The organism is Aeromonas allosaccharophila (genome assembly GCF_000819685.1).
In the GTDB taxonomy this organism is placed as follows: Bacteria; Pseudomonadota; Gammaproteobacteria; order Enterobacterales; family Aeromonadaceae; genus Aeromonas; species Aeromonas allosaccharophila.
In genome coordinates this window covers 1-45,162 of the sequence record NZ_CDBR01000054.1, presented here as the reverse complement: position 1 = coordinate 45,162, position 45,162 = coordinate 1, and the positions used below count along the sequence as shown (strand labels likewise).

Sequence of the window (45,162 nt, the reverse complement as noted above, 5' to 3'; positions counted from 1 at the left end):
CTCCACCCCGCGTCCGAATTTTTCTCGAAGTGGCCGAGCAGTAGCCAGTTCGATTTTTCCTTTTCTGCCAACCTATTACAGCGGTTTGACAGGTCAGGTTCTCAGATGGTTGCGGGGGCCAGATTTGAACTGACGACCTTCGGGTTATGAGCCCGACGAGCTACCGAGCTGCTCCACCCCGCGTCTGAGGTCGCCAATAATAGGCGCCAGCGCACAGATTGCAAGTAAATATCTCAAAAAAAGTTTATTCGTAGATTAATCGGACAAAGAGTGCGGTCATTAGCAGCATCATGCTGTTTTTTCAGGCAATCGAGTCCTTGCAGGGCATCCGGCACTACACTCAATAAGCTGAACTCTCCTCATTTTGGGTAGGTAAAATATGCGCATCTCCGCCGGTCACTGCCGTCAGTTGGGGGCCACACCCGACAGCCACGGCGTCAACTTCGCGATCTGGGCCCGCTTGGCCAGCCGGGTGGAACTGCTGCTCTTCGCCAGCGCCGAGGACAGCACGCCAGAGGTGATCCCGCTCTCGCCCCGTTTCAACCGCACCGCCTACTACTGGCATATCCATATTGAGGGGCTACCTGTCGGTCAACGCTATGCCTATCGCATTCAGGGCCCGTGGCGCCCTTACTGCGGCACCCGCTTCGATGCCGACAAGGTGCTGCTCGATCCCTATGGTCGCAGCATCGAGCTGGGCGCCAACTACGACCGCTGGGCGGCGGCCCGGCCCGGCAGCAATCTGGCCTGCTGCGCCAAGAATCGGGTGGTCGATACCCGTCACTACAACTGGGAAGGGGACAAGCTGCCCGCCCACTCTCTCTCCCGCTCGGTGATCTACGAGCTGCATCTGGGGGGGTTTACCAAATCCCCCAGCTCCGGGGTTGATCCGGCGCTGCGCGGCACCTATCTCGGACTTATCGAGAAGATCCCCTATCTGCAATCTCTCGGCGTCACCGCCGTCGAGCTGCTGCCGGTGTTCCAGTTCGATCCCCAGGATGCGCCAAAGGGGCTCTCCAACTACTGGGGTTACAGCCCCATGTCCTTTTTCGCCCCGCACGCGCAATACGCCTGCGGCGATGATCCTCTCACCGAGTTTCGCGACATGGTCAAGGCGCTGCACCGCGCCAATATCGAGGTGATCCTGGATGTGGTCTACAACCACACCGCCGAGGGGGGTGATGATGGTCCTGTCTTCTCGTTCCGCGGCATCGATAACGAGGCCTACTACATCCTCGACAACAACCAGAAAGACACCAACTATTCGGGCTGCGGCAACACTTTCAACGGCGCCCATCCGGTGGTACTGCGGATGATCATGGACAGCCTCCACTTCTGGCGTCAGGAGATGCACGTCGATGGCTTCCGGTTCGATCTGGCCGCCATCCTGTCGCGAGACGAATCGGGCCAGCCGCAGGCCAATGCGCCCACCCTGCGCACCATAGATACCGATCCCAACATCGCCGACATCAAGCTGATTGCTGAAGCCTGGGATGCGGGGGGACTCTATCAGGTGGGGTCGCTTGCCGGCGCCCGCTGGCGTGAGTGGAACGGCCAGTTCCGGGATGATGTGCGCCGCTTCCTGCGCGGCGATGACAACAGCGTCACCACCTTTGTCGAGCGGCTATGCGGCAGCCCGGATATTTACCACTATCACCACGCCGATCCCGAGAAGAGCATCAACTTCGTCACCTGCCACGACGGCTTTACCCTGTGGGACTGGGCCAGTTACAACGGCAAGCACAACGAGGCCAACGGGGAGGAGAACCGCGACGGTTGCGATCACAACTTCAGCTGGAACCACGGCCATGAAGGGATGACGGAGGATCCCCAGATCAACACCCTGCGGATGCGGCAGGCCAAGAACATGATGGTGGCGACCCTGCTCTCGGTGGGATCCCCCATGCTGCTGATGGGAGACGAGCTGCTGCGCACCCAGCGGGGCAACAACAACGGTTACTGTCAGGATAACGCTACCTGCTGGATGAACTGGCTACCCAACGCCCGCGGTCAGGAGATGTTCCGCTTCATGAAGGAGCTGATCCAGTACCGCAAACACCTGTTCCAGCGCCCGGAGCAGGAGAGCATGCCGCTGTCGCTCACCGAGATCCTGCGCCACAGCGAGATCTGCTGGCACGGGGTCAACGCCGGGCAACCGGATTTCAGCCCCCACTCCCACGCCATCGCCATGTCGGCGCTGTCGAGCGAAACCAAGCTGGCACTCTATGTGCTATTCAACGCCTACTGGGAGCCGCTCACCTTCAATCTGCCGAGCCCGCCCAAGGGGGTTGGCGGCTACTGGCGACGGATCCTCGATACTGCCCTCCCCTCGCCGCAAGATATCTGCACCTTCGGCATGCCGCTGGAGGGGTTGACCCGTGAGTATCTCGCCCAGCCGCGCAGCAGTTGCCTCTTTATCTGTGGGGCCGACGACTTCTATTGATAGATAACTGCGGCTTGATTGCTGCTAATGGATTGCTGTTAAGTGATGGCTGCAATACCTGCAAGCCAGATAAGCAAAAGCCCCGAGCGTTGGCTCGGGGCTTTCTCTTTTCGGCGCAGGTATCAGACCAGCTGGTGCAACACGCTGGTGGCGGCAATCTGGGCGATCAGCAGGCCACACAGGGAGGTGGAGACCACCACAGGCGCGGTATCACGCTGCAAGTAGAGCGGGCTGAACCAGAGCAGCAGGGAGGCCACCAGCAGGGCAGCCTGGGTAACCACCGCCGGGATCAGCGCATCGAGATTGGCCTCGTCCCCTTGCCAGCCCACCAGCACCGCCAGCCAGATAAGACTGGCCATCGCCCCCACCAGACCGGCTAGCGGCAACAAGGTGTTGAATGCCTTGAGGCGATGACGGGCCCGCAGCAGCATCAGGTGGGCAAAGGCCGCCCCCAGCATCGCCATCTGCAGCAGACCGCTCACCCAGCCCTGCAGTTGCAGCAGCCCGAAGCCATAGACAGCGAGCGGCAACGCCGGTAGCCAGAGCAGCGTTGAGGGGACGGAACGCTTGCCCTCCAGCCGTGACTGGGCCAGCGACAAGCCGACCCCGAGCACCAGTGCTACACCACCACTCCAGATCTGCCAGCTAGCCGCCTTGGCTTCCACCGCCAGCATCAAGGAGAGCGCGGTAATAACCCAGATGGAGAAGAGCTGCTGACTGATGCGCGAGCGCTGGCCGGGGCAGATATCACCGCGCCACAGCACGATACCGAGGGCGATCAGGGCGCCAAGCGCCATCAATCCGGTGAGGGGAAAGAGCCAAAAAGGGAGTTGGACGAACACGACGCCTCCAGCAGTAAAGATTCGAGGTGCGCCACCGGGGCGCCAGAGAGGGGCGAGTATACCCAAACCGGCGGCTATCCCCAATCGCGACAAACGATCAAGGGCAAACAATCCGGGGCAATTTCCGCCAGCAGGGCCCACCTTGAAGGGCGCCCTGCTGGCAGCCATGCCCATAGTGCCGGGATGCGGCGCCGGCTTCAGCCCTGACCGCGGGCCAGCGCCACCACCCGGGCAAACATCTGGCGGATCACCGGCGGAATATGCTCGGCGCCGAGCCGCTCCGCCTCTTCCACTACCGCCAGCGCCATCCCCGGCTTGCTGCGGTGATGAATAGCCTTGTTGATGATGTGGCTGGCACTCCACATGGCGCGCCCACCCACCCCGGCCTCGCGGCGAAACACCGCTTCAAAACCATTGTGATAGAGGTAGTGCTCGATGTCGGCGGCAGGCAGCTGAGTCAGTCGGTCCCGCTCCCGCTCGCCCTTGAGCTGGCCACGGGCCGAGGCGGCATACTTGAGCCCCGCCTCGTCGCCATCGGTCAGCAGGTGCCACTCGATGCCAAAATCGCGCGCCACCTTGATGAGTGGCGACTGGCCGCACTGGGCAAACTCGATGATCCGTACCCCTTCGGCCCGCAGACTGTAACCGCAGATCTGGGCCAGCTCGGAGAGCAGCCAGATCTCGGTCTCCCCCTCCACCAGCAGCCAGCAGCGGGCAAACAGCGACATGGGACGGTTGATCCGCACGTGGAAGGCGATCTTGCGCAGATCGTCACTGCTGTAACGCTCGCCGCCCAACTGGTGACAGAGGATATCCTGCTGACGGCGCACCAGCCGCCGCACCTGATTGAGCGGCAGGGAAGAGAGCAGATCTCCCGAGTTGGTGGTGAGCAGCTTCTGGCCCGGCAGTTGTTCGAGCAGCCCCCACGCCAGCGCCAGCATGGTCGGGTGCAGCCGGCTCTCCGGGTCCTCCAGGATCATGATGGGGCGAGCCCCCTCCTCAAGCTCGCGGTTACCCCGCGCCTGCAACAGGGTGGCCGCCATCCCCGCCATCGCCAGTTGCAGCGCACGGTTGTCGGCGCGGCGCAGCAGGGTATGCAGGTTGCCCGGATTGCGCAGGGTCATGGGGCGATTGATGATGTCGCGCTGACTGCGCGGCTTGTTCTTGATGGGGGCCAATGCGTTGAAGTAGTGATCCATCAGCTGGCGCACCGCCTGCAACGCCTCTTTGAGCTCCGGCTCGCCGATGCGCTGGGGTTCGTCGATCAGCTTGTCCGCCAGCTCGCTCAGGCGATGTTCGGAGAGATCTCCCCACTGCAGGGTCTCCACCCCGTTGCGGGCACTGCGGGCATCGCGCAGCCGGAACACCGGGTTCATGGTGATCAGCATGGAGACCAGCTCATGAGCATTGGCAATGGGCAGGCTCTTGCCCACCCCGTCGAGAAAGTCGTGCATGGTGAGCACAGAACCATCCGCCTGCAGCTCGGCACTGGCGCGATAGTGAATGCGGTGGAATTTGTCCTTGTGCAGCACCCAGGAGGGGCTGAGACGAGCCAAGCGACGGGAGTGCTGGCACATCTGGGGTCTGTGCTCACTGAAGGTGAGCACCAGTTGCAGGTGGCGCGCCGGCGCCAGTTCAGGATCTTCCGGTTGGTGAAAATCCTCGGCGGTGAACTGATAGGGCTCGGCATTTTGCCCCAGCAGGCACCAGAGGGCGCGCAGCAGGCTCGATTTACCCCAGGTGTTCTCGCCGATCAGCACTGTGGTGTGATCCAGCCCGAGCGACAGGCGATTTATGCCGCGAAAACCTTTGACTTCAATACGTTCCAGAAACATCCGGCCATGTCCACATCATTGTGATGGGGCAATAGTGGCAAAATTACCGGAAAAATCCTATCGCAGGCGGGGGGATTTCAACGTGAACTGTGAGGCACTGCAGGTTCGGGAGGGGTAACAACAGCGGTGCGATCTTGCGGAGCATTCCAGTGGCTAAACCAGAGGTGACGGGTACGAGTTTGACGTTTGCGATAATTCAATGGGCATTCCTTTCAATGGATAAGTGGTAGAGAGTACACCTCTTTTGCCCAAAGTCTCAGGGTTATCTGTGACAGGAAGATGACAATTGCACCCGCCACTGTCCCGGCGTCAAACCAAACGCCTCGCGAAAACGGTTACCAAAATGGGCCTGGGAAGAGAAACCGCACTGACTGGCGATGCTGGCCAGTGGCTCCGGGCCTGCCAGCAGCTGCTTGGCCCGCTTGAGCCGCAGTCCCAGCAGATAGCGGTGAGGCGGGCAGCCGAGACTCTGGCCGAACATGCGGGCGAAGTGGTACTCGCTCAGCCCCGCCTGCTGCGCCAGCTCTGCCAGCGTGACCGAGTCGGCCAGATGGGCCTGCAGATACTCCTGCACCCGCTTGATCACCACGGGCGCCAGCCCGCCGCGTAGAGGCGGCAAACCGGGAGCTTCCTCGGTGTGGTGACGATAGGCGTGGAGGATCAACATCCAGGCACCGTGGGAGAGCGCCAGCCGATCGACCCCGTGCTGCCACTCCAGCTGCATCAGCTGACGCTGTACCAACCCGGCCGCCTGCGGATCGTCGATAAAGGTCTTGTCCACCAGTTGCAGGTGACGCCCCTCCTTGTCACACACCTCCTCGGCGATACGGGTGAGGTGAGCCGGGGTGAAGTAGAGATGAAAGAAGCGAAACTCTTCGCGCACCAGCCACTCGGATCTGTGGTGATCCGGCATGATGCACACCTTGCCGGTGCCGCCGTGGCCACCCGGCCCATCGAGTCGCTCGGTCTGCTCGCCCCCCTGCAGATAAACGCTCAGGGTGTGGTGGCCCGGCTTGTGATAGCGGGTCTGGTCATAGCAGTTACGCCAGCTGGCCACCCCGAGCCCGGGTTCGAGCCAGCAGGCGTCCTCCAGCCGGGCGCCGGTGCTGACCAGTGCATCAAATACCCCTGCTGTTTTCATTCGCCCCTGCCACCTGTTCCGGTTATTTGCGCGGCTCTCCCGCCTGCCATCCATCTTACCGACCGTGCCCGCAGATGACAGCGCAGGACGATGAAAAACCGCAAGATGGTGCAATCCAGCCATCAGGACTCCCCCCATAGTGGGTCATCTCTCTCCCTGACTCACCGGAACTGTGATGAACCTGATGCTCTATCTTGCCACCGTGCTTATCTGGGGCAGCACCTGGATTGCTATCGCCTGGCAACTTGGCCCCATCCCCATCGAGGTGTCGGTGCTCTACCGCTTCCTGCTGGCGGCAGTGGCACTGTTTGCCCTGCTCACCGCCAGCGGCCGCTTTCCACGCCTGCCGTGGCACGGCCAGCGTTACGCCGCGCTGCTTGGCGCCCTGCTCTTTTCCACTAACTTTCTCTGCTTCTACCACGCCACCCGCTATATCCCGAGCGGCATGTCGGCGGTGATCTTCGCCAGTGCCAGCATCTTCAACGGCCTCAACCTCTGGCTGTTCGAGCGCAAGCGCCCCACCCTGCGCTGGCTGCAAGGCTCCCTGCTGGGGCTCCTGGGCACCCTGCTGCTGTTCTGGCCGGTGCTGGCGGATGCGCAACTGGGTGCAAACGGCTGGAAGGGGCTGCTGCTCGCCTGCGGCGGCACCCTCTGCTTTTCGCTAGGCAATCTGGTCTCGGCCCGGGGCCAGCGCCACGGCTATCACGTACTGCAACTGGTGCCCTGGGGCATGGTTTACGGCGTGGTGCTGTTGCTGGGCTGGGTCACATTGCTCGGCCAGCAACTGGTGGTGCCGACCGATGGCCACTATCTGGCGGCCATGGTCTATCTCGCCCTGTTTGGCTCGGTGATCGCCTTTACCGCCTACCTGACGCTGGTAGGGCGCATCGGTGCCAGCAAGGCCTCCTACGCCACAGTGCTCTTTCCGTTGGTGGCGCTCACTCTCTCCACCTTCTATGAAGGCTTTGTCTGGCAGCCGGTCTCGGTGGCCGGGGTGGTGGTGAGCCTCATTGGCAATCTGGTGATCTTCGCACCGCCCTTAAGCGAGTGGCGCATTCGACCGGCCAAGGCGGCAAACGACACTTGCTCCTGAGCCAGTCAGCCCCTAAGGTAGCGCCATTCGATAGGCATGATGGCGACACGAGGGGGCGAGATGTTACTGGAAGGGCTGGAGACGCTGAGCCTGCTGGCGAGCGAAGGGACCATGGCCAAGGTGGCCAGTCGCCTTTACATCAGCCAGTCGGCGGTAAGCAAGCGGATTGCCCAGCTGGAGCTGCGCCTTGGCAAGAAGCTGATCGAGCCGGAGGGGCGCCAGATCCGGCTCACCCCGCAGGCAAAGGAGTTGCTGGAGCGGGTGGCACCGAGTCTGGCCGAAATGAAGGGGGTGCTGGCAGATAGCCAGGATCTGGCTGATCACAGCCCGCTCCCCATCGCCTGCTCCGAAACCCTGCTGGCGGGCTACCTCGCCCACTTTATGCGCGACTATCTGGGCCGCGATCCCCATCTTGCCCTCTCTACCCACCACACCCCGGTGATTCTGGCGCGGGTGCGCAGCGGTGATGCCCTGCTCGGCATCTGCGCCGGTCGCCTCCCGCCCGGCCATGGCCTCGGCGCCGATCTGCTAATGGAAGAGCCCTTCTATCTGGTGGGCGAGGCGCAGCAGAGCCTGCCGCCAGCCAGCACAGGGAGCCAGCGCAAGATCCTCGCAATGGATCTGGATAACCCCTCCAACCGCTACCTACGCGAACCGCTGGCTGAGATAGGGCTGGAGCCCGCCATGGAGCTCGACTCCTATCTGGCGCTCATCGAGCTCGCCAAGGCGGGCATTGGCCCGGTGCTGCTGCCCGCTGGCCTGCTGGCGCTGGTGGGAGAACAGGGGGAGATGGCCCGTCCACTGCCCGGACTGGGCCGTCCCCTCCATCTGGTCTACCGACAGAGCAGCCTCAAGCGCGAGCGGATTGCCCAGCTGGTCAGCGCCCTGCACCAACACTTTCGCCACTGCAGCGACACGCCGCGCTAACTGTGTAAACCCACCAGATGTTTACGGGGCCCAAGGGCCCCGTAAACATCCAATTTGTTGCCCACTCCCCGCGGTTCAGATCCAGGCAAACAGCTCCGGATACTGGCTCCAGACCAGCTTGGCAGACATCAGCAACGAGACGGTCACCAGCAGCGGCTTGATCAGCTTCACCCCTTGCTTTAACACCATCTTGGAGCCGAAACGGGCGCCGATAAACTGCCCCAGCGCCATGCAAAAACCGACACTCCACACCACCTTGCCACCGAGGGCAAAGAACAGCAGGGAGGCGATGTTGGAGGTGAAGTTGAGCAACTTGGTGTGAGCGGTGGCATGCGCCATGCCAAAGCCCGCCAACGCCACGAAACCGATGGCAAAAAACGAGCCAGTGCCCGGCCCGAAGAAGCCGTCATAGAAGCCGACACCGCCCCCCACCAGCAGCGCAAACAGCATGGGGGTGAGACGGCGGGAGCTCTCAGCATCGCTCACCCGCGGCGAGAAGTAGAAGTAGCAGGCAAAGGCCATCAGCAGGAAAGGGAGCAGGCGCTCGAGAATGGCAGCGTCTATGGTCTGTACCGCCAGCGTGCCAATGGCCGCACCAATAAAGGTGCAGATCACCGCAGGCCAGATCATGGCCCACTCCAGCAACCCCTTGCGGGCATAGAACCAGGTGGCGGAGAAGGAGCCGAAACTGCTCTGCAGCTTGTTGGTGCCGAGCACCAGCGCGGGCGGCATGCCGGTGGCAAGCAGGGCTGGCACCGTCAGCAGGCCGCCGCCACCGGCGATGGCATCGATAAAGCCGGCGACAAGCGCCACACCGAACAGGGCAAACAGGGTAACCAGTTCCAATTCCATCCATAGACCTCACGAGAGTGGGTTGCCCGAAGGGGTTGGGCAACCGGAGATAACCAAAACGGGGTTGTGCAGGGGCTGCACAGGCTGTCCGCTATCCTAGCGGGCCACCGTCGATGAATCTAACGAAACAGTGGCAGCCAATTGATTCCTGATTTTCATTGATGTGAGTTGCCACGCCCCTGCCCCAACCCTCAGAGGGCCAGTTAGCAAGCCGGTGAAGCGACGTTCGCTTCCTTGATGGCCGCCAGCGCCTCACACAGATGATCCTCATCGGCACCGGGGAAACGGCTGACCCGACCGGCCATGTAGCGGCTGCTGAACAAGTTGAACCAGTGCTGCAGTGCCTGCCCCGCCTTGAGCTCTCCCGCCACTTCCAGCACGCAGGCCGCCACCTCGGCGGTGCAGAGGTGCTCATCGCAGTTGGCCACTCGCATGCCGTAAGTGGAAAGCGCATCTGGCTTGATGGCGAGCACCGGAAATCCGTCGAGATAGGGGCTCTTGTTGAACATCTTGCGCGCCTCCGGCCAGGTGCCGTCGAGCAGGATAAAGAGCGGCTTCTTGCCCGGTGCCAGCGTCACCTCGCCGGTCAGGCGGGCAGGCTCCTTCTCGCAGGCGGGAAAGACCACATAGGGCTGCCAGGCGGGATCGGCCAGCAGGGCCAGCAACTCGGGATGGGGCTGGGTACGTGACCAGAGAAATGCCCAGGTGGTGTCCGGCAACACATCGGCGATGAGGCGACCAGTGTTGGAGGGCTTCATCGGCTCGCTGTCATACATCAGCAGGCAGAAACCGGCCTCGGCTTTGAGCTCGGGGCGCCACTCGCAGGCACACCAGTCCTCGCGCAGCTGACAGGCCGGACAGCGGACCAGGGTGCCGCCACGGGCAAGAAACGGTCGGGTAGAGATACTCTTGCGCCAGGCCCGCAGGCGGTTGACGGCGTGATCAGGAACAGGCTTCATCTAGGTTCACAACTGGAGTCAAAACAGGAACGGCAGCGGTGCCAACATGTCACGGTGCCACAGGACCCGATAACAGGGGCGCTGCCGGAAAAGCGCAAGATTGTACCGAGTTACGCGCTGGCGGAACAGCAATCCCTGCCCCTTTCGCCAGACACAGTGCCAAACTATCTTGCCTTACGACTCCTGACAGCTGCGCAGCAGCTCCAGCAACAGGCTGCCATCGCGCAGCGCCTTGTGCACCTGCACCGAGGTGGGCTTGGTGGGATCTTCGTAAAAGTGGGTGGATTCAATCTGCAGCCGCACTAGATATTCGGCGGGCAACTGGCTGGCCAGCGACTGGTGCAACATGGGGAACAGCAGCCGATCGGCACGGGTGATCTCGCCCCCCAGCAGCAGCTTGCCCGGATTGAGCAGGCAGATGAGGTTGGATAGCACCTTGGAGAGGCGGCCCGCCGCCTGATGGAGAATATCCTGACAGAGGCTGTTGCCCGCCAGCGCCAGCTCGCACAGCTCGCGGATGGTAACGCTCTCGGGCAAGTCGTGCTCCTGCATCCGCTCGCGTAGATCCCGGTATTGCGCCTCCAGCGCCTGATTGGTCACCAGGGTGCAGGCACAACCAAAACCGCCGCAGTAGCAGCGCTGGCCGTAAGGCTCGAGCTGCAGATGGCTGAGATCCCCGAGCAGCGCATTCTCGCTCTCGATGAGCTGGCCATTGACCACCATGCCGACCCCGATGTCGTTGTGGACAAACACCAGCACCGCATCGGCGCAATTCTTGGCAGCCCCCCACTCCCGCTCGGCCTGGATCCAGGTGCGCACGTCACCGCTCACCAGCACCGGCACGGCAAACGCCTGTTGCAGCGTGGGCCCCAGCGGCCAGTTGCGCAGATCGTAGAAGGGGAAGTGCTTGACCATGCCGGAGTGACGCTCCACCTGACCCGGCAGACAGAGGGCGATACAGGCCAGACTGAGGGACTTTTTCGGCAGAAACACCTTGATGGCGTGTACCAGACTGCCCAACAGATCGGCCCGCTCTTCTTCGGTAAATAGGTGACGCTGGCGAGCCAGCGAGCGACCGGAAAAGTCGAACAGCGCCATATCCACGTAGCCACGACCAAGACGCATGGAGAGAAACTGGAAGCGGCGCTCGTTGATGCGCAGCAGGGTCTGGCGACGGCCGCGCCCCACCGAACTTTCGCCACAGGTCACCACCAGACCGCCATCGAGCAGTTCACGGGTGATCTTGGTGATGCTGGCAGGAGATAGGCCGGTCAAGCGGGAGAGATCGGTACGTGACAGCTCCTTGTGCTCCTCCAGACTGGCGTACACCAGGCCGTAGTTGAGCTGCCGGATCAAGTCGATACTGCCTTTCACGATCTCATTCATAGGATATGGGTTAAGGGCTGACACAGGGGCCGCCAATTTTCACACATTATTGGGCAATCCCCAAATAAAGTGCGGCCTGAACCGGGGTTCAGACCGCATCTTGTGGTTGTCATCACGGACCCTGACAGGATCAATAACGGAACTGGGAGACCAGTTTGCGCAATTTGTCGCCGGTATTGGCCAGATCGCGAGTGGTGCTGTTGGATTCCACCGCCGCATCGGTCAGCTCGCTGACGATCTGCTGAATGGCTACCAGGTTCTTGTTGATCTCCTCGGAGACCGCGTGCTGCTCCTCGGCGGCGGTGGCGATCTGGATATTCATGTCGTTGATGGTACTGACCGCCGTCACCATGCTGTCGAGGGAGCTGGCGATGTGCCCCGCCTCCTGCACCGTCTCCTGACTGCGCTCTTCGCTCGCCTGCATCACATCCACCGCCTGCTTCACCCCGCCCTGCAGCCGCTGCAGCATCTCGTTGATCTCCTTGGTGCTCTGCTGGGTACGGCCAGCAAGGGAGCGCACTTCATCCGCTACCACCGCAAAGCCGCGCCCCTGTTCGCCGGCTCGGGCCGCCTCGATGGCGGCATTGAGCGCCAACAGGTTGGTCTGTTCGGCGATGCCACGAATGACCTCTACCACGGAGCCAATCTTGCCGGTCTCGTGGGCCAGCTGCTCGATAACGCCGGAGGCGGTATGCACTTCGCCCACCAGCCGGTTGATGCTGTTGATGGCGGTGCTGACCACACCGCGCGCCGCGTCAGACTCACGGGCCGCATCGCTGGTTGCGGTCGCGGCATTGGAGGCGCTGGCCGCCACCTCCTGCGCGGTGGAGCTCATCTCGGTCACCGCGGTCACCACCTGATCGGTCTCGCGGCTATGGCCCTGCATCTGATGATCGTAGTGTTCGCTCAGATTGTGCAGCTTCTCAACGGCGCTAAAGAGGTGATTGCTGGTCTCGCCCACCTGGCTCACCACCGACTGGATCCGCTCGACGAAGCGATTGAAGGCGCTGGCCAGTTGGCCAATCTCGTCCTGACTCTGCACCTTGAGGCGCTGGGTCAGATCCCCCTCCCCGTCGGCAATGTCATTGAGCGCCGACACCGCATCCGCCAGCGGTTTGGTCACCCGGTTACCCACGATCACCGTCACGACCAGGGTGATACCGAGGATCAGCAGGATCACCAGCACGCTGCTCTGCAGCGACGCATACATGTTGCTCTCGCGCTCTGCGCGCAGCGCGGCCAGATCGTTGTCGATATCATCGATATAGAAACCGGTCCCGATGACCCACTGATACTTGTCCAGCACCATGTTGAAGGCCAGCTTGGGGGCATCACGGCCGATGGAGGGTTTGGCCGTCCAGTACTCGGAGAAGCCATCCCCCTGACGGGCCACCTTGAGGATGTCCTGGATCAGCAACTTGCCCTTGGCATCCTTGTCGTTCCAGCGGTTTTTCCCCTCCAGCTCGGCACGGGTCGGCAGCAATACTGTGTTGCCCTCGAAGTCATAGACAAAGAAGTAGCCGTCACTGCTGTAACGCAGCGGCCTGAGCAACTCTTTGACCTTCTGACGATTTTCCGGTGAATCCGGCAGGGCATATACGGCATCGACGGCGGTTTTGGCCATCATGATGTAACTGCTGAGCAGCGCCTTGCGCTCCTTGATGGCATCTTCCCTCGCCACCACCAGCTCAGACTCCAGAGCGCTCTTGGAGACCATGTAGTTACTGAGATTGACCACCAGGGCCATCAGCAGCACGGGTACTGCACCCAGTAACAGGATTTTCTGTTTTAGCGTCATCTTTCACATCCTTGCAGCTGTTTTTATTGGAATTCCTAGCCTACTCATCAGTATAGGTGCTGGCAGGGCGAGCCCCCCTTTCGTTACAATTCCCTTAAACAAATCGGCCAGAATGTGAAAATCATGAATCTTTGTCCTTGCGGCTCAACCCTTTCTCTCGAATTGTGCTGTGGCTCACTTCACAGTGGCGCCGTGGCTGACACCCCGGAGCAGCTGATGCGCTCGCGCTACAGCGCCTTCGTGCTCGGGCTGGGGGAGTATCTGGTCCATAGCTGGCATCCGGCCCACCTCGGCGGCCTCACGGCGGCAGAGCTTTCCCAAACAGATACCCACTGGGATGGTCTCGAGATCATCGCCAGCCAGGGCGGCCCGCAGGATGAAACCGGGATGGTGGAGTTCAAAGCCTGGTTTCTGGAGGGGGATAAGCGCCACTGCCTGCATGAGCGCTCTCGCTTCGTGCGTTATCAGGGGCGCTGGGTCTACACCGAAGGGGAGATCGATCCCCTGCCGCTCAAAACCGGCCGCAACGATCCCTGCCCCTGTGGCAGCGGCAAAAAGCACAAGAAGTGCTGCGGCTGACTCGTCACACTCCCCGCCAGACTCGTCAGACAGCGACAAGGGGCATCCGATGCCCCTTTTTTGTGCCTGTCATTCGCCAGCCACCTACAAACCGCTGCGATGACAAGCGTGACAAATGTCACACAATGCTCATTAACGCGCGAACAAATGAGCGTTTGCGAACGCAAATTTGGCCCATATCAAACATTTTTACTCAGAAGTGCGCCACACTGGCCTCATCTGGAAGAGATGAGACGGGCAACAATGAAAAGAATAACCACACAAGTCGTCATCATAGGCGGCGGTGCCACAGGGGCCGGCATCATGCGCGATTGCGCACTGCGCGGCATCGACTGCATCCTGCTCGAGCGCGATGATATCGCCGCTGGCACCACCGGCCGCAACCACGGCCTGCTGCACTCCGGTGCTCGCTACGCGGTGACGGATCAGGAGTCCGCCCGCGAATGCATCCAGGAAAACCGCATCCTCAAGCGGATTGCCAGCCACTGTGTCGAGGACACGGGCGGTCTCTTCCTCACCCTGCCGGAAGATGACATCAATTTCCAACGCACCTTTATGGATGCCTGCGCCCTGGCCGGTATCGACACCCGCCAGCTCGATCCCCGCGAAGCGCTGCTGCTCGAACCCAACGCCAACCCAGCGATGATCGGTGCCATCCATGTGCCGGACGGCACGGTCGATCCGTTCCGTCTCGCCGCCGCCAACGTGCTGGATGCGAAAGAGCACGGCGCCCGCATCTTCACCCACAGCAAGGTGCTGGGGCTGCTCCGCACGCAGGATCGGGTGCACGGGGTCAAGGCGATCAACACCCGCACCGGCGAAGCGTTCGAGGTGGAGTGTCAGGAGGTGATCAACGCTGCTGGCATCTGGGGCCAGCAAATTTGCGAATACGCCGATCTCGGCATCCGCATGTTCCCGGCCAAGGGCTCCCTGCTCATCATGGATTACCGCATCAACCAGCTGGTGCTCAACCGCGCCCGCAAACCAGCAGATGCGGACATTCTGGTGCCGGGCGATACCATCTCCCTTATCGGTACCACGTCGAGTCGCATCGATTACAACAAGATTGACCAGCTCACCGTGGAACCCGAAGAGGTCGAGGTGCTGCTGCGCGAGGGGATCAAGCTCGCTCCCATCATGGCCCGCACCCGTCTGCTGCGCGCCTACGCCGGGGTACGCCCGCTGGTAGCGGTGGACGGTGACGACACCGGCCGCAACATCAGTCGCGGTATCGTGCTGCTGGATCACGCCGAACGCGACGGCCTCAAGGGGTTCAACACCATCACCGGCGGCAAGCTGATGACCTACCGCCTGATGGCGGAGTGGGCCACCGATCTGCTGGCCAAAAAACTCGGCAACAGCAAACCCTGCCAGACCGCCACACTGAGCCTGCCCGGCTCACGGGATCCGGAAAAGGTCTCCGCTCCCGGTCTCTCGGTGCCGGTCGAAGGCTCCGCCCAATACCGCCACGGCGAGCGGGTCATCGCCTTCTTCCGTGACAACCCCAAGGCCAACGCCCTCATCTGCGAGTGCGAAATGGTCACCGCGGGCGAAATCGAATACGCCCTGCGCGAACTGGATGTGGACAACCTCATCGACCTGCGCCGCCGCACCCGTCTGGGAATGGGCCCCTGTCAGGGTGAGCTGTGCGCCTACCGCGCCGCCGGTCTGATGCAGGAGTATGGCAAAGCTGACGGTCGTCAGGCCTGCGTCATGCTGCGCCAGTTCCTGGAGGAGCGTTACAAGGGGACCCGCCCCGTCCTGTGGGGCGATGCCCTGCGCGAGGCCGAGTTCACCTACTGGATCTACGAAGGGCTGTTTGGCCTGGGAGAATGGACGGCGCCGCAGCTGGTTGCCGATACGCCTCGCGGCCCAACCAGCGAGACCACTCACAAGGAGAGCCGTCATGAAGTTTGACAATATCGTTATCGGCGGTGGTATGGCGGGACTCTCGGCCGCCATGCGGCTGGTAGAGGCGGGCCAGAAGACCCTGCTGATGGCCTCCGGCCAGAGTGCCCTGCACTTCTCCTCCGGCTCAGTCGATCTGCTGGAGAGCGAGGGAGATCCCCGCGCCGCCCTGCCCGCCTTTATGGCTGCCCATCCGGATCACCCCTACAGCAAGGTGGGGATGCAAAATATCGAAGCGAGCCTCGCCGATCTGCAGCGCCACTGCGCCGAGCAGGGATTGCCGCTGGTGCACCACGAGACCAACCACCAGCGCCTGACCCCCATCGGCACCCTCAAGCTCACCTGGCTCTCCCCCGATACCTGTGCCTGCGTCACCGATGCGCCGATCCCGGATGTACTGCTGCTGGCCACCCTCGAGGGCTTTCGCGACTTTCATCCGGCGCTGGCGGCCGCCAATCTGGCGACTCATCCCCGCTTCGCCCACTGCCGCATCCTGACCGGCGAAGTACGCCTGCCCCAGCTGGCGGAATTTAGCCGCAACCCCCACGAGTTTCGCTCCGCCGACATCGCCCGCCTGTGCGACAAACACCATCTGGTAGCGGACCTGGCCCGCGAGATCAGCCGCATGGTGCTGGAGTGTGGCGAACCGGGCTGCCGCCATATCGTGCTGCCCGCCTGCCTGTCCCTTGGCTTGGTCGGTCCCCGTCTGGCGGAGCTGGAGCAGCGCACCGGCTGCACCATCAAGGAGGTGGCAACCATGCCGCCGTCGCTGATTGGCATGCGGATGCAGGAGGCGCTCAAGCGCCGCTTCATGGCCCTTGGCGGCACCTTCCTCACCAGTGAACGAGTGCTGGGCGCCCGCTACGAGGGTGATCGCGTCATCGGCGTACACAGCCAGAATGGCGATGATCAGCTGTTTGAAGCGGACCACTTCGTGCTCGCCTCCGGCAGCTTCTTCAGCCGCGGGCTCGAATCCCGTCTGCGCGGCATTCGCGAGCCCATCTTCGATGCCGATGTGCTGAGTCTGGAAGAGCGCGACGCCTGGGCCGGTCGCCGCCTGTTCGATCACCACCCCTTTATGGGCTTCGGGGTCAAGACCGACGACAAGCTGCGGGTGCTGCGCGGCGGCAAGCCGCTGGTCAACCTCTATGGCGCCGGCAGTGTCTTGGCCCATTACGACCCAATTCGTGAAGGCTCCGGCTCCGGTGTTGCCGTTGCCACCGGCTGGCAGGCCGCCGGCCATATTCTGGGCGCGGCCCAATGATTACTTTGTCCCATATCCCGTGTCTTCATCATCGCCGGGAGGAGAACTGACATGCTACTGGATCACGCCAACCAAACTTTCGATCAGTGCATCAAATGCACCGTCTGTACCGCCTACTGCCCGGTGGCCAAGGCCAACCCGGCCTACCCCGGCCCGAAACAGGCGGGCCCGGATGGGGAGCGGCTGCGGATCAAAAGCCCGGAGCTGTTCGACAGCGCCCTCAAGCACTGCACCAACTGCAAACGCTGCGAAGTGGCCTGCCCGAGCGGAGTACGCATCGGCGACATCATCGCCAAGGCCAAGCACCAATACAGCGGTTTCAAACCGGGGATCCGCGAGTTCGTGCTCTCCCACACCGATCTGATGGGCAGCATGTCTACCCTGATGGCCCCCGTGGTCAACTTCACCACCGGCCTCAAGCCGATGAAACTGGTGCTGGACAAGGCGCTGGGGGTCTCCTCCCACCGCGACCTGCCCAAATACTCCCAGGGCACCTTCCGTGGCTGGTACAAGAAGCAGAAAGAGACTCAAGCCCGCTTTGCGCGCCAAATAGCCTACTTCCACGGCTGCTACGTCAACTACAACCACCCGCAGCTTGGCAAGGAGCTGGTGCAAGTGCTCAACGCCATGAACATCGGCGTGCAGTTGCTGGAGCGGGAAAAATGCTGCGGCGTGCCGCTGATTGCCAACGGCTTTATGGACAAGGCCAAACAGCAGGCGGCCTTCAACATCCAGCAGATGGAAAACTCCCTGCTCGGCAACGAGATGCCACTGCTGGCCACCTCCTCGACCTGCGGCTTCACCCTGCGCGACGAATACCCCCACCTGCTGGAGCAGGACAACCACAAGGTGCGGGATCGCATCTCGCTGGTGACCCGCTTCCTGTGGAACGAGTTCTACAAGGGCAACAAACCGGCGATGAAGCCGCTCAATCTGCACATCGCCTACCACACCCCCTGCCACATGGAGAAGATGGGGGGCGTCATCTACACCCTCGAATTGCTGCGCGCCATTCCCGGAGTCAAGGTGACGGTACTGGAGTCCCAGTGCTGCGGTATCGCCGGCACCTACGGCTTCAAGTCGGAGAACTACGAAACCAGCCAGACCATCGGCGAAGGGCTGTTTGATCAGATCAACCGCCAGGCCCCCGATCTGGTGATCACCGATTGCGAGACCTGCAAATGGCAAATCGAGATGAGCACCAGCTTCCGCTGTGAACATCCGATCCACCTATTGGCCCGGGCGCTGGCCTGACTCCCCCGGCCCTTGCGGTCGCATAAAAAACAATCCACGCAGAGATAAACAAAGAGCCGGCAATTGCCGGCTCTTTCATTTCCAAGGTTCCATGGCGCTAGTCGACAAAGGGCGCGACATCGAATAAATATTCAAATGATAAAATATACCCATAAATAGATAAATAACATGTCATATTTTTCACCAACCCTTGCCACATCAGGCGTAGCCATCAATGTCGCCTGCCAAAAATGAGTAAATCTTGATAGTGCAGCTCAATCAGTTGAGTTTACTCATAATTTAACCAAGATCTCATTTCCGCACTTTGCCTCCCTGGCTAATTGATCTGGCGCAAATCAGCGCCTGATAAATCATCATTCATTTTACCCATTTGGTAATATCCATTTCGAGCAATTGCATAATTTCGTGATTTTTATTCACCAATAACAATGAATCGGCCTGTCTGCTCCCGCACTCTCGGGAGTCTATGTCCACCGCAAGGATGGCGCGGGCCTGGCAATGAGATCGATTCGGGAGTGATGATCGTGAGTTCACACAACAGACAGACCAAACTGGGGCTCGCCGCCCTGCTGCTGACCAGCTGGCTTGGCGCCAGCGGCTGGGCACAGGCGGCCGACGAGGCACAGCCCAAGGGCAAGATCGAGGCGCGCAGCGAGCTGTTCGCCAAGGATCACGCCGATCAGTTCACCAGCTGGAAAGGCACCAGCGAGAGCAAGGAGCGCACCGACGCCCTGGCGGAAGATCCGCAGATGGTGGTGCTCTGGGCCGGCTACCCCTTCTCCAAGGATTACAACAAGCCGCGCGGCCACTTCTATGCGCTGACCGACGTGCGGGAAACCCTGCGCACCGGCGCCCCCAAGACCGCCGAAGACGGTCCGCTGCCCATGGCCTGCTGGAGCTGTAAAGGCCCGGACGTGGCCCGCGTCATCGACGAAAAGGGTGAGGATGGCTACTTCAAAGGGATGTGGGCAAAAGGCGGCCCCGAGATAGTCAACACCATCGGCTGCGCCGACTGCCACGACACCGCCTCGAAAGAGTTCAAGGAGGGCAAACCCGCCCTGCACCTCTCCCGTCCCTATGCCGATCGCGCCATGACCGCCATCGGCAAGCCGTTCAAGGAGCAGGGGCGCTTTGATCAGCAGTCCCAGGTGTGCGGCCAGTGCCACGTGGAGTACTACTTCAGCGGCCCCACCAAGGCGGTGAAATTCCCCTGGGACAAGGGCACCACAGTTGAGCAGATGGAGCAGTATTACGATGAAATAGGCTTTGCCGACTGGACCCATGCCCTCTCCAAGACCCCGATGCTCAAAGCCCAGCACCCTGAGTACGAGACCTGGCGCGCCGGCATTCACGGCCAGAACAACGTCGCCTGCGTCGACTGCCACATGCCCAAGGTGCAAAACGAACAGGGCAAGGTTTACACCGACCACAAGGTGGGCAACCCCTTCGATCGCTTCGACCAGACCTGCCGCAACTGCCACACCCAGAGCAAGGAGATGCTGCAAGGGGTGGTCAAGCAGCGCAAGGATGCCGTCACCGAGATCAAGCTCAAAGTCGAGAAGCAGCTGGTGCACGCCCACTTTGAAGCCAAGGCCGCCTGGGATGCCGGCGCCACCGAGGCCGAAATGAAGGACATTCTGCAGGACATCCGTCACGCCCAATGGCGCTGGGACTTCTCCATCGCCTCCCACGGGGTGCAGATGCACGCCCCGGAAGTGGCGCTGCGCATGCTGGGAACCGCCCTGGACAAGGCCGCGGATGCCCGCACCAAGCTGGCACGCCTGCTGGCCGCCAAGGGGATCAGCCACGAGATCGCCATTCCTGACATCTCCAGCAAGGAGAAGGCCCAGGCCGCTCTTGGCATGGACATGAAGCAGATGAACAGCGACAAGGCCCAGTTCCTCAAGACCACAGTCCCCGCCTGGGATGCCGAGGCCAAAGCGGCCGGACGGCTCGCACAATGACGAGGCATGCGGGCCCGCAGCCGGATGGAGGCTTCCTATGGGTGATTTAACAATGGATTTCTTACGACTGATGCTGATGGCAGCGATGCTGCTGACCAGCCTGCAGGGTCAGGCCGCCGATGCGGCGAACGCCCCTGCGGCCCTCTCTGCCACACATGAGGTGGAGTTTTTGCGCAATCCCGATGCCGCCTGTACCGACTGCCACAAGGAGCAGGCATACGGCATGCACGGCAAGCACGGCCAGGCGACCAACCCCAACAACCTGGCGCCGGTCACCTGCACCAACTGCCATGGTCAGCCCTCCCCCAAACACCGGGAAGGGGTCAAGGATGTGATGCGCTTTAGCGACAGCTTCAATGACAAACAGAGTACCGAGAGCTACCCCATCGCCGAGCAGAACGGGGTCTGCATGAGCTGTCACGAGCCCAAACCGCTGCGCGAGGCGCTCTGGGCCCACGACGTGCACGCCACCAAGCTCACCTGCACCAGCTGCCACCAGCTGCACCCGGCCAAGGAGCCCATGGTGGCTATTCCGGAGAAGTCCCGCATCAAGCTCTGCGTCGACTGCCACAGCAAGCAGCATGAGGCCGTCAAGGCGGCCAAGGCGAACACCACCTCGGGCAAGGAGGCACAATGAGCTGCTCTCGCCGTCACTTCATGGCGGGGATGAGCGCGGGGGCCCTCATCATGATGACGGGGGCTGCTCGTGCCAACACCCGCTCCCTTGCCGCCACCCTCGCCCACAGCCAGACCATCGACGGGGTCCGCTACGGCATGATCCACGACGAGACGGCCTGTATCGGCTGTACCGCCTGCATGGATGCCTGCCGGGAGGTCAATCAGGTGCCAGAGGGGGTCTCGCGCCTCGAGATCATCCGCTCCGGCCCCATCGGCACCTTCCCCGATGCCGAGTACCACTTCTTTCGCAAGTCCTGCCAGCACTGCGACAACGCTCCCTGCGTACACGTCTGCCCGACCGGTGCCTCCCATATCCGCAAGGAAGATGGCATCGTCGACGTCAACCCGGATCTCTGCGTCGGCTGCATGTACTGTCTGGCCGCCTGCCCCTATCAGGTGCGCTTTATCAACCCTGTGACCAAGGTTGCCGATAAGTGCGACTTTTGCCGCAAGACCAACCTGGCGGCGGGTAAGGAGCCGGCATGCGTGGAGTCCTGCCCCACCAAGGCGCTGGTGTTCGGCAATCTGGATGACCCGGACAGCCCCATCGCCAAACGGCTGGTGAAGGAGACCACCTATCGCTACAAGCAGGCACTCGGCACTTCGCCCAAGATGTACCGCGTGCCCAAAGGGGAGATAAAGTCATGACGATGCAAGAGGCGTTTCACTTCCCTTCCCTCGTGTGGGGATTTGTCCGATCGCCATCTACCGCAGTGGCAGAAGGAGGAATGGATCATGTTGCATGACGCATTTCACTTCTCTTCACTCGTTTGGGACTGGCCCATCGCCATCTATCTCTTTCTGCTCGGCATCTCCGCCGGGGCCACCACCCTCTCGGTGCTGCTGCGCCGCAAGGGGGCCGGCAGCGAGAGCGGCATCATCAAGGCGACCGCCATTCTGGCGCCGGTGAGCGTGGTGCTGGGGTTACTGATCCTCATCTTCCACCTGGCCCGCCCCTGGACCTTCTGGAAGCTGATGTTCCACTACCAGTTCGACTCAGTGATGTCGATGGGGGTCATGCTGTTCCAGGTCTACATGGCGGTGCTGTTCGCCTGGCTGGCGGTGGTATTTCGCACCGAGATCGAGACCCTTCGCAGCCGGTTGCTGAAAGAGAAGCTCGCCTTTGTGGATGGGCTAATCGCCCTGTTGGCACGCATTGAAACCTTGCTGACACCGCTCTTGCTGCTGCTTGCCGTGCTGCTGGGGGCCTACACCGGCTTTCTGCTGTCGGCGCTCAAGACCTATCCGCTCTTGAACAATCCGGTGTTGCCGGTGCTGTTCCTCATCTCCGGCGTCAGCTCTGGCATCGCCTCCACCATCTTGCTGGCGGTCACCCTGTTCAAGGAGAACCATCACAGCCAGGGGGTGAGCTTTGTTCACCGCTTCGAGCGGCCGGTGCTGGCGGTGGAGGTGCTGCTGCTGGTCTGCTTCTTTACCGGCCTCTACTTCGGTGGCGGCCAGAAGGAGGCCTCCATGTGGGCCGCCATCGGCAGCGGCTTCTGGGCTCAGGTGTTCTGGCTCGGGGTGGTGGGCATCGGCATGCTGCTGCCCCAGTTGCTGGCCCTGCTGGCCCCCGCGCCGCTGCGGGCCAAAAACGGCTATCTGGTGCTGGTCTGCAGCCTGACCCTGGTGGGGATCCTGCTGCTGCGCTACTTCGTGCTTTATGCCGGCCAGATGACAGTAGTTTAAAAACCGGTTCACGCTCCTGCTGCGAGGCCGTGATCAAGGCTCATGTGCTGCTCGGAATCCTCATGTATTCACATACACTCCGGTTCCTGCGCTGCTCTTTACCTTGCTGACGACCTCTCACGACGGAGCGTGAACCGGTTATTGAAAGCTGGGGATAAGCGCCAGCCACCCTCGGGTGACTGGCGCTGGTTTGTTGCTGGCCCAATGAATTTCTGGTGATGCCACACCCGTTGCTTGGCAATGTTTTCCCCCAAAGGGAGACGACGCGGTGTGTGTGGCATGACATGAATGACATCAAAGATTGAAACGGAGGTTGTGTGCTGGCGGAGCTCGGCTATCTCTCACTGTTGCTGGCGACCGGGCTCGCCCTGCTGCAAGGGCTGCTGCCCTGGCTGGGACTGCGGCTCGCCTCACGCCCGCTGCTCGGCTGCGCAACACCGCTGGCCCTCCTGGTCGCGCTCCTGCTCGGGACCGCCCTGCTGCTGCTCGCCAGCTGTTTTGGCCTCGATGACTTCACCCTGGTCTATGTGGCCCAGCACGCCAACAGCGCCCTGCCCCTTGGCTTCAAACTGGCGGCAGTGTGGGGCGGCCACGAGGGCTCCATGCTGTTCTTCGTCTTTGCGCTGGGGCTGTGGGGCGCCTTGGTGGCCCTTTGCTCCAGGCGGGTCGATCCGCTCATCCGCACCCGGGTATTAGCCATCATGGGGCTGATCGTCGGGCTGTGCGGCCTCTATACCCTGATCTTCTCCAGCCCGTTTGACCGCCAGTTCCCGGGGCCGCTGGAGGGGCGCGATCTCAACCCCATGCTGCAAGATATCGGCCTTATCATCCACCCGCCCCTGCTCTATCTCGGTTACGTCGGATTTGCAGTCAACTTCGCCTTCGCCATGGCGGCGCTCCATTCGGGCAGGCTAGATGGCGCCGTGGCCCACTGGAGTCGCCCTTGGGCGCTCGGCTCCTGGGTGTTTCTCACCGCCGGCATCGTGCTGGGCTCCTGGTGGGCCTACTACGAGCTCGGCTGGGGTGGCTGGTGGTTCTGGGATCCGGTAGAAAACGCCTCCCTCTTGCCCTGGCTGCTGGGCACTGCCCTGCTGCACGCCCTGATTGTCTGCGAGAAGCGCGGCGCTTACGGCCACGCCGTGCTGTTGCTCTCCATCTTTACCTTTTCGCTGAGCCTGCTCGGTACTTTCGTGGTGCGCTCCGGGGTGCTCACCTCGGTGCACGCCTTTGCGGTAGACCCCAGCCGCGGCCTCACCCTGCTGCTATTGCTCGGCTTGCTATTGACCAGTGCCCTCACCCTGTTTGCCCTGCGGGCGGACATTCGCGCCCCCTATGCCCGCTTTGGCTTGCTGTCAAAAGAGGGGCTGCTCGGCGCCGCCATCCTGCTGTTCTGCGTGGCCTGCGCCAGCGTGCTGCTCGGCACCTTCTACCCCATGGTGTTCCAGTCGCTCCATCTGGGCTCGCTCTCGGTGGGCGCCCCCTATTTCAACACCATCTTCGTGCCGCTGGCCCTCTGCCTGATGGCGCTGATGACCCAACTGCCGCGCCTGCGCTGGCAACAGCTGGCCGCAAGTTCCCGGCTCAACACCCTGTTGCCGCCACTGTTTGGCTTGCTTGGCGGCGGGCTGCTTAGCTTGGCCTATCTGGAACAGGGATCGTTTTCCGCTAGCTGGATCGGCATCCTCGCCAATATGGTGTGCCTCTGGCTGATGGCCAGCCTGTTGCTCCCGCTCTTGCAACCGACGTCGCTGCGTGAACTCACCCTCAATCGGTTCGGCAGTTTGCTTGCCCACCTCGGGGTGGCGGTGTGCGCCCTTGGCATCGCGCAGGTGAGTCACCACAGTCAGGAGGGGGGCACTGTGCTAAGTGCCAACCAGCCTTACCAGCTCGGCGCGTTCGAGTTTCGCTATGAGGGGCGCGAGCCGGTGATCGGCCCCAACTACACCGCCGAGCGCATCACACTTAGCGTGCACAAGAACGGTAAAGAGGTAGCTTGGCTGACGCCGGAGCGGCGCCACTACAGCGTGCGCACCATGAACATGAACGAGCCCGGCATTGCATGGGGAATGCTTAGCGATCTCTACGTGGTGCTGGGTGAGAAGATGGGACCAGATGCCTATGCCATGCGTCTGCACCATAAGCCGCTGGTGCGCTGGATCTGGCTCGGTGGCCTGTTGATGATGGCTGGAGGCACCCTGCGCCTGCTCGCCCGTCGCCCCTTGCTTGCCTCCCGTTCCGTTGCGGTTGGCACCTCCCATCACCGGCTCGAACAGGAGGCGTTATGAGATCCCGCCTGCGCCTCTTTGTTCCACTGCTGCTGACCCTGGGCCTCGGCGCCCTGCTCTGGCTCGGCCTTGGCAACAATCCCTACAGCCAGGATGAGGCCGTCGCAGGGCGCACTCTGCCCATGTGGCAGAGCGACAATCTGCTGGGTGGGCGTCCGATCCAGACCGCCAGCCTCAAGGGCGAACCCTTTGTGCTCAACGTTTGGGCCAGCTGGTGTGTCAACTGCCGCGCTGAGCATCCGCTGCTCAGCGAGCTGGCGGACACAGTGCCCCTCTACGGTCTCAACTACCGAGACAAGGGGGATGCGGCCCGTATGTGGCTTATCCAGGCGGGCAACCCCTATCGCGCCGTGCTGGCCGACCCTGACGGCAAACTTGCGCTGGAGCTCGGCGTCTACGGCACGCCGGAAACCTATCTGTTTGATGCCGATGGCGCCCTGCTCGCCCGCCATACCGGCGAGCTCACCAAAGGGATCTGGCTACGCCAGTTTGCCCCTCTGCTTGCCGAGGCCCGCAGCAAAATCGCTAGCCAGCCCGAAGTGAATAGACAAGTGCAGGAGAGCAAGCAATGAGCCGTCTCTGCCACGCCCTGATCGCGCAGCTCTTGCTGGCATTAAGTCTCGGGGCCCTTGCCAGCGGGGTCGATACCTATCAGTTTCGCCACCCCGAGCTGCAGATCCGCGCTCAGGAGCTGGCCCGCGCCCTGCGCTGCCCCCAGTGCCAAAACCAGAATCTGGTGGAGTCCAACTCCCCCATCGCGCGGGATCTGCGGCTCGAAGTCTACCGCTGGGTGGACGAGGGGCAGTCTGATGAACAGGTGATCGCCCGCATGACGGAGCGCTTTGGCGATTTCGTGCGCTACGATCCCCCCTTCAAAGCCAGCACGGCGTTGTTGTGGGGCGGACCCCTGCTGCTGTTGGGGCTGGCGCTGTTGACTCTGTTTCGCCGCCTGACGCGCATGAAAGCGCAGGCCATCCCTGTCGTTAAGGCAACTGTTGAGGCAATCCATCAACCCGCCGCCGATCCGCGCAGCGAATTGAATCTGCTGATCATGCACGGGGAGCAGGCGGGCCTCTCTCCAGATCAACCGCTATACGGGGAGCTAAGCGCCGCCCGTTTGGCGAATGCCATCCCGGCAGCGGAGCTGGCCCTGCGCGCGCAACTGGCCAGCCAGCATACCAATCGCGGCCGCCATCATCGGCACGGGCGGGCCTTGTTGCTGCTTGGCATCATGGCCATCACGGCCGTGGCCGCTGTGTATCTCAGCACCGACCGCTATCAGGCATGGCAGGCTTATCAGTCGCGCCCCGATCCGCTGGCGGGGTTGAGCCCGCGGGATCTGCAGGACAAGGAGCTGGGGAGTCTCCATCAGAAACTTCAGCGCAACCCCGCCGATCTCGACAGCTGGGCGGCGCTCGGCCAGCTCTACCTCTATCGGGGCGAGTACGACAACGCCCTGCTCGCCTATCAGCGTCTTGCTCTGCAAGAAGGGGGCGCCAGCGCGGCGACCCAGGCCGCCCAAGCCACCGTGCTCTACTATCAGGCGGGCCAGCAGCTGACTCCCGAGGCAACCCGCCTGCTGGAGAGTGCCCTCAAGCAGGATGCGGGGGAAGTGAGCGCCCTGATGCTGCTCGCCTCCGATCACTTCCTGCATGGCCGCTACAGTCAGGCCATTGCCCTGTGGCAGCAACTGCTCGATGGCGAGCGCCCTCGCATCAACCGGGCCGCGCTGATTGAGGCGATCCAGACGGCAAGCATAATGGGGGGCTGACCGCCTTCTGTCACTTTGGCCCGCCCCCGTCGGCACAGGATAGCTCCAAGCGAAAGCCTATAAACGCAAACCGCCATCCAGTTCTATCATCCGTCCCGACAGATAGTCGTTGGCAAGAATAAAGCTCACCGTCTCGGCCAGCTGTTGCGCCTCGCCAAGGGTGCCGACCGGAATGGCCTGCTGCATCCGCGCCATCGCCTCCGGCTTCATCGCCGCCGTCATGTCGGTGGCAAACACCCCGGGGGCAATCCCCATCACCCGAATGCCATGGCGCGCCAACTCCCGCGCCCAGGTCACCACCAGCGAGGCAACCCCCGCCTTGCTGGCGGCATAGTTGCTCTGGCCAATATTGCCGGCGCGGGCGATAGAGGAGATGTTGATGATGACGCCCCCCTCCCCGCCGGTTGCCATCAGCGCCGCCCCTTCGCGCCCACAGAGGAAGGTACCTGTGAGGTTGACGTCAATCACGCTCTGCCACTGGGCCCGCGTCATCTTCTCCACCAGCTCACCCTCTTTCACCTTGATCAGCACGCCATCGCGCAAAATGCCGGCGCAGTTGATAAGACCGTGCAGCACGCCAAAACGCTCCTTGATGCCAGCAAAAACCGACTCAACCTCGGCTTCGCTCGCCACATTGCAGACAAACAGCTCGCACTGGCTATCTTGATCGCACTGACCATTCTGGCAGTGAACCATGGCGGCGGTCGCTTCCAGATCGGCGCGATTGATGTCGAGCAGTGCCAGCGTCGCCCCCTGTGCGCCCAGGGCCAGCGCAATGGCCCGTCCCAAGCCACGTCCAGCGCCGGTAATAACGATGACCTTATCTTTGATATCCATCAATGCTCCTTGTAGCTGGTCGAAGGGAGATGCCTTGAAGAGAGGTGCCCGTCAGGCGGGATCCTGTTTATCCAGATAGAGTTCGACGATGCTGGAGAAATCGCGGCTCCCCTGCCCCTGAGCGGCATGCAGGTTGAACAGGTTACGCGCGAGCGCCCCCATCGGCACAGCGCTGTGGCCATGCTCGGCCAGCGCCATGGCCAATCCCAAATCTTTCACCATCAAACGGGTCATAAATCCCCCCTGATAGTTGCGGGCAGCGGGCACATTCTCCATCACTCCGGGCCAGGGGTTGTAGCGCTCCAGACTCCAGTTGTTGCCGGAGCTCTTGCCCATGATGGTGGAGAGCACGGCGGGATCCAGCCCCTCCTTCACCCCGAGGGCCAGTGCCTCGGCAGTGCCCGCCATATGGATCGCAAGCAGCATGTTATTGCACATCTTGGCGATCTGCCCCGCCCCCAGCATCCCTGCGTGAAACAGGTTCTGCCCCATGCAGGCGAGCAGGGATTTCGCCGCCTCGAAATCTGCCGCGTCGCCGCCAACGATAAAGGTGAGCGTCCCAGCGGCCGCACCGGCGACACCGCCCGATACGGGGGCATCGATAAAGCGCAAACCGCGGGCGCGGGCCGCCTCCCCGACCTGACGGGCAGAGTCGACATCTATGGTGGAGCAGTCGATCACCAGTGCACCAACCGGCAGGGCTGCCAGCAGATCCTGCCCCTCAGACAACCAAAGGTCGCGCACATGCTCCCCCGCAGGTAGCATGCTGATCACCACCTCGCAGCCGGTCACCGCCTCACGGGCATCCCCCGCGGCGATGCAGCCAGCGGCGATAGCGCGCTCAATGTTTTGGGCAACCAGATCAAACACCTGCACCCTGTGCCCGGCCCTAGCCAGATTGGCCGCCATGGGCCCCCCCATGTTGCCGAGCCCGATAAACCCTATCCTTGTCATCCCGCTTGCTCCTTGCATTGCTGATGGCGGCGTCCGCCGATTGCCAAGATGTTATTCCTTGCAGGCCAACGGATTGCGCCCCTGCGGCCAGCGATAAAACTCATCCAGCCACTCCCCCTCCGGTGGCAACAGTTGCCAGTGGGGAGCTTTATCCTTGTCGATCAGCAGTGCCCGTACCCCTTCCACAAAATCCCCCTTGAGCACGCAGTTGACCGAGAGGGTCAGCTCCTCGGCAAATACCTCTGCCAGTGAGTTGCGGCGAGCCTGCCAATATTGGCGCCACAAAATGGCACGGCTGATGGGGCTGCCGGTGCGGCAGAGCTGCTGCGCCTGCTGGAGTACCGTCTCCTGTTCATTGAACTGAGCCTCGAACAACCGCGCCAATACACCTTGCAGCGTGCGCCCCGCCAGCAAGGCATCGATCCTCTGTTGATGGGGCAACAGCACTGGCGCTGGCAAGCGGGCCACCACCTCACGGTGCAAACCCCTCAGCAGCAGATCTATCTGCTCACGGGGATCACCACTGCCAGCCCAGTCGAGCACGGCGAGGCGTGACAGCAGTGCACTGTGCTCGATACTGGCGATGGCGTGATCCGCCAACCCCACCCCAAGGGCATCTGCGCCATTGAAGCGGGCGCCAGTCAGACCAAGCCAGAGCCCGAGCCGCCCCGGCATCCGGCTTAAAAACCAGCTCGCCCCCACGTCTGGGTAGAGGCCGATGGTCACCTCCGGCATGGCGAACAGGCTCTTCTCGGTCACCACCCGAAAATCGGCACCGGCAAACAGGCCAATACCGCCCCCCATGCAGATACCGTCCACCAAGCAGATCAGGGGTTTGCGATAACCGTGGATGTGGTGGTCGAGCCGGTACTCCTGCTCGAAAAAGTCGCGGGCATACTCGAACAGTTCGGATCCGCTTGCCTCCTGTTTGCGGTAATAGAAGGAGCGGATATCGCCACCGGCACAAAATGCCTTCTCACCCATCCCCTGCAGCAGTACACAGACGATGGCGGGATCCTGCTCCCAACGGGTCAGCGTCTGTTGCAGGATCTGGATCATCGGAAGGCTCAATGCGTTGAGAGACGCAGGGCTGTCGAGGGTCAACACCCCGATCTGATGGCCATCTTCGGTGGGATAACAGCTAACCTTGACCGGCTCACTCATAAACTGCTCCGTATGGATTTATTCTGTTGGGCCATATTGCCAGCGCGGTAAGCGTTTCTCCAGGAAGGCGGCCACCCCTTCACGCTGGTTGGCATCGCTAAAGAGAGCGAGAAACAGTGCTCGCTCAAGGGGCAAGGCTGCATCCCGTGGGCCACTGCGGCCCTGATTGATCAGGGTTTTGCAGGCGCGCAGGGCGCTCGGGCTCTGGCGCTCCACCAGATGGGCCATCTGGTGCGCGGCCTCCCACGCCTGACCGGTTTTCACCACCTCCTCCACCAGCCCCATCTCGTAGGCCAGCGAGGCACTCACCTTCTCACCGCAGAGGATCATCCGCTTGGCCCAGCCCGGCCCCACCAGCTCGGTCAGGCGCTGGGTGCCACCGGCACAGGGAAGCAAGCCCACCGAGGCTTCCGGAAGTCCCAGCAACGCCTGCTGCTCGGCGATGCGGATATCACAAGCCAGCGCCACTTCCAGCCCGCCGCCCATGGCATAACCATTGATGGCGGCGATACTGACGCCGTGAAAACGGGCCAGCGCCTCGAAGGCCTTGCCAAAGGCCTCGGCTACTTCGCGGGCCAGCTCGACATTCCCCTCGACAAACATATTGAGGTCGGCACCGGCGCAGAAAAATTTGTCGCCCGCACCACGGATCACCAGCGCCACCACATCGGGACGACTGTCGAGCTCCACCATCATCTGCAAAAAGGCCTGCAGGCTGGCGCGGGTCCAGGTGTTGGCAGGGGGATGGTCGAGGGTGATATAGGCCACGTGGCCATGATATTCGAGTCTGATCCTTGTCATAACATTGTCCTTGTCGATGAAGCTGCCGCCATGATGACAGGCTTGAATGACACCAACCTGTGGCTGGCTCACAAAGCCGAAACCGGCATGGCACGGTGCAAATCGGGTGGCAGGCAACACACCCTTGATGCGACCACCGGTTAGCCCAGCGACAAACCGGGATCGGCCAGCAGGCGGCGCGCGATGATGAGTCGCATCACCTCGTTGGTGCCCTCCAGAATGCGGTGTACCCGGGTATCGCGCAGATAGCGCTCGAGCGGATACTCGCGGATATAACCATAGCCGCCAAAGAGTTGCAGAGCCTCATCACAGATTCGATAACCCACATCGGTGGCAAACCGTTTGGCCATGGCACACCAGGCACTCTTGTCGGGTGCCCCGCGATCCAGCTTGTCGGCGGCCTGACGCACCAGCAAACGGGCGGCAGCCAGCTCGGTCGCCATATCGGCCAAGCGAAACTGCACGCTCTGGAATTCGCTGATCGGGTGACCAAATTGCTGGCGCTGCTGCACATAAGCAAGCGCATCGTCCAGCGCCTGCTGGGCGGTGCCCACCGAACAGGTGGCAATATTGATGCGCCCACCATCGAGGGCCTGCATGGCGAACTTGAACCCTTCCCCCTCCTCACCCAACCGGTAGCGGGCGGGAATACGCACCCCGTTGAAAACAACCTCCCGGGTCGGCTGGCTGTTCCAGCCCATCTTCTCTTCTGCCTTGCCATAGCTCACGCCGGGGGCATTAGCCGGCACCATAAAGGCAGAGATCCCCTTCGCACCTTCACCACCGGTACGGGCCATCACCACCAGCACATCGCTGCTGCCTGCTCCCGAGATAAAGACCTTGGTTCCCTCAATGAGATAGCTGTCACCCTCGCGAATTGCTCGGGTCTTGAGTGCCGCAGCATCGGAGCCCGCACCCGGCTCGGTAAGGCAATAGGAGCCCAGCAGCTCGCCGCTGGCCAGTTTGGGCACCCACTGCTCGGCGACCTCCCTGGGCAACCAGCTGCCCAGCATCCAGCTCACCATGTTGTGGATGGTCAGATACGCCGTAGTAGAAGTGCAACCCATGGCGAGGCGCTCGAAGATGAGGCTCGCATCGAGGCGAGGCAGCCCCAATCCGCCAAACTGCTCCGGGGTATAGAGACCGCAAAACCCGAGTTCGGCCGCCTGCTTGATGGTGGGGATCGGAAACTCGTGTTCTTTATCCCAGCGCGCGGCATGGGGTTTGAGCGCATCGTCGGCAAAGGCGGCGGCCGCCTCCACATACGCCTGTTGATCATCGGTCAGGGTAAAATCCATCTCGTCGTTCGCTCCCTTGTTGCCCCGCGCTTATTGTCCCGCGCTTATTTTCCTGAGTTCGTGCTTTATGACGCGGCGCCCACACACTGGTCATTCGGATCTGCCACTATGGCGCTGTTGTCGTGGTAGCTGATGACGCTCTCATAACTACCTCTCTATCGACACACAACAGATTAACAATTGATTTACGTTTACGCTAACGTAAACTTGTGGCAAAAGTGAAGTACAAAAATGGACCGACCACTGCCAGCTGTAACGCCGAGTCAGCCGGTCGAACCCACCTTCCTACCCGATTGTCATATCCACAAGGAGAGCATGGATGCAGATGGATGAGACCCTGAATGCCCTGACCGAACAGGTTGCGGCCTTCTGCCAGAAAGTGATCGCCCCGCGCGCCAGCGAGATCGATCAGAGCAATGCCTTTCCCCGTGATCTCTGGCCCCGGATGGGTGAACTGGGGCTGCACGGCATCACGGTGGCGGAGGAGTATGACGGGGTGAACCTCGGCTATCTGGCCCACGTGCTGGTGATGGAACAGGTAAGCCGCGCCAGCGCCTCGGTCGGCCTCTCCTACGGCGCCCACTCCAATCTCTGCATCAATCAGATCCACCGCCACGGCACGGCGGAGCAAAAAGCACGCTACCTCCCCCCGCTGGTGAGCGGCGAGCATGTGGGGGCGCTGGCCATGAGCGAGCCGGGAGCCGGGTCCGATGTGGTCAGCATGCGCCTCACCGCGGAGCGCGAGGGCGATCACTTCGTGCTGAACGGCAACAAGATGTGGATCACCAACGGACCTGATGCCGACACCTTCGTCATCTATGCCAAGACAGATACCAGTGCGGGCCCCAAAGGAATTTCTGCCTTTATCGTTGAAGCCGGCACTTCCGGTTTTTCTACCGCCCAGAAGCTCGACAAGCTGGGGATGCGCGGCTCCAGCACCTGCGAGCTGGTGTTTGACAACTGCTGGGTACCGCAGGCAAACCTGCTCGCCCCCCTGCACGGCGGGGTCAAGGTGCTGATGAGCGGGCTGGATTACGAACGGGTGGTGCTGGCGGCCGGCCCACTTGGCATCATGCAGGCCTGCATGGACGTGGTGCTGCCCTATGTGCGCGAGCGCAAGCAGTTCGGCCAGGCCATAGGCGAGTTCCAGCTGGTACAGGGCAAGCTGGCCGACATGTATACCCGTCTGGCCAGCAGCCGGGCGCTGGTCTACTCGGTGGCGAGCGCCTGCGATCAGGGGCGCACCAGCCGCAAGGATTGCGCCGCCGCCATCCTGTTTGCCGCCGAAAATGCCACCCAGATGGCGCTTGATGCCATCCAGCTGCTCGGCGGCAACGGCTACATCAACGAATACCCCACCGGTCGGCTGCTGCGGGACGCCAAACTCTACGAGATCGGCGCCGGCACCTCGGAGATCCGCCGCTGGCTGATTGGTCGCGAACTGATGGGAGAAAACGCATGAGTCGTATCCACTCCCGTCTCGACACGGCGAGTCCGGAATATGCGGCCAATCGGGCCGCCATGCAGGGGCTGGTCGACGATCTCAATGCCCACCTGGAAGAGATAGCCTTGGGCGGCGGCGCGGCCAATAACGCCCGCCATCAGGCCCGTGGCAAGCTGCTGCCCCGCGAGCGCATCAATCAGCTGCTGGACCCGGGCTCCCCGTTTCTCGAACTGTCGGCGCTGGCTGGCTGGCAGGTCTATGACGAGCCGGTGCCCGCTGCCGGTATCATCACCGGCATCGGCCGGGTCTCGGGCAGGCTCTGCATGCTGGTGGTGAACGATGCCACCGTGAAAGGCGGCACCTACTACCCGCTCACGGTGAAAAAGCACCTGCGCGCCCAGGCCATCGCCGAGCGGCTGCGCCTCCCCTGCCTCTATCTGGTGGATTCCGGCGGCGCCTTCTTGCCGATGCAGGACGAGGTGTTCCCCGACCGGGATCACTTTGGCCGCATCTTCTACAACCAGGCCCGCATGTCGGCCCAGAACATTCCCCAGCTGGCGGTGGTGATGGGGCTCTGCACCGCTGGCGGCGCCTATGTGCCTGCCATGGCGGATGAATCGATCATGATCAGGGAGCAGGCCACCATCTTTCTGGCGGGCCCGCCGCTGGTCAAGGCCGCCACCGGTGAGGAGATCAGCGCCGAGGCCCTGGGCGGCGCCGAGGTACACTGCGCCCACTCTGGGGTGGCGGATCATATGGCCCGTGACGATGCCCATGCGCTGGCCATCGCCCGCACGCTGGTTACTCATCTGGGTAACGAGCCGTTAGAGAGTAGCCCCGGCTACGAGCCCCCCTGCTACCCGATAGAGGATCTCTACGGTCTGGTGGGCACCAGTCTCAAACGCCCTTACGACGCCCGCGAGCTGATCGCTCGACTGGTGGATGGCTCGGACTTTGACGAATTCAAGGCGCTGTTCGGCACCACACTGGTGACCGGCTTTGCCCGCATTTGCGGCATGGAAGTGGGGATCCTCGCCAACAACGGCGTGCTGCACAGCGACAGCGCCCAGAAAGGCGCTCACTTTATCCAGCTCTGTAACCGACGCGCCATTCCGCTGCTCTTTTTGCAGAACATCACCGGCTTTATGGTGGGGAGTAGCGCAGAAAAAGAGGGAATCGCCAAGCATGGCGCCAAGCTGGTCACCGCCGTGGCCTGCAGCTGGGTGCCCAAGATCACCCTGATCGTCGGCGGCAGCTTTGGCGCTGGCAACTACGGCATGTGCGGGCGTGCCTATGAACCCGATTTTCTCTTTAGCTGGCCCAACAGCCGCATCTCCGTCATGGGGGGCGAGCAAGCTGCCGGGGTGCTGGTGCAGGTGCGTCGGGACAAGCTGGCTGCTGAGGGCAAGGACTTGAGCGAACAGGAAACGGCCGCCATCCGCGCCCCAGTGATCGAGCAGTATGAGCGGCAGGGTCACCCCTACTACGCCAGCGCCCGCCTCTGGGATGATGGCGTCATCGACCCGGCCCAGAGCCGCACCGTGCTGGCATTGGCACTGGCCGCCTGTCAGGGTGCCCGCATTGAACCCGAGCAGTACGGCATCTTCCGGATGTAAGGAGCAAGCACATGTCCTACCCACTCACTTCCCCAGCACTCAGCTCTTCAGCCCAGAGCCCGTTTCGGCTGGAGCGGCACGGCCCACTGGCCGAGCTGGTGCTGTCGCGCCCGGCCCGCCACAACGCCTTTGATGCCGACCTGATGCTGGGGCTGCTCGACTGCCTCGATGATCTGGCCCATCTCCATGGTCATGATCTCGCCGAACGCCCTCACGCCCTGCTGCTGCGGGCCGAGGGCAAGCACTTTTGCGCGGGCGCCGATCTCAACTGGATGCGCAATCTGGCCCACGCCGATTTCGAGCACAATCGCGAAGACGCCCGGGTATTGGCGCGGCTGATGCAGACCCTCGACGAGCTCCCCTTCCCCACGGTGGCGCTGGTGCAAGGGGCCGCCTATGGTGGGGCGCTTGGGCTGATCTGTGCCTGCGATCTGGTGCTGGCCAGCGATGATGCCCGCTTCTGTCTCTCCGAGGTGAGCCTGGGTCTGGTGCCTGCGGTGATCAGCCCCTACGTGGTGCGCACCATGGGGATGCGTCAGGCGCGCCGCTACATGCTCAGCGCCGAGCCGTTCGATGCCATAACCGCCTGTCGGCTCAATGTGGCACATCAACTCTACAAACCGGATCAACTGCTGGCGGAAGGGCGGGCACTGGCCCTGCGTCTGTGCCGCAACGGGCCGGAGGCGATGAAAGAGACCAAACGGCTGCTAGCGGCGATAGAGGCCCACCCTTCCCGCCTGCACGAAGAGAAAACCGTCGAGACCATCGCCCGGGTTCGGGTCGGTCTCGAAGCCCAGGAGGGGATGCAGGCCTTCTTCGACAAACGCCCTCCCGCCTGGCGTCCCCGTTTCAAGGATGAGACATGACCCATCACACTCAGATTAAGCGCCTGCTGATTGCCAATCGCGGCGAAATCGCCGTGCGCATCATCAAGACGGCAAAACACCTCGGCATCCACACCATCGCCCTCTACTCCGATGCCGACGCCCATGCCATGCACACCCGTCTGGCCGATGAGGCCTGGCATCTGGGCCCCGCACCGGCCAGAGAGAGCTATCTCGACACCGGCAAGGTGCTGAAGATTGCCAAAGAGGCACGCGCCGATGCCATCCATCCCGGTTACGGCTTTCTGTCAGAAAACAGCGATTTTGCCACCGCCTGCGAACAACGCGGCGTGCGCTTTGTCGGCCCAAGCGGCGCCGCCATTCTCGCCATGGGTGACAAATCGGGCGCCAAGGCGCTGATGCAGGCCGCCGGCGTACCTGTGTTGCCCGGCTATCACGGCACGGATCAGCGACCGGACTTCTTGCGCGATCAGGCGAGCCAGATTGGCTTCCCGCTGCTTATCAAGGCCGCCAGTGGCGGTGGTGGTAAGGGGATGCGCCGGGTCGATCAGCTGGCTGACTTTGACGAGTCACTGGCAGCAGTAAAACGGGAGGCCAAGGCCGCCTTTGGCGATGATCGGGTGCTGCTGGAGCGCTATCTGCCCCGGGCCCGCCATGTTGAGGTGCAGGTCTTTGCCGACAGCCTCGGCAACGCCATCTATCTGGGGGACCGTGATTGCTCCTTGCAGCGGCGTCATCAGAAGGTGATCGAAGAGGCGCCCGCCCCCGACATTCCTCCGGCCCTGCGCCGCGCCATGGGGGATGCAGCCGTGGCCGCTGCCAAGGCCATCCACTATCAGGGGGCTGGCACCATCGAATTTCTGCTCTGCAAGGATGAGTTCTTCTTTATGGAGATGAACACCCGGCTGCAGGTAGAGCATCCGGTCACCGAAGCCGTGACCGGGCAGGATCTGGTGGCCTGGCAGCTGACCGTGACCGAAGGCAAGCCGCTGCCACTCACTCAAGATGAGGTGGTGCTGCGCGGCCATGCGGTGGAGGCGCGCCTCTACGCCGAGGATGTGGCGGCCGGTTTTCTGCCCGCCAGCGGCCCCATCCACTGGCTCTACTGGCCCGTTGGTGTGCGCATCGACACTGGCGTTACCGCTGGCGATGAGGTCAGCCCCTATTACGATCCCATGATCGCCAAGCTGATCGCCCACGGTCAGAGCCGCGCCGAGGCGTTCGCCCAACTGGCCGATGCGCTGGCGGCGCTGGATCTCGGCCCGCTGGTACACAACGGCCCGCTGCTGCTGCGCCTGTGTGAAGAGCCTGACGTCTTGGCGATGCGCCACCACACCCAGTGGCCTATCCCCACCACAGCGCAGCCCATTCCTGACCTTGCCTGGCCGCTGGCCACCCTCTGGCTGGCGAGCCGCCCCACGGGCCCCTCCCCCTGGCAGCAAGCCTGCGGATTTCGCCTTGGGCCAGATCGCTGCTGGACAGCGGCGGTACGCATCGGTGATGAGCGCCGGGTATTGACCCTTAGCGATCATGACGGCCAGTTTGAGTGGCAAGGGGAGGCCTGTTGCTACCAAAAAGGCGATGACCATATCCGGCTGCAACAGGGGATGTGCTGGCGGCAGATCCCCATCGATTCGGTCGCAGGCTCGGAGGCAACCTTCATCATAACCCTCGCGGGCCAGCGCATCCGTTTCGCGGCCGATGATCAGCAACACAGTCACCACCATGATCAGGCAAACGAGAAGGCGCAGGGCGCCATCGCCCCCATGCACGGCATCGTGGTAGCCGTGCTGGTCGAACCCGGCCAAACGGTCAGCAAGGGGCAACCCCTGCTGGTGCTGGAAGCGATGAAGATGGAGCACCAGTTGCGCGCAGAGCGGGACGGGGTAATTGAGGCGCTGCAGTTCAAGCAGGGCGAGCAGGTGAGCCAGGGGGCCGTGCTGGTACGCTTTGCCGAAGAGATAGCCATACAGGAGGATCACCCATGAACCGATCACAGGATGTCCGTGACGACAGGGTCAGTCTGATAGAGATGGGGCCGCGCGATGGCCTGCAAAATGAAGCCAGCCCGCTGGCTCTGATCCAGCGGCTGGAGCTGATCCAACGACTGGCCGACAGCGGCCTGCAGCGCATCGAGGTCGGCGCCTTTGTCTCTGCCAAAAAGGTGCCGCAGATGGCGGACTCCGCCGCACTTTTTCAGGCACTGCCGCGCAAGGGGTCGACCCGTTACGGCGCCCTGGTGCCCAATCTGCAAGGCTTGCAGGCCGCCATTGCCGCCCGCGCCGACGAGATTGGCCTCTTCACCGCCTGCTCCGACGGCTTTACCCGGGCCAATATTGGTATCAGCGTGGAGGAGTCGCTGGTGCGCTTCGCCCCGCTGGTGCAGGAGGCACGCAGCCTCGGCATCAAGGTACGCGGCTACCTCTCCACCGTCATCGCCTGCCCGTTCGATGGCCCGACCCGCCCGAAACGGGTCGCCGCCATGGCCGAGCAATTGCTGGATCTCGGCTGCCACGAAATTTCGCTGGGGGACACCATAGGCGTCGGCACTCCGGGCACGGTGGCGCCGATGCTGGATGCGGTGCTGCACGAGATCCCGGCGGGTCGGCTCGCGGTTCATTTTCACGACACCTACGGCCAGGGGGTGGCCAACCTGCTGCCCGCGCTGGAGCGCGGTATTCGCACCATCGACTGCTCGGTGGCGGGCCTTGGCGGCTGCCCCTATGCCCCGGGCGCCTCCGGCAATGTGGCGTCAGAGGAAGTGGTCTATCTGCTGCACGGCCTTGGCATGACGACCGGGGTGGATCTCGACAAACTGGCGGCCACCGGCCAGTGGGTCAGCGAGCAGCTCGGTCGCCCCAACGGCTCGCGGGTCGGTCAGGCCCTGCACGCCAATGCCGAGCGGCTGCGTGCCCGCCTCTGCCAGCCACTTGCCCACCCACAGGAGTCATGACCATGTCCCGTTCCCTGCCCGGCAAGGAGATCACCTACAGTATTTCGGATCTGGCCCACGAGTTCGATGTCACGCCGCGCACTATTCGCTACTACGAGGACGAGGGGCTGCTCACCCCGCTGCGGGAGGGGCAAACCCGCATCTACAACCACCGGGACAAGATCCGGCTCAAGTTGACCCTGCGCGGCAAACGGCTGGGGTTTAGCTTGGCCGAGATCCGCGAGCTGTTCGAGATGTATGACACCGACCGCTCGAGCAAAACCCAGCTCCACTCCATGATCCAGCTGATCGAGGAAAAGCGCGGCGCCCTGCTCCAGCAACTGGAAGATATCCAGATGGTGATGACCGAACTGGAGGCGGCGGAACAGCGCTGTGTTAATTCCCTTAACAGCTTGAAAAGCGGCGCAGATTAACCGAATCTGGGAACAAGCTATTGCCCTGGGGATCCCATGAGATATTGGTGCTGGTTTTTGCTCTTGTTCAGCCTGTCTGGCTGGAGCCATCCCCTCATCAAGGTTGGCGGATATCCCTATGCCCCCTTCGTGGTCAAGCTCTCCGATTCCCACTATGAAGGGCTGACCCTGGATCTCATCGACCAGCTCAACGAGATCCAGCAGGAGGTGAAATTTATCTTTGTGCCCACCTCGGCCGCCAATCGCTACAAGGCGCTCGATCTGGGCCGCTTCTCGCTGATGCTGTTTGAAGACAGCAAATGGGGCTGGCAAACCGACAAGTTGAAGATGACAGCCCCCTTTCTCGGCGGTGGCGAAGTCTATGTGGCCCTGAACAAAGCGGGCCGGGATCAACGCTTTTTCGATGACCCCTCCCGACACCACCTTATCGGGGTGACCGGCTACCACTACGGCGTCGGCCAGTTCAATGCCGATCCCGTCTACCTGCAGCGCAAGCTCAATATCACCCTGGTCAAGGACAACATCAGTGCCCTGCAAGCCCTGCTCAAAGGGCGCGGTGAGGTGGCCATTATCAACGTCTCTTACCTTAACCAGTATCTGCTGGCCCATCCCGGCACCGCTGAACAGCTGCTGATCTCGCAAAAATGGGATCAGCATTATCAGCACCGCGCGATTCTCCACCCCGCGGCCCCCATTACCCCTGCCCAGCTGGAACAGTGGCTGGCAGCGCTGCAACAAAAGGGTGAACTGGATCGCCTTTGGACAAAGTACGGCGTACAACAGCACGCAACCCCATGATTACTATCCAGCTTTTCTGTACCATGGCGGGAACCAAATGGGAGTGCACCAAATGAACACCACCGAGCCCGCGTCCTCCAAGCCCCGCTTGCTGCGCTACCTTGCCTACGCTTTCCTGCTGCTTCTTATCCTGATCACCCTGCTGCTGTGGCAGACCCCTCGCCTGATCCAGCGCTATCTGCCCGGCTGGCTGGCCGAGCACTACGGCCTGCAGCTGACGCTGGGGGAGATTGACGTAGGACTGCGCAACCCTTCTCTCACCCTCGGCGCGACTGCCCTGCTCGATGCCAAACAGCAGCCCATCATCCGTTTTGAGCAGCTCTTTATCAGCCCCGACCTGCAAGCCAGCTGGCAGCAAAAAGGCGTCGTGCTTTCCGCCGTCACCCTGACCAAACCCGTGGTGCTGCTGCAACGGCTGGCCGACAAAAAAGGGGACGTTCGACTCAATCTGACCGATGCGCTGGCCACCCTGCTCGCCCCTGCGCCCTCCCCCGAGCCCGAGGCAACGAGCGCCCCGCTGCTGGTCGACATCGCCAGCCTCGCTGTCACTGACGGGCATGTGCGCTATCAGGATCAGCGCAAGGAGAGCGAACCCGGCTGGTTGCCGCCCCTCAATCTGGAAAAAGTGACCCTTAAGCTCGATAACCTGCGCACCGAGGCAAACCACCCGACCGCCTATCAGCTGAGCGCCGCCATCAACGGCAACAGCAGCCTCACCGCCCACGGCAAACTCGATGTGATGAGCGGCATGGGTCAGGGCAAGGTGAGCCTCAAGCAGGTCGAGCTGAAACCCTTCGCCCCGCTCTGGGCCCCCTACCTCAAGCTGGATCTGGCCAAGGGCCACGCCAATGCAGAGGTGGAATACCAGCTCAAAGAGGGCAAGCAAGAAGTGCAGTGGCAATTGTCAAAAGGCAAGCTGACGCTGGACAACTGGCAGCTTAAAAAACGCAAGGGCGACGAGTTTGCCCGCTTCAGCCAGCTGGCCCTGAGCGAACTGGCGGTCGATGGCCAGAAACAGTCACTGCAGATCGGCAAAGTGACCCTGCAGCAACCCCTGCTCAAGGCCACCCTCAACGCACAGCAGCAGCTGGATCTGGCGGATCTGCTCATTGCACAGGCCCCCGCCAAACCCGTCAAAGGGGCCAACGCCGCAAACGAGGCGGCCAAGAATGCGGCGCCCAAGTCGGCACAACAAGCACAGACAGCCGGTAACGGCAAGAAAAACAAGGCAGACAAACCCTGGCAGTGGCAGATCAGGCAGATCGCCATCGACAAGGGCGATCTCACCCTTACCGAATCGAGCAGCGGCAAACCGCTGGCACGCCAGCTCTCCGGCCTCAAGCTGGCGCTGGGGCCACTGGGCAGCAAGGGGGAGCAACCGAGCAAACTGACTCTGGCCACCCATTTCAACCAGAACACTCCCCTCACCTTTGCCGGTCAGCTCACCCTGACCCCTTTCGCCTTAAGCGGCGACATCAGCCAGCAGGGGCTGCCCCTGACGCTGGCACAACCCTATCTGGCCGATCTGGTACGCATCAAGGTGCAAAACGGGCTGCTGAGCAGCAAGACCCGACTCGATCTTGCCACCACAACCCAGGGGGATCTGAGCAAGCTGAGCCTGCAAGGGGGGCTCGATGTCAACGGACTCAAGGTGGTCGATCGGGCAGACAATCAGCGGCTGCTGGAGTTCAACACCCTGGCGCTCACCGGTCTGACGTACGACGGCATCAGCCAGCAGATGCGGATCAAGGAGATTGCCCTGCACAAACCCTTCGCCCGCATCGAGATCCACGAGGATGGCACCACCAACCTGCAACAGCTGCTGTTGCCACAACCGGCAGCGACCAACAGCACCCAAGTGGCAGCAGGGCGCAAGGGCCCCGACTTTCGCTTCACCATCGATCAGCTACGTACCGAGCAGGGCAACCTGCGCTTTGCCGATCGTAGCCTGAGTCAGGATTTCGTGGCCGATATCGCCTCGTTGGGCGGCCAGAGCCGTCATATCAGCAATATTCCGGGGCAACGCTCCGATCTCGCCTTCAACGGCAAGGTGGATCGCTATGCGCCGGTGACCATTCGCGGCGGCACCAACCTGCTGGTCGCCAACCCGATCCTCGACATCGCGGTGGCCTTCAACAATCTGGAGCTCACCACCTTCACCCCCTACTCGGGCACCTATGCCGGTTATGCCATCGACAAGGGCCAGCTCTCCATGAAGCTGCACTACAAGCTGGAGGGCAACCGGCTGGAAGGGGATAACGACATCACCATCAAGAAGCTGCAGCTGGGCGAGAAGATCAAGAGCGAGCAGGCCAAGGATCTGCCGCTCGGGCTAGCCATCGCCCTGCTGAGCGATGCCAACGGGGTGATACAGATGAACCTCAAGGTGAAGGGCGATCTCGATCAGCCGGACTTCAGCATCGGCAATATCTTCTGGGACGTGCTGGGCAACACCCTGAGCAAGGCGATCACCTCTCCCTTCTCCCTGCTCGCCTCGCTGGCCGATGGCACCGACGATCTCGACGAACTCCCCTTCCTGCCGGGGGATCCCGATCTCACCCCCACCCAGCAGGAGAAACTGGTCAAGCTGGCGCAGGCCCTCAAGGATAGACCCAAGCTCAGCATGAACATTCGCGGCAAGGTCAACTTCAACGAGGAGCGCCCCATCCTGCAACGGCAAAAGCTGGAGCGGGTACTGGCCAAACTCACCGGCAATCAGGCGGATCTCGACCTGCTGGAACAAGATCCCGCCCTGCAAGAGGCGCTGGCCCAGGCCTATGAAGAGCGCTTTGGCGAAGATCTGGAAGAGCTGGCCGATCGCCTCCATCTGGATGAAGAGAGCGCGGCATTGCGGGCCCAGGCGGTGATCCTGCTGCGGGATCAACAGCTCATCACCGCCAAATCCCTGCGCAATCTCGCCATGCGCCGGGCACAAAATACCAAGGAGTTTCTGGTCGACAGCCAAGGGATCACCCCGGAGCGGCTGTTCGTGCTCGACAGCCAGGTCAAGGAAGAGGACAAGGAAGCCAAAGTGGTCCTGACGCTGGATCAGTAACGCCGCCGCACTGCGTAAAAAGCGTAATAAAAATACAACCCCTCAACTATTTTGACACCTTTTGCTCACCAAACAGCCTGCTTTGGTGAGCATTTGGCCTCTGATGCAAATAATCACGTAGTTTTTTTACGATTTATCCCCCTTGCCCCCTTGCGGGCGCGCCACAGCCTGCCTAAAATCGCGCGTCTTTTGTTAACCCCCACCTCTATTTTTGGAGAACGCCACGTGAGCGAAAAATTGGCCAACCCTGCCCCTCTGGGTCTGATGGGTTTCGGTATGACCACCATCCTGCTGAACATCCATAACGCAGGTTTCTTCCCCATCAGCGCCATGATCCTGGCCATGGGCCTGTGCTACGGCGGTATGGCACAGATCGTCGCGGGTATCATGGAATACAAGCGTGGCAACACCTTCGGTGTGACCGCCTTTATCTCCTACGGTTTCTTCTGGTTGAGCCTGGTGTTCCTGCTGGTCATGCCGACCATGGGTCTGGCCGAAGCCACCCCGCACGCCTACATGGGCTGGTACCTGCTGCTGTGGGGTATCTTCACCCTGTTCATGCTGGTTGGAACCGTCAACTACCCGCGTGTGAAGCAGTTCGTGTTCGCCTCCCTGACCGTGCTGTTCTTCCTGCTGGCCGCCCGTGACTTCACCGGTAGCACCCTGATCGGCACCATCGCCGGTTTCGAAGGCATCATCTGTGGCGCCAGTGCCATCTACCTGGCCATGGCCACCGTGATCAACGAGCAGTTCGGCCGCACCGTCATGCCGATCGGCGATCACAAGAAAGCCGCCACCGTACAGCTGAAAGCGGCTGCCTGATAGGCAAGCCATTCAGATTGTAAAAAAGCACCTTCGGGTGCTTTTTTGCTATCTCGCAAAGCTGATCTGCCAGCGAATACGCCACACACTCTTCTTTTTCAGCCATACAGTCGGGTATCCACACCTCGGATATTGCCGCATCCCTCGTTATCCCCTCCCCCTCATTAACCTCTTTTGATCGCTGCGGTTCGGTCATATCAGCGGATTAACTGCAAGCTTGGAGAATTGGTGTTGCGGCTGGTCGGTATGGCCGCTGGCAAGACCACCCCGCCTTGATGGCTTGGTGCTGGCTGAGACGCCCGCAGCAGGCATTGTGGACAGGTTGAGCGAGCGCAGCGAGTAGCCCTCAAGGAGCGCCAGCTGCGCTCCTTGGATCTCTGGCAATAACTGTACGAACGGCTATCGATTACATTTCAAATTGTAAACAAAGGAGGTACAGTGGCGAGAAATGTCAGGGTATCTAAAGGTACTATATAAGAGCACATTCCTAATGTATGTGCTCGAAAACGAGCGGGCTTTACATACAATCCTCATATGAAAATAGCTTTTTTCCTAGTATCATTGTCTGTGAGTACAAACAACCAGAATACTAACAGGCTTTTATATTGCAAGAGCCAATGTGTTTTATAAATATTAATGAGAGGCACTATAGATATTGAAAAAAAGCTCACTGATATTTTCAAAAGCAGGAGTGCAGGGCCTTTTTTATTTTTAGGTTCTGGTTTTTCAAGGCGATATTTAGGCCTAGAGGACTGGAAAGGTTTGTTAACAAAATTCTGCAAAACAGGAAAGCCTTTTGAGTATTACTTATCAACTGCTAACGGTTCATACCCTAGAGTCGCAGGTTTATTGGCACGAGATTTCAACGAGTATTGGTGGAGCCAGCCAGAATTTAAATCAAGTGTTGAACGATACCAGACCTATATTCAAGATGAAACATCTGCACTGCGAATAGAAATATGTAATTATCTATCTAAATTAGATCAGTCAAAAGCAAAAGATTCTGGCTTTTCCGATGAAGTCCACTTACTTGCAAATTTAAATGTGGATGGTGTTATAACCACCAACTGGGATATGTTCATTGAGCAACTATTCCCTGAGTACAGAACATATATAGGACAACAGGAGTTGTTGTTTTCAAACCCACAGGAAATAGGCGAGATATATAAAATTCATGGCTGCTCAACCAAGCCCCAATCTTTGGTTTTAACAGAGCAGGATTACGATAAATTTAATGAAAAAAATACATATCTAGCTGCCAAGTTAATTACCTTATTTGTTGAACACCCTATAGTTTTCATTGGATATTCAATTTCAGATGAGAATATTAGTAGTTTGCTCAAAGCTATATCTGCGTGCATCGGCAAAGAAAATATTGAGCAGCTTAGAAGAAATCTGATTTTTGTTCAAAGATTGAGTGCTGGCGAAGAACCAAACATATCTGATACATATATTACCATTGATGGTGTCCAGATCAGGGCAAGATCATGAACG

At 61.4% G+C, this 45,162-nt stretch carries 36 protein-coding genes and 1 tRNA gene; 24 read left to right on the top strand and 13 right to left on the bottom strand.

Annotated elements, in window-relative coordinates; all coding sequences use genetic code 11:
• Positions 1 to 106: 106 nt before the first annotated feature.
• Positions 107 to 183 (bottom strand) — tRNA-Met (locus tag BN1115_RS10970).
• A 196-nt stretch (positions 184 to 379) separates the two neighbouring features.
• Here BN1115_RS10970 and glgX point away from each other — a divergent pair.
• Positions 380 to 2,443, top strand: a complete 2,064-nt coding sequence (gene glgX, locus BN1115_RS10965) for a glycogen debranching protein GlgX (protein WP_042657192.1) — start codon at positions 380 to 382, stop codon at positions 2,441 to 2,443.
• A 122-nt stretch (positions 2,444 to 2,565) separates the two neighbouring features.
• Here the strand turns inward: glgX and BN1115_RS10960 are convergent, their stop codons facing one another.
• The 3 genes from BN1115_RS10960 to BN1115_RS10950 form a co-directional block, all read right to left on the bottom strand.
• Positions 2,566 to 3,285 carry a hypothetical protein gene (locus tag BN1115_RS10960; RefSeq protein WP_042657191.1) on the bottom strand — a complete coding sequence of 240 codons (720 nt, stop codon included), beginning with the start codon at positions 3,283 to 3,285 and terminating at the stop codon, positions 2,566 to 2,568.
• Between the two features lie 197 nt (positions 3,286 to 3,482).
• Entirely contained in the window at positions 3,483 to 5,120 is a 1,638-nt protein-coding gene (locus BN1115_RS10955; RefSeq protein ID WP_042657190.1) for an ATP-dependent endonuclease, read from the bottom strand.
• Positions 5,121 to 5,382: 262 nt separating this feature from the next.
• Positions 5,383 to 6,261: a helix-turn-helix domain-containing protein gene (locus tag BN1115_RS10950; RefSeq protein ID WP_042657189.1), complete on the bottom strand. Its 879-nt coding sequence runs from the start codon at positions 6,259 to 6,261 to the stop codon at positions 5,383 to 5,385.
• Between the two features lie 175 nt (positions 6,262 to 6,436).
• Here BN1115_RS10950 and BN1115_RS10945 point away from each other — a divergent pair, with 175 nt between their 5' ends.
• Together BN1115_RS10945 and BN1115_RS10940 are read left to right on the top strand one after the other, a co-directional pair.
• Positions 6,437 to 7,354: a DMT family transporter gene (locus tag BN1115_RS10945; RefSeq protein WP_042657188.1), complete on the top strand. Its 918-nt coding sequence runs from the start codon at positions 6,437 to 6,439 to the stop codon at positions 7,352 to 7,354.
• 60 nt (positions 7,355 to 7,414) lie between these two features.
• Entirely contained in the window at positions 7,415 to 8,281 is an 867-nt protein-coding gene (locus BN1115_RS10940; RefSeq protein ID WP_042657187.1) for a LysR family transcriptional regulator, read from the top strand.
• Between the two features lie 75 nt (positions 8,282 to 8,356).
• Here the strand turns inward: BN1115_RS10940 and BN1115_RS10935 are convergent, their stop codons facing one another.
• The 4 genes from BN1115_RS10935 to BN1115_RS10920 form a co-directional block, all read right to left on the bottom strand.
• A complete protein-coding gene (locus tag BN1115_RS10935; RefSeq protein ID WP_042657186.1) occupies positions 8,357 to 9,133 on the bottom strand; it encodes a TSUP family transporter in 777 nt (258 codons plus the stop codon).
• Between the two features lie 203 nt (positions 9,134 to 9,336).
• Positions 9,337 to 10,092 (bottom strand): tRNA-uridine aminocarboxypropyltransferase, encoded by a 756-nt coding sequence (locus BN1115_RS10930; protein ID WP_042657185.1) that lies wholly within the window; start codon positions 10,090 to 10,092, stop codon positions 9,337 to 9,339.
• Positions 10,093 to 10,266: 174 nt separating this feature from the next.
• A complete protein-coding gene (locus BN1115_RS10925; protein WP_042060762.1) occupies positions 10,267 to 11,478 on the bottom strand; it encodes an ROK family transcriptional regulator in 1,212 nt (403 codons plus the stop codon).
• 130 nt (positions 11,479 to 11,608) lie between these two features.
• Complete coding sequence (locus BN1115_RS10920; RefSeq protein WP_042657184.1) at positions 11,609 to 13,276, bottom strand: methyl-accepting chemotaxis protein; 1,668 nt, start codon at positions 13,274 to 13,276, stop codon at positions 11,609 to 11,611.
• A 123-nt stretch (positions 13,277 to 13,399) separates the two neighbouring features.
• Between BN1115_RS10920 and BN1115_RS10915 the strand changes: the two genes are divergently transcribed.
• From BN1115_RS10915 to nrfF, 11 genes are all read left to right on the top strand, one after another.
• Positions 13,400 to 13,855, top strand: a complete 456-nt coding sequence (locus BN1115_RS10915) for a YchJ family protein (protein ID WP_082034834.1) — start codon at positions 13,400 to 13,402, stop codon at positions 13,853 to 13,855.
• A gap of 243 nt (positions 13,856 to 14,098) precedes the next feature.
• Positions 14,099 to 15,772 (top strand): anaerobic glycerol-3-phosphate dehydrogenase subunit A, encoded by a 1,674-nt coding sequence (gene glpA, locus BN1115_RS10910; protein WP_042657182.1) that lies wholly within the window; start codon positions 14,099 to 14,101, stop codon positions 15,770 to 15,772.
• Positions 15,762 to 17,027 (top strand): glycerol-3-phosphate dehydrogenase subunit GlpB, encoded by a 1,266-nt coding sequence (glpB, locus tag BN1115_RS10905; RefSeq protein ID WP_042657181.1) that lies wholly within the window; start codon positions 15,762 to 15,764, stop codon positions 17,025 to 17,027. Before glpA ends, glpB begins: the two co-directional genes overlap by 11 nt.
• A 51-nt stretch (positions 17,028 to 17,078) precedes the next feature.
• Positions 17,079 to 18,281: an anaerobic glycerol-3-phosphate dehydrogenase subunit GlpC gene (gene glpC / locus BN1115_RS10900; protein WP_042657180.1), complete on the top strand. Its 1,203-nt coding sequence runs from the start codon at positions 17,079 to 17,081 to the stop codon at positions 18,279 to 18,281.
• A gap of 518 nt (positions 18,282 to 18,799) precedes the next feature.
• Positions 18,800 to 20,245: an ammonia-forming nitrite reductase cytochrome c552 subunit gene (gene nrfA / locus BN1115_RS10895; protein WP_042657179.1), complete on the top strand. Its 1,446-nt coding sequence runs from the start codon at positions 18,800 to 18,802 to the stop codon at positions 20,243 to 20,245.
• Positions 20,246 to 20,282: 37 nt separating this feature from the next.
• A complete protein-coding gene (nrfB, locus tag BN1115_RS10890; RefSeq protein ID WP_042657178.1) occupies positions 20,283 to 20,882 on the top strand; it encodes a cytochrome c nitrite reductase pentaheme subunit in 600 nt (199 codons plus the stop codon).
• Complete coding sequence (gene nrfC / locus BN1115_RS10885) at positions 20,879 to 21,571, top strand: cytochrome c nitrite reductase Fe-S protein (protein ID WP_042657177.1); 693 nt, start codon at positions 20,879 to 20,881, stop codon at positions 21,569 to 21,571. The genes nrfB and nrfC overlap by 4 nt, the downstream gene beginning before the upstream one ends.
• 87 nt (positions 21,572 to 21,658) lie before the next feature.
• Complete coding sequence (gene nrfD / locus BN1115_RS10880; RefSeq protein ID WP_042657176.1) at positions 21,659 to 22,612, top strand: cytochrome c nitrite reductase subunit NrfD; 954 nt, start codon at positions 21,659 to 21,661, stop codon at positions 22,610 to 22,612.
• A 317-nt stretch (positions 22,613 to 22,929) separates the two neighbouring features.
• Positions 22,930 to 24,897, top strand: coding sequence for a heme lyase NrfEFG subunit NrfE (nrfE, locus tag BN1115_RS10875; protein WP_042657175.1), 1,968 nt, complete (start codon positions 22,930 to 22,932; stop codon positions 24,895 to 24,897).
• The gene (locus BN1115_RS10870) at positions 24,894 to 25,469 is read left to right on the top strand and encodes a DsbE family thiol:disulfide interchange protein (protein WP_042657174.1); all 576 of its coding nucleotides are present in this window, start codon (positions 24,894 to 24,896) and stop codon (positions 25,467 to 25,469) included. Before nrfE ends, BN1115_RS10870 begins: the two co-directional genes overlap by 4 nt.
• Positions 25,466 to 26,668 (top strand): heme lyase NrfEFG subunit NrfF, encoded by a 1,203-nt coding sequence (gene nrfF / locus BN1115_RS10865; protein ID WP_042657173.1) that lies wholly within the window; start codon positions 25,466 to 25,468, stop codon positions 26,666 to 26,668. The genes BN1115_RS10870 and nrfF overlap by 4 nt, the downstream gene beginning before the upstream one ends.
• Before the next feature lie 57 nt (positions 26,669 to 26,725).
• Here the strand turns inward: nrfF and BN1115_RS10860 are convergent, their stop codons facing one another.
• The 5 genes from BN1115_RS10860 to BN1115_RS10840 form a co-directional block, all read right to left on the bottom strand.
• Positions 26,726 to 27,505: an SDR family oxidoreductase gene (locus BN1115_RS10860; RefSeq protein ID WP_042657172.1), complete on the bottom strand. Its 780-nt coding sequence runs from the start codon at positions 27,503 to 27,505 to the stop codon at positions 26,726 to 26,728.
• A gap of 51 nt (positions 27,506 to 27,556) precedes the next feature.
• Entirely contained in the window at positions 27,557 to 28,459 is a 903-nt protein-coding gene (mmsB, locus tag BN1115_RS10855) for a 3-hydroxyisobutyrate dehydrogenase (RefSeq protein ID WP_042657171.1), read from the bottom strand.
• 51 nt (positions 28,460 to 28,510) lie between these two features.
• Entirely contained in the window at positions 28,511 to 29,623 is a 1,113-nt protein-coding gene (locus BN1115_RS10850) for an enoyl-CoA hydratase/isomerase family protein (RefSeq protein ID WP_042657170.1), read from the bottom strand.
• Between the two features lie 18 nt (positions 29,624 to 29,641).
• Positions 29,642 to 30,424 (bottom strand): enoyl-CoA hydratase, encoded by a 783-nt coding sequence (locus BN1115_RS10845; protein ID WP_042657194.1) that lies wholly within the window; start codon positions 30,422 to 30,424, stop codon positions 29,642 to 29,644.
• A 140-nt stretch (positions 30,425 to 30,564) separates the two neighbouring features.
• Complete coding sequence (locus BN1115_RS10840) at positions 30,565 to 31,722, bottom strand: acyl-CoA dehydrogenase family protein (protein WP_042657169.1); 1,158 nt, start codon at positions 31,720 to 31,722, stop codon at positions 30,565 to 30,567.
• A 319-nt stretch (positions 31,723 to 32,041) separates the two neighbouring features.
• Between BN1115_RS10840 and BN1115_RS10835 the strand changes: the two genes are divergently transcribed.
• The 10 genes from BN1115_RS10835 (at position 32,042) to BN1115_RS10790 (ending at position 45,159) form a co-directional block, all read left to right on the top strand.
• A complete protein-coding gene (locus tag BN1115_RS10835; protein WP_042657168.1) occupies positions 32,042 to 33,184 on the top strand; it encodes an isovaleryl-CoA dehydrogenase in 1,143 nt (380 codons plus the stop codon).
• Positions 33,181 to 34,782 (top strand): carboxyl transferase domain-containing protein, encoded by a 1,602-nt coding sequence (locus tag BN1115_RS10830; protein ID WP_042657167.1) that lies wholly within the window; start codon positions 33,181 to 33,183, stop codon positions 34,780 to 34,782. Before BN1115_RS10835 ends, BN1115_RS10830 begins: the two co-directional genes overlap by 4 nt.
• An 11-nt stretch (positions 34,783 to 34,793) precedes the next feature.
• Complete coding sequence (locus BN1115_RS10825) at positions 34,794 to 35,648, top strand: enoyl-CoA hydratase-related protein (RefSeq protein WP_042657166.1); 855 nt, start codon at positions 34,794 to 34,796, stop codon at positions 35,646 to 35,648.
• Positions 35,645 to 37,615 carry an acetyl/propionyl/methylcrotonyl-CoA carboxylase subunit alpha gene (locus tag BN1115_RS10820; RefSeq protein ID WP_042657165.1) on the top strand — a complete coding sequence of 657 codons (1,971 nt, stop codon included), beginning with the start codon at positions 35,645 to 35,647 and terminating at the stop codon, positions 37,613 to 37,615. The genes BN1115_RS10825 and BN1115_RS10820 overlap by 4 nt, the downstream gene beginning before the upstream one ends.
• A complete protein-coding gene (locus BN1115_RS10815; RefSeq protein ID WP_042657164.1) occupies positions 37,612 to 38,580 on the top strand; it encodes a hydroxymethylglutaryl-CoA lyase in 969 nt (322 codons plus the stop codon). Before BN1115_RS10820 ends, BN1115_RS10815 begins: the two co-directional genes overlap by 4 nt.
• A 2-nt stretch (positions 38,581 to 38,582) precedes the next feature.
• Positions 38,583 to 38,993 (top strand): MerR family transcriptional regulator, encoded by a 411-nt coding sequence (locus BN1115_RS10810; protein WP_042657163.1) that lies wholly within the window; start codon positions 38,583 to 38,585, stop codon positions 38,991 to 38,993.
• 36 nt (positions 38,994 to 39,029) lie between these two features.
• On the top strand, positions 39,030 to 39,791 hold the full coding sequence (locus tag BN1115_RS10805) for a substrate-binding periplasmic protein (RefSeq protein WP_042657162.1): 762 nt from the start codon (positions 39,030 to 39,032) through the stop codon (positions 39,789 to 39,791).
• A gap of 52 nt (positions 39,792 to 39,843) precedes the next feature.
• Positions 39,844 to 42,846: a DUF748 domain-containing protein gene (locus tag BN1115_RS10800; protein ID WP_042657161.1), complete on the top strand. Its 3,003-nt coding sequence runs from the start codon at positions 39,844 to 39,846 to the stop codon at positions 42,844 to 42,846.
• Positions 42,847 to 43,071: 225 nt separating this feature from the next.
• Entirely contained in the window at positions 43,072 to 43,668 is a 597-nt protein-coding gene (locus tag BN1115_RS10795; RefSeq protein WP_042657160.1) for an acetate uptake transporter, read from the top strand.
• Between the two features lie 636 nt (positions 43,669 to 44,304).
• Positions 44,305 to 45,159 (top strand): SIR2 family protein, encoded by an 855-nt coding sequence (locus BN1115_RS10790; RefSeq protein ID WP_208597757.1) that lies wholly within the window; start codon positions 44,305 to 44,307, stop codon positions 45,157 to 45,159.
• The last annotated feature ends 3 nt before the right edge of the window (positions 45,160 to 45,162 follow it).

Coding starts and splice junctions, on each gene's coding strand:
- glgX (WP_042657192.1), top strand. CDS start 380: ATGCGCATCTCCGCCGGTCACTGCCGTCAGTTGGGGGCCACACCCGAC.
- BN1115_RS10955 (WP_042657190.1), bottom strand. CDS start 5,120: ATGTTTCTGGAACGTATTGAAGTCAAAGGTTTTCGCGGCATAAATCGC.
- BN1115_RS10950 (WP_042657189.1), bottom strand. CDS start 6,261: ATGAAAACAGCAGGGGTATTTGATGCACTGGTCAGCACCGGCGCCCGG.
- BN1115_RS10945 (WP_042657188.1), top strand. CDS start 6,437: ATGAACCTGATGCTCTATCTTGCCACCGTGCTTATCTGGGGCAGCACC.
- BN1115_RS10940 (WP_042657187.1), top strand. CDS start 7,415: ATGTTACTGGAAGGGCTGGAGACGCTGAGCCTGCTGGCGAGCGAAGGG.
- BN1115_RS10935 (WP_042657186.1), bottom strand. CDS start 9,133: ATGGAATTGGAACTGGTTACCCTGTTTGCCCTGTTCGGTGTGGCGCTT.
- BN1115_RS10930 (WP_042657185.1), bottom strand. CDS start 10,092: ATGAAGCCTGTTCCTGATCACGCCGTCAACCGCCTGCGGGCCTGGCGC.
- BN1115_RS10925 (WP_042060762.1), bottom strand. CDS start 11,478: ATGAATGAGATCGTGAAAGGCAGTATCGACTTGATCCGGCAGCTCAAC.
- BN1115_RS10920 (WP_042657184.1), bottom strand. CDS start 13,276: ATGACGCTAAAACAGAAAATCCTGTTACTGGGTGCAGTACCCGTGCTG.
- BN1115_RS10915 (WP_082034834.1), top strand. CDS start 13,400: ATGAATCTTTGTCCTTGCGGCTCAACCCTTTCTCTCGAATTGTGCTGT.
- glpA (WP_042657182.1), top strand. CDS start 14,099: ATGAAAAGAATAACCACACAAGTCGTCATCATAGGCGGCGGTGCCACA.
- glpB (WP_042657181.1), top strand. CDS start 15,762: ATGAAGTTTGACAATATCGTTATCGGCGGTGGTATGGCGGGACTCTCG.
- glpC (WP_042657180.1), top strand. CDS start 17,079: ATGCTACTGGATCACGCCAACCAAACTTTCGATCAGTGCATCAAATGC.
- nrfA (WP_042657179.1), top strand. CDS start 18,800: ATGATCGTGAGTTCACACAACAGACAGACCAAACTGGGGCTCGCCGCC.
- nrfB (WP_042657178.1), top strand. CDS start 20,283: ATGGGTGATTTAACAATGGATTTCTTACGACTGATGCTGATGGCAGCG.
- nrfC (WP_042657177.1), top strand. CDS start 20,879: ATGAGCTGCTCTCGCCGTCACTTCATGGCGGGGATGAGCGCGGGGGCC.
- nrfD (WP_042657176.1), top strand. CDS start 21,659: ATGTTGCATGACGCATTTCACTTCTCTTCACTCGTTTGGGACTGGCCC.
- BN1115_RS10870 (WP_042657174.1), top strand. CDS start 24,894: ATGAGATCCCGCCTGCGCCTCTTTGTTCCACTGCTGCTGACCCTGGGC.
- nrfF (WP_042657173.1), top strand. CDS start 25,466: ATGAGCCGTCTCTGCCACGCCCTGATCGCGCAGCTCTTGCTGGCATTA.
- BN1115_RS10860 (WP_042657172.1), bottom strand. CDS start 27,505: ATGGATATCAAAGATAAGGTCATCGTTATTACCGGCGCTGGACGTGGC.
- mmsB (WP_042657171.1), bottom strand. CDS start 28,459: ATGACAAGGATAGGGTTTATCGGGCTCGGCAACATGGGGGGGCCCATG.
- BN1115_RS10850 (WP_042657170.1), bottom strand. CDS start 29,623: ATGAGTGAGCCGGTCAAGGTTAGCTGTTATCCCACCGAAGATGGCCAT.
- BN1115_RS10845 (WP_042657194.1), bottom strand. CDS start 30,424: ATGACAAGGATCAGACTCGAATATCATGGCCACGTGGCCTATATCACC.
- BN1115_RS10840 (WP_042657169.1), bottom strand. CDS start 31,722: ATGGATTTTACCCTGACCGATGATCAACAGGCGTATGTGGAGGCGGCC.
- BN1115_RS10835 (WP_042657168.1), top strand. CDS start 32,042: ATGCAGATGGATGAGACCCTGAATGCCCTGACCGAACAGGTTGCGGCC.
- BN1115_RS10830 (WP_042657167.1), top strand. CDS start 33,181: ATGAGTCGTATCCACTCCCGTCTCGACACGGCGAGTCCGGAATATGCG.
- BN1115_RS10825 (WP_042657166.1), top strand. CDS start 34,794: ATGTCCTACCCACTCACTTCCCCAGCACTCAGCTCTTCAGCCCAGAGC.
- BN1115_RS10820 (WP_042657165.1), top strand. CDS start 35,645: ATGACCCATCACACTCAGATTAAGCGCCTGCTGATTGCCAATCGCGGC.
- BN1115_RS10815 (WP_042657164.1), top strand. CDS start 37,612: ATGAACCGATCACAGGATGTCCGTGACGACAGGGTCAGTCTGATAGAG.
- BN1115_RS10810 (WP_042657163.1), top strand. CDS start 38,583: ATGTCCCGTTCCCTGCCCGGCAAGGAGATCACCTACAGTATTTCGGAT.
- BN1115_RS10805 (WP_042657162.1), top strand. CDS start 39,030: ATGAGATATTGGTGCTGGTTTTTGCTCTTGTTCAGCCTGTCTGGCTGG.
- BN1115_RS10800 (WP_042657161.1), top strand. CDS start 39,844: ATGAACACCACCGAGCCCGCGTCCTCCAAGCCCCGCTTGCTGCGCTAC.
- BN1115_RS10790 (WP_208597757.1), top strand. CDS start 44,305: ATGAGAGGCACTATAGATATTGAAAAAAAGCTCACTGATATTTTCAAA.